At 34.1% G+C, this 57,671-nt stretch carries 70 protein-coding genes and 4 tRNA genes (2 of these 74 running past the window's edge); 45 read left to right on the top strand and 29 right to left on the bottom strand.

Annotated elements, in window-relative coordinates; translation table 11 throughout:
• Positions 1-42: transfer RNA gene (locus K5781_RS03040), tRNA-Ala, on the bottom strand; it reaches 32 nt to the left of the window's first position.
• Between the two features lie 125 nt (positions 43-167).
• Between K5781_RS03040 and K5781_RS03035 the strand changes: the two genes are divergently transcribed.
• Genes K5781_RS03035 through K5781_RS03010 form a run of 6 tightly spaced genes read left to right on the top strand, consistent with a single transcriptional unit; the run spans position 168 to position 4,295 of the window.
• Positions 168-1,013 carry an FAD-binding oxidoreductase gene (locus tag K5781_RS03035; RefSeq protein ID WP_297440595.1) on the top strand — a complete coding sequence of 282 codons (846 nt, stop codon included), beginning with the start codon at positions 168-170 and terminating at the stop codon, positions 1,011-1,013.
• 51 nt (positions 1,014-1,064) lie between these two features.
• On the top strand, positions 1,065-1,667 hold the full coding sequence (locus tag K5781_RS03030) for a hypothetical protein (RefSeq protein WP_297440593.1): 603 nt from the start codon (positions 1,065-1,067) through the stop codon (positions 1,665-1,667).
• Between the two features lie 28 nt (positions 1,668-1,695).
• The gene (locus tag K5781_RS03025; RefSeq protein ID WP_297440591.1) at positions 1,696-2,613 is read left to right on the top strand and encodes a branched-chain amino acid transaminase; all 918 of its coding nucleotides are present in this window, start codon (positions 1,696-1,698) and stop codon (positions 2,611-2,613) included.
• Positions 2,614-3,549 (top strand): Gfo/Idh/MocA family oxidoreductase, encoded by a 936-nt coding sequence (locus K5781_RS03020; RefSeq protein WP_297440589.1) that lies wholly within the window; start codon positions 2,614-2,616, stop codon positions 3,547-3,549.
• Positions 3,546-3,815 carry a Trm112 family protein gene (locus K5781_RS03015; RefSeq protein ID WP_297440587.1) on the top strand — a complete coding sequence of 90 codons (270 nt, stop codon included), beginning with the start codon at positions 3,546-3,548 and terminating at the stop codon, positions 3,813-3,815. The genes K5781_RS03020 and K5781_RS03015 overlap by 4 nt, the downstream gene beginning before the upstream one ends.
• A 3-nt stretch (positions 3,816-3,818) precedes the next feature.
• Positions 3,819-4,295 carry an acyltransferase gene (locus K5781_RS03010; RefSeq protein ID WP_297440585.1) on the top strand — a complete coding sequence of 159 codons (477 nt, stop codon included), beginning with the start codon at positions 3,819-3,821 and terminating at the stop codon, positions 4,293-4,295.
• Here K5781_RS03010 and K5781_RS03005 read toward each other — a convergent pair.
• From K5781_RS03005 to K5781_RS02985, 5 genes are read right to left on the bottom strand one after another with little or no spacing between them, the layout of a single operon-like run.
• Complete coding sequence (locus tag K5781_RS03005; RefSeq protein ID WP_297440583.1) at positions 4,292-4,522, bottom strand: hypothetical protein; 231 nt, start codon at positions 4,520-4,522, stop codon at positions 4,292-4,294. The genes K5781_RS03010 and K5781_RS03005 overlap by 4 nt on opposite strands.
• Positions 4,519-5,511 (bottom strand): glycosyltransferase 4 family protein, encoded by a 993-nt coding sequence (locus tag K5781_RS03000; RefSeq protein ID WP_297440581.1) that lies wholly within the window; start codon positions 5,509-5,511, stop codon positions 4,519-4,521. Before K5781_RS03000 ends, K5781_RS03005 begins: the two co-directional genes overlap by 4 nt.
• A gap of 1 nt (position 5,512) precedes the next feature.
• Positions 5,513-7,639: a DEAD/DEAH box helicase gene (locus K5781_RS02995; RefSeq protein ID WP_297440579.1), complete on the bottom strand. Its 2,127-nt coding sequence runs from the start codon at positions 7,637-7,639 to the stop codon at positions 5,513-5,515.
• Entirely contained in the window at positions 7,636-9,723 is a 2,088-nt protein-coding gene (locus K5781_RS02990; RefSeq protein ID WP_297440578.1) for a minichromosome maintenance protein MCM, read from the bottom strand. The genes K5781_RS02995 and K5781_RS02990 overlap by 4 nt, the downstream gene beginning before the upstream one ends.
• Positions 9,704-10,234, bottom strand: a complete 531-nt coding sequence (locus K5781_RS02985) for a DNA replication complex GINS family protein (protein ID WP_297440576.1) — start codon at positions 10,232-10,234, stop codon at positions 9,704-9,706. Before K5781_RS02985 ends, K5781_RS02990 begins: the two co-directional genes overlap by 20 nt.
• A 191-nt stretch (positions 10,235-10,425) precedes the next feature.
• On the opposite strand from K5781_RS02985, the gene K5781_RS02980 reads away from it, so the two are divergent.
• Positions 10,426-11,376: a replication factor C small subunit gene (locus K5781_RS02980; RefSeq protein ID WP_297440574.1), complete on the top strand. Its 951-nt coding sequence runs from the start codon at positions 10,426-10,428 to the stop codon at positions 11,374-11,376.
• Positions 11,377-11,379: 3 nt separating this feature from the next.
• Here the strand turns inward: K5781_RS02980 and K5781_RS02975 are convergent.
• The 3 genes from K5781_RS02975 to K5781_RS02965 form a co-directional block, all read right to left on the bottom strand.
• Positions 11,380-11,463, bottom strand: a tRNA-Ser gene (locus K5781_RS02975).
• 75 nt (positions 11,464-11,538) lie between these two features.
• Positions 11,539-12,087: a ferredoxin family protein gene (locus tag K5781_RS02970; protein ID WP_297440572.1), complete on the bottom strand. Its 549-nt coding sequence runs from the start codon at positions 12,085-12,087 to the stop codon at positions 11,539-11,541.
• 105 nt (positions 12,088-12,192) lie between these two features.
• Positions 12,193-12,702: a ferredoxin family protein gene (locus K5781_RS02965; RefSeq protein ID WP_297440570.1), complete on the bottom strand. Its 510-nt coding sequence runs from the start codon at positions 12,700-12,702 to the stop codon at positions 12,193-12,195.
• A 130-nt stretch (positions 12,703-12,832) separates the two neighbouring features.
• Here K5781_RS02965 and K5781_RS02960 point away from each other — a divergent pair, with 130 nt between their 5' ends.
• Positions 12,833-13,498, top strand: coding sequence for a translation initiation factor IF-6 (locus tag K5781_RS02960; RefSeq protein ID WP_297440568.1), 666 nt, complete (start codon positions 12,833-12,835; stop codon positions 13,496-13,498).
• Here the strand turns inward: K5781_RS02960 and hisS are convergent.
• Positions 13,479-14,762 (bottom strand): histidine--tRNA ligase, encoded by a 1,284-nt coding sequence (gene hisS, locus K5781_RS02955; RefSeq protein WP_297440566.1) that lies wholly within the window; start codon positions 14,760-14,762, stop codon positions 13,479-13,481. The two genes, K5781_RS02960 and hisS, sit on opposite strands and share 20 nt — an antisense overlap.
• A 74-nt stretch (positions 14,763-14,836) precedes the next feature.
• Positions 14,837-15,235: a hypothetical protein gene (locus K5781_RS02950; RefSeq protein ID WP_297440564.1), complete on the bottom strand. Its 399-nt coding sequence runs from the start codon at positions 15,233-15,235 to the stop codon at positions 14,837-14,839.
• A gap of 73 nt (positions 15,236-15,308) precedes the next feature.
• Here K5781_RS02950 and K5781_RS02945 point away from each other — a divergent pair, with 73 nt between their 5' ends.
• The 6 genes from K5781_RS02945 to K5781_RS02920 are packed head-to-tail and all read left to right on the top strand — an operon-like array spanning position 15,309 to position 17,969.
• The gene (locus K5781_RS02945) at positions 15,309-16,292 is read left to right on the top strand and encodes an aldo/keto reductase (protein ID WP_297440562.1); all 984 of its coding nucleotides are present in this window, start codon (positions 15,309-15,311) and stop codon (positions 16,290-16,292) included.
• Positions 16,293-16,338: 46 nt separating this feature from the next.
• The gene (locus K5781_RS02940; RefSeq protein WP_297440559.1) at positions 16,339-17,058 is read left to right on the top strand and encodes a hypothetical protein; all 720 of its coding nucleotides are present in this window, start codon (positions 16,339-16,341) and stop codon (positions 17,056-17,058) included.
• Between the two features lie 48 nt (positions 17,059-17,106).
• The gene (locus K5781_RS02935; RefSeq protein WP_297440556.1) at positions 17,107-17,325 is read left to right on the top strand and encodes a hypothetical protein; all 219 of its coding nucleotides are present in this window, start codon (positions 17,107-17,109) and stop codon (positions 17,323-17,325) included.
• Positions 17,326-17,360: 35 nt separating this feature from the next.
• Complete coding sequence (locus K5781_RS02930; RefSeq protein ID WP_297440555.1) at positions 17,361-17,546, top strand: hypothetical protein; 186 nt, start codon at positions 17,361-17,363, stop codon at positions 17,544-17,546.
• Between the two features lie 48 nt (positions 17,547-17,594).
• Positions 17,595-17,759 (top strand): hypothetical protein, encoded by a 165-nt coding sequence (locus K5781_RS02925; RefSeq protein WP_297440553.1) that lies wholly within the window; start codon positions 17,595-17,597, stop codon positions 17,757-17,759.
• Between the two features lie 24 nt (positions 17,760-17,783).
• Positions 17,784-17,969, top strand: coding sequence for a hypothetical protein (locus K5781_RS02920; protein ID WP_297440551.1), 186 nt, complete (start codon positions 17,784-17,786; stop codon positions 17,967-17,969).
• 126 nt (positions 17,970-18,095) lie between these two features.
• Here the strand turns inward: K5781_RS02920 and K5781_RS02915 are convergent, their stop codons facing one another.
• Positions 18,096-18,449: a DUF6659 family protein gene (locus K5781_RS02915; RefSeq protein WP_297440549.1), complete on the bottom strand. Its 354-nt coding sequence runs from the start codon at positions 18,447-18,449 to the stop codon at positions 18,096-18,098.
• Between the two features lie 107 nt (positions 18,450-18,556).
• Here K5781_RS02915 and K5781_RS02910 point away from each other — a divergent pair, with 107 nt between their 5' ends.
• Complete coding sequence (locus K5781_RS02910; protein ID WP_297440547.1) at positions 18,557-19,339, top strand: thermonuclease family protein; 783 nt, start codon at positions 18,557-18,559, stop codon at positions 19,337-19,339.
• Positions 19,340-19,548: 209 nt separating this feature from the next.
• The gene (locus K5781_RS02905; protein WP_297440545.1) at positions 19,549-19,788 is read left to right on the top strand and encodes a hypothetical protein; all 240 of its coding nucleotides are present in this window, start codon (positions 19,549-19,551) and stop codon (positions 19,786-19,788) included.
• Between the two features lie 2 nt (positions 19,789-19,790).
• Here K5781_RS02905 and K5781_RS02900 read toward each other — a convergent pair whose 3' ends face one another.
• Both K5781_RS02900 and K5781_RS02895 read right to left on the bottom strand, forming a co-directional pair.
• Positions 19,791-20,462, bottom strand: a complete 672-nt coding sequence (locus K5781_RS02900; protein WP_297440543.1) for a TIGR00266 family protein — start codon at positions 20,460-20,462, stop codon at positions 19,791-19,793.
• A gap of 232 nt (positions 20,463-20,694) precedes the next feature.
• Positions 20,695-22,353: an ABC transporter substrate-binding protein gene (locus tag K5781_RS02895; RefSeq protein WP_297440542.1), complete on the bottom strand. Its 1,659-nt coding sequence runs from the start codon at positions 22,351-22,353 to the stop codon at positions 20,695-20,697.
• A gap of 152 nt (positions 22,354-22,505) precedes the next feature.
• Between K5781_RS02895 and K5781_RS02890 the strand changes: the two genes are divergently transcribed.
• From K5781_RS02890 to K5781_RS02870, 5 genes are all read left to right on the top strand, one after another.
• On the top strand, positions 22,506-22,799 hold the full coding sequence (locus K5781_RS02890) for a hypothetical protein (RefSeq protein ID WP_297440540.1): 294 nt from the start codon (positions 22,506-22,508) through the stop codon (positions 22,797-22,799).
• A 433-nt stretch (positions 22,800-23,232) separates the two neighbouring features.
• Complete coding sequence (locus K5781_RS02885) at positions 23,233-23,838, top strand: nitroreductase family protein (RefSeq protein WP_297440538.1); 606 nt, start codon at positions 23,233-23,235, stop codon at positions 23,836-23,838.
• A 21-nt stretch (positions 23,839-23,859) separates the two neighbouring features.
• Positions 23,860-24,180, top strand: a complete 321-nt coding sequence (locus K5781_RS02880) for a hypothetical protein (RefSeq protein ID WP_297440536.1) — start codon at positions 23,860-23,862, stop codon at positions 24,178-24,180.
• Between the two features lie 2 nt (positions 24,181-24,182).
• A complete protein-coding gene (locus tag K5781_RS02875) occupies positions 24,183-24,839 on the top strand; it encodes a uracil-DNA glycosylase (protein WP_297440534.1) in 657 nt (218 codons plus the stop codon).
• A 616-nt stretch (positions 24,840-25,455) separates the two neighbouring features.
• Positions 25,456-26,247, top strand: coding sequence for a DUF72 domain-containing protein (locus K5781_RS02870; RefSeq protein ID WP_297440532.1), 792 nt, complete (start codon positions 25,456-25,458; stop codon positions 26,245-26,247).
• A gap of 102 nt (positions 26,248-26,349) precedes the next feature.
• On the opposite strand, the gene K5781_RS02865 is transcribed toward K5781_RS02870, so the two are convergent.
• Positions 26,350-26,898, bottom strand: a complete 549-nt coding sequence (locus tag K5781_RS02865) for a DedA family protein (RefSeq protein ID WP_297440530.1) — start codon at positions 26,896-26,898, stop codon at positions 26,350-26,352.
• Positions 26,899-26,968: 70 nt separating this feature from the next.
• Positions 26,969-27,919 carry an alcohol dehydrogenase catalytic domain-containing protein gene (locus K5781_RS02860; RefSeq protein WP_297440529.1) on the bottom strand — a complete coding sequence of 317 codons (951 nt, stop codon included), beginning with the start codon at positions 27,917-27,919 and terminating at the stop codon, positions 26,969-26,971.
• 75 nt (positions 27,920-27,994) lie between these two features.
• Between K5781_RS02860 and K5781_RS02855 the strand changes: the two genes are divergently transcribed.
• The 8 genes from K5781_RS02855 to K5781_RS02820 all read left to right on the top strand — a co-directional run bounded on the left by K5781_RS02855 (position 27,995) and on the right by K5781_RS02820 (position 34,777).
• Complete coding sequence (locus K5781_RS02855; RefSeq protein WP_297440527.1) at positions 27,995-28,360, top strand: VOC family protein; 366 nt, start codon at positions 27,995-27,997, stop codon at positions 28,358-28,360.
• A gap of 41 nt (positions 28,361-28,401) precedes the next feature.
• Entirely contained in the window at positions 28,402-28,818 is a 417-nt protein-coding gene (locus K5781_RS02850) for an archease (RefSeq protein ID WP_297440525.1), read from the top strand.
• Between the two features lie 79 nt (positions 28,819-28,897).
• The gene (locus K5781_RS02845; protein ID WP_297440522.1) at positions 28,898-30,529 is read left to right on the top strand and encodes an Ig domain-containing protein; all 1,632 of its coding nucleotides are present in this window, start codon (positions 28,898-28,900) and stop codon (positions 30,527-30,529) included.
• A 96-nt stretch (positions 30,530-30,625) separates the two neighbouring features.
• Positions 30,626-33,382, top strand: a complete 2,757-nt coding sequence (locus K5781_RS02840; protein ID WP_297440520.1) for a fibronectin type III domain-containing protein — start codon at positions 30,626-30,628, stop codon at positions 33,380-33,382.
• A gap of 46 nt (positions 33,383-33,428) precedes the next feature.
• Positions 33,429-33,575 (top strand): hypothetical protein, encoded by a 147-nt coding sequence (locus K5781_RS02835; protein ID WP_297440517.1) that lies wholly within the window; start codon positions 33,429-33,431, stop codon positions 33,573-33,575.
• Between the two features lie 40 nt (positions 33,576-33,615).
• On the top strand, positions 33,616-34,017 hold the full coding sequence (gene trxA, locus K5781_RS02830) for a thioredoxin (protein ID WP_297440515.1): 402 nt from the start codon (positions 33,616-33,618) through the stop codon (positions 34,015-34,017).
• 67 nt (positions 34,018-34,084) lie between these two features.
• Positions 34,085-34,333: a hypothetical protein gene (locus K5781_RS02825; RefSeq protein WP_297440513.1), complete on the top strand. Its 249-nt coding sequence runs from the start codon at positions 34,085-34,087 to the stop codon at positions 34,331-34,333.
• A gap of 114 nt (positions 34,334-34,447) precedes the next feature.
• Positions 34,448-34,777 (top strand): hypothetical protein, encoded by a 330-nt coding sequence (locus K5781_RS02820; RefSeq protein ID WP_297440511.1) that lies wholly within the window; start codon positions 34,448-34,450, stop codon positions 34,775-34,777.
• 33 nt (positions 34,778-34,810) lie between these two features.
• Here the strand turns inward: K5781_RS02820 and infB are convergent, their stop codons facing one another.
• The 6 genes from infB to glmM form a co-directional block, all read right to left on the bottom strand.
• Complete coding sequence (infB, locus tag K5781_RS02815) at positions 34,811-36,592, bottom strand: translation initiation factor IF-2 (protein ID WP_297440509.1); 1,782 nt, start codon at positions 36,590-36,592, stop codon at positions 34,811-34,813.
• Positions 36,593-36,598: 6 nt separating this feature from the next.
• Positions 36,599-37,000: a nucleoside-diphosphate kinase gene (gene ndk, locus K5781_RS02810; protein WP_297440507.1), complete on the bottom strand. Its 402-nt coding sequence runs from the start codon at positions 36,998-37,000 to the stop codon at positions 36,599-36,601.
• Positions 37,001-37,002: 2 nt separating this feature from the next.
• Positions 37,003-37,203, bottom strand: coding sequence for a 50S ribosomal protein L24e (locus tag K5781_RS02805; protein WP_297440505.1), 201 nt, complete (start codon positions 37,201-37,203; stop codon positions 37,003-37,005).
• Positions 37,204-37,211: 8 nt separating this feature from the next.
• The gene (locus tag K5781_RS02800; protein ID WP_179361100.1) at positions 37,212-37,424 is read right to left on the bottom strand and encodes a 30S ribosomal protein S28e; all 213 of its coding nucleotides are present in this window, start codon (positions 37,422-37,424) and stop codon (positions 37,212-37,214) included.
• Positions 37,421-37,807 (bottom strand): 50S ribosomal protein L7Ae, encoded by a 387-nt coding sequence (rpl7ae, locus tag K5781_RS02795; RefSeq protein ID WP_179361099.1) that lies wholly within the window; start codon positions 37,805-37,807, stop codon positions 37,421-37,423. The genes K5781_RS02800 and rpl7ae overlap by 4 nt, the downstream gene beginning before the upstream one ends.
• 62 nt (positions 37,808-37,869) lie before the next feature.
• Positions 37,870-39,219: a phosphoglucosamine mutase gene (glmM, locus tag K5781_RS02790; RefSeq protein WP_297440498.1), complete on the bottom strand. Its 1,350-nt coding sequence runs from the start codon at positions 39,217-39,219 to the stop codon at positions 37,870-37,872.
• Positions 39,220-39,266: 47 nt separating this feature from the next.
• On the opposite strand from glmM, the gene K5781_RS02785 reads away from it, so the two are divergent.
• From K5781_RS02785 to K5781_RS02740, 10 genes are all read left to right on the top strand, one after another.
• Positions 39,267-39,354 (top strand) — tRNA-Leu (locus tag K5781_RS02785).
• A 52-nt stretch (positions 39,355-39,406) separates the two neighbouring features.
• A complete protein-coding gene (locus K5781_RS02780) occupies positions 39,407-40,249 on the top strand; it encodes a formyltetrahydrofolate deformylase (RefSeq protein ID WP_366847869.1) in 843 nt (280 codons plus the stop codon).
• Between the two features lie 5 nt (positions 40,250-40,254).
• Positions 40,255-40,977: a creatininase family protein gene (locus K5781_RS02775; RefSeq protein ID WP_297440492.1), complete on the top strand. Its 723-nt coding sequence runs from the start codon at positions 40,255-40,257 to the stop codon at positions 40,975-40,977.
• Positions 40,978-41,034: 57 nt separating this feature from the next.
• Positions 41,035-41,271: an LSm family protein gene (locus K5781_RS02770; protein WP_297440490.1), complete on the top strand. Its 237-nt coding sequence runs from the start codon at positions 41,035-41,037 to the stop codon at positions 41,269-41,271.
• A 10-nt stretch (positions 41,272-41,281) separates the two neighbouring features.
• Positions 41,282-41,449: a 50S ribosomal protein L37e gene (locus K5781_RS02765; RefSeq protein WP_008297772.1), complete on the top strand. Its 168-nt coding sequence runs from the start codon at positions 41,282-41,284 to the stop codon at positions 41,447-41,449.
• Entirely contained in the window at positions 41,450-42,406 is a 957-nt protein-coding gene (locus K5781_RS02760) for a hypothetical protein (RefSeq protein ID WP_297440481.1), read from the top strand.
• Entirely contained in the window at positions 42,407-43,081 is a 675-nt protein-coding gene (gene rpiA, locus K5781_RS02755) for a ribose-5-phosphate isomerase RpiA (RefSeq protein WP_297440479.1), read from the top strand.
• Positions 43,082-43,850: 769 nt separating this feature from the next.
• The gene (locus K5781_RS02750) at positions 43,851-44,429 is read left to right on the top strand and encodes a protease inhibitor Kazal-type (RefSeq protein WP_297440868.1); all 579 of its coding nucleotides are present in this window, start codon (positions 43,851-43,853) and stop codon (positions 44,427-44,429) included.
• 22 nt (positions 44,430-44,451) lie between these two features.
• Entirely contained in the window at positions 44,452-44,973 is a 522-nt protein-coding gene (locus K5781_RS02745) for an Hsp20/alpha crystallin family protein (protein WP_297440477.1), read from the top strand.
• A 175-nt stretch (positions 44,974-45,148) separates the two neighbouring features.
• Positions 45,149-46,396, top strand: coding sequence for a HAMP domain-containing sensor histidine kinase (locus tag K5781_RS02740; protein ID WP_297440475.1), 1,248 nt, complete (start codon positions 45,149-45,151; stop codon positions 46,394-46,396).
• Between the two features lie 61 nt (positions 46,397-46,457).
• On the opposite strand, the gene amrS is transcribed toward K5781_RS02740, so the two are convergent.
• The gene (amrS, locus tag K5781_RS02735) at positions 46,458-47,528 is read right to left on the bottom strand and encodes an AmmeMemoRadiSam system radical SAM enzyme (RefSeq protein WP_297440473.1); all 1,071 of its coding nucleotides are present in this window, start codon (positions 47,526-47,528) and stop codon (positions 46,458-46,460) included.
• 34 nt (positions 47,529-47,562) lie between these two features.
• Here amrS and K5781_RS02730 point away from each other — a divergent pair, with 34 nt between their 5' ends.
• A complete protein-coding gene (locus tag K5781_RS02730) occupies positions 47,563-48,183 on the top strand; it encodes a TIGR00296 family protein (RefSeq protein WP_297440471.1) in 621 nt (206 codons plus the stop codon).
• 21 nt (positions 48,184-48,204) lie between these two features.
• On the top strand, positions 48,205-49,035 hold the full coding sequence (locus K5781_RS02725; protein WP_297440469.1) for an MEMO1 family protein: 831 nt from the start codon (positions 48,205-48,207) through the stop codon (positions 49,033-49,035).
• A gap of 35 nt (positions 49,036-49,070) precedes the next feature.
• Here K5781_RS02725 and K5781_RS02720 read toward each other — a convergent pair whose 3' ends face one another.
• Both K5781_RS02720 and K5781_RS02715 read right to left on the bottom strand, forming a co-directional pair.
• Complete coding sequence (locus K5781_RS02720; protein ID WP_297440467.1) at positions 49,071-50,063, bottom strand: hypothetical protein; 993 nt, start codon at positions 50,061-50,063, stop codon at positions 49,071-49,073.
• A gap of 60 nt (positions 50,064-50,123) precedes the next feature.
• Positions 50,124-51,527 carry a dihydroorotase family protein gene (locus K5781_RS02715; RefSeq protein WP_297440465.1) on the bottom strand — a complete coding sequence of 468 codons (1,404 nt, stop codon included), beginning with the start codon at positions 51,525-51,527 and terminating at the stop codon, positions 50,124-50,126.
• Between the two features lie 75 nt (positions 51,528-51,602).
• Here K5781_RS02715 and K5781_RS02710 point away from each other — a divergent pair.
• A tRNA-Ala gene (locus K5781_RS02710) sits at positions 51,603-51,674 on the top strand.
• A 259-nt stretch (positions 51,675-51,933) separates the two neighbouring features.
• A complete protein-coding gene (locus K5781_RS02705; RefSeq protein ID WP_297440463.1) occupies positions 51,934-52,416 on the top strand; it encodes a hypothetical protein in 483 nt (160 codons plus the stop codon).
• A gap of 64 nt (positions 52,417-52,480) precedes the next feature.
• Here the strand turns inward: K5781_RS02705 and K5781_RS02700 are convergent, their stop codons facing one another.
• From K5781_RS02700 to K5781_RS02685, 4 genes are all read right to left on the bottom strand, one after another.
• Positions 52,481-53,344, bottom strand: coding sequence for a hypothetical protein (locus K5781_RS02700; RefSeq protein WP_297440461.1), 864 nt, complete (start codon positions 53,342-53,344; stop codon positions 52,481-52,483).
• A 380-nt stretch (positions 53,345-53,724) separates the two neighbouring features.
• Positions 53,725-54,393 carry a hypothetical protein gene (locus tag K5781_RS02695; RefSeq protein WP_297440459.1) on the bottom strand — a complete coding sequence of 223 codons (669 nt, stop codon included), beginning with the start codon at positions 54,391-54,393 and terminating at the stop codon, positions 53,725-53,727.
• A gap of 1 nt (position 54,394) precedes the next feature.
• Complete coding sequence (locus K5781_RS02690; RefSeq protein ID WP_297440456.1) at positions 54,395-55,786, bottom strand: hypothetical protein; 1,392 nt, start codon at positions 55,784-55,786, stop codon at positions 54,395-54,397.
• A gap of 22 nt (positions 55,787-55,808) precedes the next feature.
• A complete protein-coding gene (locus K5781_RS02685; protein ID WP_297440454.1) occupies positions 55,809-56,681 on the bottom strand; it encodes a hypothetical protein in 873 nt (290 codons plus the stop codon).
• Positions 56,682-57,154: 473 nt separating this feature from the next.
• On the opposite strand from K5781_RS02685, the gene K5781_RS02680 reads away from it, so the two are divergent.
• Positions 57,155-57,286, top strand: a complete 132-nt coding sequence (locus tag K5781_RS02680; RefSeq protein WP_297440452.1) for a hypothetical protein — start codon at positions 57,155-57,157, stop codon at positions 57,284-57,286.
• 375 nt (positions 57,287-57,661) lie between these two features.
• Positions 57,662-57,671, top strand: the 5' portion of a protein-coding gene (locus tag K5781_RS02675) for a hypothetical protein (protein ID WP_297440450.1). It continues 212 nt past the right edge of the window; 10 of the gene's 222 nt are visible here — the first part of the coding sequence; it begins with the start codon at positions 57,662-57,664; its stop codon lies off the right edge, out of view.

The following is a 57,671-nucleotide window of genomic DNA, read 5'->3' as shown; positions in this document are numbered from 1 at the left end:
TGCATGCCATGCACCTATCCTACCGGACTAGACGACCGGCCCATTAATCAGAAATCTGATTGAAATACGGTTTTCAAATTGGTTATTAACGTTTAGCGGTCAATAAGATAATCCCGTTATGAAATTAACACAATATATTTAACCTTGCAAATGCTGATTCAATCGTTATGGTCGTAGATAACAAAGCAACTGTCACATATGTACAATTGTTGAAAGAAGATCTTGTAATTATCAGACTTGTTCCAAAAGACGGTCCTGTACCAGAATACAAAGCAGGACAATTCATTACATTAGGATTACCAAATCCTGTAGAAAATGGAAAAATTGTTAGACGAGCATATTCAATTGCATCACATCCAGAAAATAGAGATTACATTGAATTAGTTATCAGATGGGTAAGAAAACCACTTCCGGGAAGATTAACTACACAAATCTTCAACGTAAAAGAAGGAGATGAAATTTTATGGTTGAAACCAACTGGTAGAGCATTATTGATTAATGAAGAATTGACAAACGGTGAAAAAGACAACAGGAGAATTGTTTGTATTGGTGGCGGAACAGGATTAGCACCATTCGTAAGTTTTGCACAGCATCTACATGATTCAGGAGACAAACGAGAGATTGTTGTCTTACATGGTGCAAGTTATGTTGATGAATTAAGCTATAAAGATTTGTTAACTGGTCTTGAAAATGAGAGTATTGCTAAAGGCAAAGATGTCTGGAATTTCAGATACAGAGCTGCTATTAGTAGACCACAAGAATGGTTTAACAGATCTTGGGCAGGACAAGTTGGAAGAGTTGAAACATTCCTAAGACCAAGAGAAAGCGGACTTTCTCCATTAGAAGAATTAATTGAAGATAAAATTACTAAAGAGAACACAATCTTCTATGTTTGTGGATGGCAAGGTACCATCGACGGGGTAATGGACTTTTTGAATCCAAAAGGATTTGTTACTGAACATAACAAACGCGAAGACGGAAGCTTTGAAGTCAAATACGAATCGTACGGATAGAATTTTAAAAAAATCAATCATTGAAATATGAGAATTATTTACGTGATGTAATTGATTACAGCACTATATCTTGCACATCTAAATCCAGTCACAAATGCACATGTTGAGATAATTTCAGAATTAAAAAAACAAGCAGACATTGTCAAAGTGATGCCTGTTGTGTTTAAAGACGAAGATCGAGAAATTAACAGTAAAAGTTTTCCATTTAATTTTAAAACAAGAAAGAAAATGCTGGAAGCAATTTTTGGAAATTCAATCAAAATTACGGATGATTATGCTTTCAAAGCACCATTCAAAAAATATCTTCCACCACTAGTAAGAAGGAAATCCTGGAAGCTAAGAAAACAAATTCTCGATGGAGTTGAAGGTGAATATTTTTCGTATACAGGGGATAAAGCAGAAGGATATATGCTGAAAATGTATAGACTAAAACCAAAGATTGGTGAGAGAAAAACACTTTCAGCAACGTCTGTAAAAGAAAAGTTGTATGATGCAGTACTAGGTAAAAAATCAGATTGGAAAAAAGATGTTCCAGAAAACATAGTAAAAATTATTGAAGACGAATGGAAAACGGTCGAAAAATATGCAAATGAAGAAGATCAAACCACAAGAATTGTAGGAATGAAATTTCCTAAAGAAGGCTATTCAAAATAGATTAATACACATCTGATAAAGCTGTCCTATGAAACTTCCTTTATCAAAGTATGTTTGGTTTGATGGAAAGTATGTACCTACAGAAAAAGCACAGGTTCCAATAACAACACATGCAATTCATTATGGAACATCAATCTTTGAAGGGATTAGAGCATATTGGAATGGAAAAAATCTTAATGTGTTTAGATTAGATGAACATGTAAAACGATTTAGAAGATCTGGTCAATTTTATGATATATCACTTAATTTTTCTGATAAAGAAATTACAAATGCCATAATTGGAATTTGTAAAAAAAATAAAATAAAAAAATCCTGTTACATTAGACCATTTTATTTTGTAGGCGATTATGGAATCAATCTTCATGTAACAAACAATGCTCCAACAAATGTTGCCATCTTTACATTCCCATTTGGTGATTTGTTTAACAAAAACGGAATAACAGCAGGAATTGTATCATGGAGAAAATTCTCAGACATGTCAACTCCACCTCAAGCAAAAATGGGAGGAAATTATCTGAATTCCATTATAGCTACACAAGAAGCAAAACGAAACGGTGTGGATGAAGCAATCTTACTTGATCATAATGGAAATGTTAGTGAAGCACCGGGTGAAAATATATTCATTGTAAGAAATGGTCAATTAATTACACCATCACTTGCATCATCAGCATTAGAAGGTATTACACGTGATGCCATTCTCAAGATTGGAAAAGATTTAGATCTTGATGTAATTGAAAGGGACATTACAAGAAGTGAATTAATCATATCTGAGGAAATATTCCTTACAGGTACAGCAGCTGAGATTACACCAATCATCAAAATGGATTCAAAACGAATTGGAAATGGGAAACCAGGAGACATTACAAAAAAGATGATGGCAGAGTATACAGAGATAGTAATGGACAAAAATGAAGATTATTCTCATTGGTTAACTGAGGTTTACTAGATGAAAATTGTTCAGATCGGAACCGGAGGATGGGGAAAGAACCATACTAGAATTCTATCACAATTAGGGGTTTTAGTCGCTGTCTGTGATGCAGACTCTCAAAAAAGTAAGGAATATGGAGAAAAATATTCAGTAAATCATTATGAATCACTAGATGAATTATTAAAGACCGAAGAATTTGACGGAGCATTTGTTGTGACTCCTACATCAACTCATACTGAAATTGCAAAAAAGTTGCTACATGCAAAAAAGCACGTATTTGTTGAAAAGCCAATGACCTATAAATCAGAAGATGGACAAACTCTTGTAAAACTAGCAGAAAAAAACAAAGTAATTCTTACCTGTGGATATATTGAGAGATTTAATCCGGCAGTAGATGTGGTAAAAAAAATGGTCAAAGAAAAAAAATATGGAGATCTAGTAATGCTTGAATTTCACAGAGAAAACAGAATGCCACTTCACATCAAAGATGTGGGAATTATTTATGATACATCAGTGCATGATATTGATACTGCAAATTGGTTGTTTGATGATATGCCACAAGTTGTTTTTGCAAGAGCAGGAAAAATAAAACACGAACATGAGGATTTTACAAGCATAATGCTTGGATACAAAAATGATAAAGTTGCAATAATTTCATCAAATTGGATTACACCAAAAAAATTGAGAAAATTCAGTGCAGTATGTACCGATGCAATAATTTCATCTGATTTTATTACTCAAGAAATTATTGTAGAAAAAGATGAAGATTCAGAAACAATTCAAAATGAGAAACAAGAGCCACTATTACGTGAAATTCAAAGTTTTCTTGGTGCAATTGAAGGCAAGAATGAACACATTGTTAAATCACAAGAGGCAGTAAATGTAACAAAAATTGCCGAGGCAGCACTTTTATCTAGTCAAAAGGGAATTCCCATCTATCTGGATCTAAAATGAATAAAACAATGATGGATATATTGGCATGTCCAATTGACAAAAATCATCCTTTGGAATTATTTGGGATAAAGGAGAAAGATAACGTGGTTTCAGAAGGTGCAATTTTTTGTCCAAAATGCTCTCGATTTTACCCAATTATAGAAGAAATTCCAATAATGCTTCCTGATGAATTACGTGATAAAAAGCAAGAAATGGAATTTCTAAAAAACTACAAGGATAAATTGCCTGAAAAAATTATTACAAAGGCAAACCCATGGCACTTGTAAGAAATGGTAACTAATTTTATTTCAGAGAAAGCAAAGATTGGCAATAATGTCCAAATTTGGCATTTTTCATATGTTGGAGATAATGTAGAGATTGGAGATAATGTTAAGATTGGTTCTCTTGTACATATTGATTATGATGTAAAAATTGGAGAAAATACAAAGATTGAAGGTCAAGCATACATTCCACCATTATCCAGAATTGGAAAGAATGCATTCATTGGACCTGCTGCAGTATTAACAAATGATCCTTATCCAATGTGTGATAAAATGATTGGAGTTAACATTGGTGATAATGCAATAATTGGTGCACGTGCAGTAATCAAAGCAGGTGTGACGGTAGGAAAAAATAGTGTTGTTGCAATGGGTGCAATTGTAACAAGAGATGTTCCAGAAAATTCTGTTGTGATGGGATCTCCAGCTTCAATCAGATATACAAGAGAAGAATATGACAAAAAGCAAAGACAGTGGTTAGAAAGTTAGAGTTTAATTTCTTTTTTGAAAATCCAATTCTTTAGTTTTGACAAAATTAAAATCCATATTACAACAAGAACTAGAGCAATTATTGCTTTAATCACAGATGCAATAAACCAATTTAACTCACCAAATCCAGAAATAGATATTGGTCCCAGAAGTGTAACCACAATCCCACCTCCAATAATAATTAGTATCCACATTCCAAACAAAAATCCAAATAGACCAGATTTCATAATGATACTCCCATCATAAATGCAGTAATTACTGCCAAAACTCCTGAAAATATTGCCAATTTGAAAATTGCAAATCCTACTTGTTTTTCAGACATTGGTCCTCCTGCAAGAATCAATCTCACCAATGTTACAGGTGCTTGTTTATCATCAGTTGCCTTTAATCTAAAATCTTCAGTATGTTCTACTGGTTTTCCCTTGATTTGTCTATGTTCTACAATTCGTTTTACGCTTGAGAGGAACAAAAATGAGTTGATTACTGCAGGCAAAAGAGCAACTGCAGCAATTATTTCAACTCCTCCAACAATTGCAATAGCACCATACATCGCACCCAAAGTTAGTGCTCCAGAATCTCCAGGAAAAATTTTGCTTGGAACCTTGTGATATTTGTAAAAAGCCAACGAAACAAATCCAAGAGGTAAGCTGATTATTGCAATCTCATAATTTTGTACAATAAACAAACAAATTGATAATGAAAAGCTGGCAATCACCATAAATCCACTAGCAACTCCATTAAGAACATCAATAGAGTTGATTGTATTTCCAGTAATTGGAATCATAAAAATTATCAGTACAAGATAGAGTGCCGGAATTTGTACCGTTCCAAACAAAGGAAAAGCAAGAGTGCTATCATATGCACCTAGTGCTATAATTGGGATTGCAGCTACTGCTAATGCAACTGGTTTAAACCATCCACCCATCACTTTTCTATCATCAACATATCCAATTAGAAATGCTGCAGAGGTTGTGATTACAATTGCAATTATTTCATTCATTTGTAAAAATGCATAAAGAACAATTTCAGATGCAATAATTCCTACAATTAATGCAGGACCTCCAGGTCTTACTACCATCACATCTTCTTTTTTGTTCATATCCTTTACCGCAAAATTTCTTTTTTCTAAAATTTTGATTAAAGGCGGTGTCATAGCATACACTATAACAAATGCTACAATGCATGAAATAATTGCAGGAATTAGTAAATCAAGCAAACTATCTTACCCTTCGTAACTCTTCCTTTATGTTATCCGCAATGGTTGAACCAATTTTATCAATTTCTGCCAATTTATTCACTGGAATTTTCCTCAGATCATCTAGATTCTTTATTCCATGTTTGAAGAGAATTCTGGCTCTAACCCTACCAATTCCTTTAACCCTCACCAAGTCTAACAATTCCTCTCTTATTCCATAAACCACTCTATTTCTCAAATCACCTAGTTCTTCAAGCAAATCTGCTCTTTCAACATGCTTTGAAATTTCTCTTAGACAATAAGATAACCAATTGGCGTTTTCGGTCATCCTATGCATATCTCCGGACTCTATTCCGAGGCTATCGGAGAGAGATAATTCTGTAGATTCTGTAATCCATGATTGTAAGGCCAAGAGACTTCTTGAGCAATCATATTCAGATATTGGCTCTAGTAGTTGGGATGAATGATTCTCTATCATCAGACTTGCAGTCTCATAATCTTTTTGTCGTAAGGAGAATTTTGGAAAAAATTCTTCACAATTTGTTATAAGATGTAAAAATCCAAAAGTGTGTTTTCCTTCTTCAGATACGTTTTCAATTGAATCTCTAAAGTAGGTTGCAGTTAATGGATCAATGTAAAGCATTGATGTCTTTTTTCCAAATTCAGTTGCTGCATATCTCTCACCTTTTTTGATTATGAGAAACTTACTTGAAAGAAAACGTAAAGATATGTCTATTGCAAATTTTATTGTAGGTTTTCTTGATTGTAATCCACCCAAGGTTTGCAAAAAGAATTCTAAAATCTCTTCTTTTTTAATTCCAGGATGTGTAACTATAACACTAAGAATATGTGTTCGTAAAGATTTGTCATCAGTAATTTTTGATTCAATGGGCTCAGGTTCTCCATTAATGTAATACTCTATTAGATCCTCAGTATTTCCATTACCAACAATAATTGATTCACCAAAATCATCATACTGTGGTCTGCCAGCTCTTCCAGAAAGTTGTTTGTATTCCAAAATACTAATTGGTCTGTTTGCACCAACTTTAGCATTATATCTATTTACATTTGAAATAACAACTCGTCTTGCAGGAAGATTAACACCTGCAGCTAGTGTAGGGGTTGATGATAACAGTTTGATTGTGCCTTTACGAAATTCTGTCTCTATTGTTTCTCTACATTTTTGATTTAGTCCTGCATGGTGAAATGCAACTCCTTTCTTTACAAGAGTTGCTAAAGTTTTGACCAATTCAGTATGTTCATTTTCAGATAGTAATTTTTTCGAAGTCTTTTCTAGATCAGAAATTTCTTTTTTTTCTAGAATTTGAGAAATTGTCTCTGCTGCTTTTGTTGCAAGAGACTTTGAGCGGGTTCTAGTCTCGGCAAATACTAGAGATTGGCCTCCATCTTTTACTGATTGTACGCCTAAATCTATCGGAGTTCCCATCAAACTACGTTTGACTTCAAAAGTATCTCCATCACTCATGGTTACTAGACCTTCATCACATACTCCTTCAGAAAGTGGAACTGGTCTCCAGTTATTTTCTACTAATGTGCATTCAAGCCAATCTGCAAGTTCATCAGAATTTGTGATAGTTGCACTAAGACCTACAATCTGAGGTTTTGTCTCCAATAGTTTTAGTTGTGTAAGAATCATTTCAAGTGTTGGGCCCCTGCTCTCATCTCCAATCAAATGTACTTCATCAGAGATTACAAGGCCTATGTCATCAACCCATTCTGCACCATGTCGAATAATAGAATCCATCTTTTCATTTGTTAGAATTAACACATTACTTTTCTCTAAATTTTTTTCAATATTTTCAAAATCACCAGTAGATATTGTAACCTTTACTTTGTTTCCCAAAGTAACTTTTTCTAATTTTTTAAACTCTGTAAATTTTTCAGCTGCCAGTGCACGTAATGGGCTGAGATAAATTATCTTGCCCTTGTTTTTTGAGATATAACTCAACATTGCAAGCATTGCAATCAAAGTTTTTCCACTTGCAGTGGGAGCAGAAACCAAAATGCTTTTGCCGTCTAACAAGCCAGATTTTACACTGTCTGCTTGAGGAGGATATAATTTTGTAAAACCTTGAGATTTTAAAAATTCAATTGCAGTTTCTGGAAGTTTTAGTTTATCTATATTCATACTCGGTTATAGTGACCGGGTTTTGATTCATAAATAGATGCTTCCCTGAGCATTCTTCTGATATAGTTTCTTGCCTCTTCTTCTGTGAATTTTTCACTCTTTTCTAATTCTTTTACAAATGTTTTCTCATCAACTGGAACTTTATTGTCACCTTCAAGACCTTTGAGAATATCCATAAACAATTGCATCTTTGAAACTTCACTTCTTGGTTTTCCTTGTAATACACCAAGATCTACCTTACCAGTATTGACATCTACACCTGCATCTTGCAACATACTTTGAATAAGGAAGATTGCACGTTCAGCATCCTCTTCTTCTACCTTGTCTTTCATGAGAAGTCTTGCTCTAGCAGTAGATAATCTGACAATTCCTTCTAGTTGTCTAGGAGTTACTGTGATCATTTCTTCAGATTCTACATTTCTCATCTGTAAATAATAGTCTAGGATTTTTTCTTCAGCTTCCTTTGTTAGTTCAGGGGTGCCACGTTTTGCATATGCAAGATATTTTGTTAGCAGATCAACTTCAATAACAGATTTTTTGTCTGTACCCTGTGAGGTATTTCTTCTAATGATATGCTTTGCAATTTGCATATCTCTTTCTTTAGTTGGAATATCTCTTACAACAAATATCAAGTCGAATCTGGTAAGCAATGGTATTGGCAAGTTTACATTTTCTGTAATGTTTTTGAAAGGATCATACTTACCATACATGGGGTTTGCAGCAGCTAAAATTGATGTTCTTGCATTCAATGTAGCTACAATACCACCCTTTGCAATACTTGCAGACTGTTGTTCCATAACTTCGTGCAATGCACTTCTATCCTCAGGTTTCATCTTGTCAAATTCATCTATACTTACAAGACCTTGATCACCTAAAACAACAGCACCAGCTTCTAACATCATAATTCCTGTTTTGTCTCTAACTACTGCGGCAGTAAGACCAGCAGCTGTTGAGCCTCTACCAGAAGTATACAGACCTCTTGGTGCAATTCTTGCACAGAACTTTAGCATTTCAGATTTTGCAGTACCGGGATCTCCTACAAGAAATACATTAATGTCTCCCCTAATTTTACTTCCATCTCCAAGTAATCTTTGGTTTGAACCGACAATCAATAACAGAATTGCTTCTTTGATTAATTCTTGTCCTTGTATATGTGGGGCAAATGAATCAATCAACCTTTGATAAACATCAGAGCTTTGACCAAGGGATTTGATCAATTTCTCTTCTTCAGGTGAAATTTCTTCTCTACCAATCTTCCTGTCAGTTTTTGAACCACGTCCAGTCAAAAATTCAATATTGTTTCCTTCAATTCTTAATCGGTATAATCCACTGTGTCCTCTCTGAATTCCTGTAACTGATTCTTGTTCTACTCTAACTACTCCTGTAAGGATAATTCTATCTCCAGGCCTTGAATTATCTACCAAATCCTGTCTGGTAGTCACATCGATATAGTGAGGTAGTTGTCCAGGAGGTAAATCCTCAGGAAGTTCCTGTAGTCTGAGTATTTGAAAATCAATAAACTTGCTAGCCTCTGGCTTTAACTCAAAATCTCTATGTTTGCATGATGGATTATCACAAACTATTGGGATTTTTACATCCATTCCTTTAAGCTGAATCACTTTAGTTGGATGGTCATCAGGACACACAAAGACTAGTTCTTTTGCAAGAGGTTTTACTTCAGATGCGCGGACCACCATTCCAGAAACACTTGTAATTTTTCCAATGGTTTCTGCATTGATCTGTCTTAGACTTCGCTCTAATGGAAAATTGATGAGTCTTACACGAACTTCATCTTTGATTTTTTCTGCATATTCAGGAAATCTTGTTTGTAGAGCTTCTTTAATTGCTCTTGCAAAGGCATCAAATATTCTATCAGGATTTACAGAAAAAATTTTCTCTATTTGTGGCTCTATTACCAAATCATTGTAATCTACGATAATGTATTTTGCATTCTTTGGCATCATCTCATCAATTGCATCTACATACTTGTAGTTGCCATTTCTGTCTTTGAATCTAGTTAGGAATTCTTTTACTTTGTCTGATAATGCAGAGTCTGTAAATGTACTAGCTTGTGCTGTGCTCATTTCTCTCTCCTCTTATCTGTTTTTCAAACTCTACACTGTTATCATGAATTGTTTTGTAGAAAATACTTTCTTCAACAGTTAGTTTGTTGTATAATTCAGAATTTAGTTTGATGGAATCTGCAATCTTTACTAGTTTGCCTCTTCGCATTCGGAATAGTTCTAGCATCATGCTTTCAACTTTATCAAAATCATCTCTGTTTAGTTCAGTCATTGATTCTTTTAGTCTAATGTAGAAATGTGGATCGAGTGTAGAGATTTGATATTCACCAACCATCTTTTCTTTTGACAAGGCTTGTTTTAGTTGTGTAATCATATCTGGAGAATCCAGAGTTCCAATTTTATTTTCAGATAGAATCTTTCCAACCCACTGCGGCATGTTGTTTGTATCACCTTGATTTCCCTCAATCTTCATGCCTGCTACATTATACTTGAAATCTTGATTTATTGTAACCTTAGCATCCTTTAGGCGATATCCAATCGAATGTACTTTTTCTACTTTATCAATTTCCATTTGAGATCACTTTTTCTGATTTTGACCCTCAAGTAAGGGATCGATCAATTCTGTTAACAATTTAGTGAGATCAATTGATCCTAATTAATTGCAGGCTGATCGCGCTTGATTATGTAAGATTTTGATTTTAATGTACAGGATATTACAATAACCAATTCGGATTTATTAATGGGATTTAGTCTTTGAAATTCATGACTGCAACAGGAATGTGGGTTGAAAAGTACAGACCCATGAAACTTTCTGAAGTTGTAAACCAAACCGAGATTATCGGAAGTTTGGAAGCTCTAATCAAAGACCCTACAGACATGCCACACTTGATGTTTTCAGGTTCTGCAGGAGTAGGAAAGACTACAGCTGCACTGTGTATTGCAAGACAAATTTTGGGAGACTATGCCAAAGACTACACACTTGAGCTAAACGCATCAGATGAGAGAGGAATTGGAATGGTCAGAGAAAAAGTGAAAAAATTCTCCAGATTTGCAGGAATGGCAGATGTCCCTTTCAAAATTATCATTTTAGATGAAGCTGATGAGATGACTGCAGACGCCCAGACAGCATTAAGGCGAATTATAGAAGATACTGCTAAAATATGCAGATTTATTTTCATTGCTAACAATATTTCAAAAATTATCGATCCAATTCAGAGTAGATGTGCCACCTTCAAATTTACATCAATTCCTGCAGAAGACGTAATTGAAAGACTTGAAGAGATTGCCAAAAAAGAGAAAGTAAAGACGGACAAAAAAGGCCTCAAGGCCATTTATGATTATTCAGAGGGAGATTTGAGACATGCAATCAATCTACTTCAAGCAACGGCAAGTCTTGGTGCAATAACAGAGGAGAATGTAAAATCATCGGCAGGACTGACCAAAACAAGCGACGTCGATGAAGTTCTAAAAATTGCACTATCTGGAAAAGTTGCAGATGCCAGAGAAAAAATGATAGAGTTAATCAAAGTCTATGGAATGTCTGAATCTGATTTTCTAAAATATCTAAATTCTGCAGTATTCAAATCAAAACATGACAAGCTTGCTGATATTTTAGAGATTATTGCAAAGTATGATTATAGAGTTCTAGTTGGAGCAAATTCTGAAATTCAGTTATCTGCAATGCTAGCAGAACTAGCCAAGATAGAAAATTAAAAACGCAGAGAGAGGGATTTGAACCCCCGTATGCTTGCGCACACAGGCTCTCAAGGCCCGCGCCCTACCGAGCTAGGCGACCTCTGCAAAAAATCTTGGATAAAAGCGGTTAAAATCTGTTGAGGTAATTTAGAAAAATAAGAAAAAAGAAAAAAATTCTTTTTAATCGTGTGCGTGTGGGTTTTCAGAACCAGATGACATAAGGACATAGGTTCCGGCTGCTTTCTCGTGCCATTCTTGGTTAGCTGATTCGATTCGAATAGCTCCTTCAGGACAAATTTCTTGACAAGCCATACAAACTGTACAATCGTGTTCTCTGATTGGTTGTGATTTGTCTGTATAATCTAATCTCTCGTCTTGTTCTGTCAAGCCAGTTCCTTCAAAAGTTTCTCCTAAGCATTTTTCTGCTGGAATATCTTTTTCGGTTCTGTACCATTGGAATGTTTGGACTGGACATACACTCATGCATGAACCAGCGGCTACACAGGAATCCCAATCGACTGCAACAGTAGTACCGTGAATTCCAAGAGGAACTTGTTTTTCTCCTCTTGCTTCATAGGCTGCTTTTACATCTTCGTTTGAGAATGCTGCACCATCAGTTCTTCCTTCACCCCAAATCCAGTGGAAATTTTCACCATCTGCATGGCTTGTTTTTCCTGTTGGTTTTACATCGTTGTGACAAAAGTCTTCTGGTATTTGTAATTCTGCCATAGTGATAATATTCAGAAATATTATTTAAATCTAGACAAAATTAGTTGGGACTAAACTTAAAAAGAAATAGAAAAATTGAAAATTTTTAGATAAGATCTGTAAAACTTAGAGAGTTTTTGCAGCACTTTCGTGTTTTTCAACATTTGATTGATCAACTTTGATTGCTGCTGGCGGACAAACTGAAACACATGCCATACACCAGATACAATCATGTTCTCTGATTGGGTCTGCTTTATCTGTAAGATCTTTACGTTCATCTTTTACGTCACTACCAGTTCCATTGAAAGTTTGACCAACAACATCTTTTGCTGGAATATCTTTTTCTGTTCGGTACCATTGGAAAACTTGTACAGGACAAGCTTCAATGCAAGCACCATCTGCAACACAAGAATCCCAATCGACTGCAACCATTGTTCCACTAACACCAAGAGGAACTTGTTCTTCTCCTCTTGCTGCATATGCTGCAACAACATCTGCATCTGCTAACACTTCAGCTTGAGAACCATCAGTGTTTTTGGTTTTACCTGGACCCCACATGATATGGAAATTTCCATCATCGAGGCTAATTTTTCCTAGGGGCTTTAGGCCTTCTGGGAAATTTTCTGCTATTGGCATGATTGCATTTTCTTGGAGTTATTATTTAAAGCTAGATAGCTGTATCTTGTACATACAAGTGAATAGCCGATCAAATTAGGAACAAAAAATTTCCTTACGTTCATAACGATCAAGTGTTAATTCTCTGGATATGGATATTATCAAGTATGATGTGTATCGTGGACCGAACCTTGGAGTATACATTTCAGTAAACGACAGTATTGGTTTAGTCCCAATGGGATTTGCTAAAACCAAATCGGATAAACTTGCAAAATATCTAGATATTGAAATTTACAATACTGCAGTTGCAAATACTAGACTGATTGGAGCTTTGTCTGTCATGAACAATAAAGGAATCTTACTTCCAAATACTGCATATCAAAATGAATATGATTTTCTCAAAGCTGAAACTAATTTAGAAGTTGGAGTTTTAGATACTAAATTTAATGCACTTGGAAACTTAATCTGTGCAAATGACAAAGGGGCAGTAGTATCACCATGGTTATCAAAACAGGACTGTCAAAATATTTCAGATGTTTTGGGAGTTGAGGTATTACAGAAAAAAATTGCAGGATTCAATCAGACAGGAGTTGTCTTGGTGGCAAACAATTCTGGTTCGGCCATTCATCCAGAAGCTGATGAAGAAGACATGAAGACCATAGCCAATATGTTAGGCACAAAAATTGAACAGAGTTCAATTAACAATGGTATTCCCTATGTCTCATCAGGCATATTGGTCAACAATCACTGTGTGGTTGTAGGTTCATTGACCAGCGGTCCTGAAATTATGATGCTCACTAGAGCATTTCTAAATTAAGAATAGATTTTGGATCCTCAGTTAATTTTTCTAGAGAAATAGTTCCTTCAGTTCCATTTACCATATCTTTGAGAACTACATTTCCGTTTTCTAACTCTTGTGGTCCTACAATGATTGCAATCTTTGCATTATTTGCAATGTCCATTTGTTTTTTCATATTACGTCCTGCCAAATCAATATCAGTTGGAATGTTGTTTAATCTGAGTAATGATGCAATAGAATGAGCAACTTTTTGCATCTCATCATTGATGTATAAAACTGCAACTCTACTTTGGGAAGATTCTGGAATTATTTTTTGTTCTTGCATGGTTAAAATAATTCTTTCAACACCTCCTGCAACTCCTGTTGCACCAATATCTTCTCTGTTGAAAGCTTTGGTTAGTGTATCATATCTTCCTCCACCAGCTAATGCACCTAATTTTGAATTCTTGTCAAAGACTTCAAAGACAATTCCGGAATAGTAATCTAATCCTCTAACTATACCAAAATTAATTCTGACATTAGAAACTCCTCTGTTTTCTAGTGAATCAATTAATCCTTTTAGTTCACTCCATGATTCTAGTTGTGTTGTATCAAAAGCTTTTTCCACTTCTGAAATAGTTCCTTTGATTTGTGAAAACTCTAGAATCTTTTCTAGTTTTGCAGTTTCATATCCTTTCTCTTGGAATTCAGTCAGAATCTGTTCTTTGGATTTTTTTGCAATTTTGTCAACTGCACGCAAAATATCTGCAACAAGTTCCGGTTCTTTTGAATCAAATGTTTTGTTAATGTAAGACTCTACTAGATTTCTGTGATTGACATCAATTGTGATATCTTTGAGTAATAGGGAATCAAACAATCTTGATGTAATTTCAATTACTTCAGCTTCTGATTCAAGGCTGGCTTTGCCATAAATCTCGATATCCCACTGGTGAAAATATCTATATCTTCCCTTTTGTGGTTCATCATATCTGAATACTCCACCAAATGCTGAAATTTTTGCTGGAAGCTTCATTGATTTTTGGGATGCTGCATATCTTGTCAGACCCATTGTAAAATCAAATCGTAATGCTACCTCTCTATCTCCTTTGTCTCTGAAATAGTAAATCTCATCACGAATTCCTGGGCCTGATTTTGTCTCTAGCGTTGATAATAATTCAATGGGGGATGGGTCCATGAATGAAAATCCATACAAATTTGAAATTTTCTTAAAATGAGATCTAATGTGTTCAATGTTTGCGTTTTCTTCGTCCTCAAAGTCTTTCATTCCACGTGGCAATTCCAAGATAATTAGTTCTCAATTGATTCTGATTTAGATATTTCTGTAATGAATGGAAATAATTGGTGGAATGGTGAGGATTATTTTCTTTTTTGAGAAAACGCGGAGAGCCAGTAATGCATAATTTTTCTATTCAAATCTACAAATGCATCTGCATTATCATTCCATGTTTTGGCAGCATTCTTTGTAGTTTCAATGTTAGATATTGCAATCTTGTTGCAGATATTTCGATATTTTGTAGCCTCATCTCCCATCGTAGTTAGAATATCTTGTGCAGCCTTTGGAATTTCATAACCCGAATCTGCTAAAAATTCCTTGTACAGTGATGTGTTTGCATCAACTGCATGTCTCCAAGACTTGTAACATTCATTTTGTAAATCAAACAGTGTTTGTTGAATATGTGGAACAGAATGTTCCAGTTCTGTGAAATATTTTTTGTTTATTTCTTCAAATATGTCATTATCATTGTTTTGAGCCATAATTTTTCTATAAGAATTGAGAATTTAAGATTATTGTAAAAACATGTTTTAGGAGTCATGACAATACTAGAGCATGGATAAGGTTCTTCTTGCAGACGACTTGGAGATTTGTAGAATCCTAAATGGAATGTGGCAGGTAGCAGGAGGCCATGGTCAGATAGAAACGGATGCGGCAATTTTAGATATGGAAAAGTATCAAGATGCAGGATTTACCACATGGGATTTGGCAGATATTTACGGGCCTGCAGAATCATTAATCGGAGAATTTAGGAAAAAAATTAATCCAGAGAAAAAATTTCAGGCGCTAACAAAGTTTGTTCCAAATCCAGGTCCAATGAGCAACAGTATTGTAACTTACCATATTGATCAATCACTACAAAAGATGAATATAGATTGTATTGACTTGCTCCAGTTTCATTGGTGGGATTACAATGATTCTAGTTATCTTGATGCACTAGAAGTATTATCAAAACTACAAAAAGAAAACAAAATCAAACATCTTGGATTAACAAACTTTGATACAGAGCGAGTCAAAATAATGAAAGAGCATGGATACAACATAGTATCAAATCAAGTTCAGTATTCCATACTAGATCAAAGACCAGACAAGTTAATGGCACCATTTTTTGCAAAACACGAAATCAAAATTCTATCCTATGGAACTTTACTTGGAGGATTCTTTTCAGAGAAATATCTGGGAGCAGACGAGCCTCACAGGGGAGGTTTGAGCACATCTAGTCTTCAAAAATACAAGAACATGATAGATGTATGGGGAGGATGGCAATTATTCCAAGAATTGTTATATGTTTTAAACGAGATTTCACAAAAACACAACTGTAGCATAGCAAATGTTGCAACAAGATTTGTTCTGGATAAACCACAAGTTGCAGGAGCAATAATTGGTGCACGACTAGGAATTGTAGAACACAGAGAAGATAACTCTAAAGTCTTTGATGTGAAACTAGATGAGCAAGATACAACAATGATTGATGATGTAACTTCAAAATCAAATGACTTGTTTGATGTCATTGGAGATTGTGGGGGGGAATACAGATAAAATTCAGACATGAGAATTTATACGATAAAACTACAATGGTTATAACTTGACTGACAAAGTTCTGCCAAAGGAGGACTCTGATTTTAGCCTTCCAGGAAGAATGGATGAGAGTAATTCTGCATATTTTGAGCCTGAAATAGAGACAAAATCAAAAAGTAAGGCACTTGCAATTTTTGGAATTGTATTTGTAATAGTAGCTGCTGGAATATTTGCATATTATTTTATGAATCAAAGTGAGATAGATTCTGAAATTTTAGATAACAATGCATTCAAGACATTAGAAGAGAGAATGGTCGAACATTATGGAGTAGGACATTTTGGTAGTGATCATGTACATGCAGCAATTGTTGTTTTTATAAATGGAGATCAAATAGATTTTTCACATCCACGATTTCAACTGCAAAGTAAGTATATTCATTTTGAAAATGATAATGAATACCTGATTCACAAACATGCAACTGATGTTCCATTAGACATGTTATTCTCATCAATTGGATTGGAGATAACATCTGAATGTATTGTGTTAAGAGGACAAACTGATCCTTCTCAAAACTGTATTGATTCAGAAAAATCAATTACAGTTTTGGTAAATGGAAAGTCCATCTCAAACATCAATCTGTATGAAATAAGACACAATGACAGAATCTTGATACTGTTGGGTGATCCTAGTTTGGTATCTGAGAAGATGAAATATTTGAACAGTTTAGAAATTCATGACATTCCAAAAGCTAGTAAGATAATTCCAGGAAAAGATATCTCTGTCTAGTTCCAATGTATAGTGATACTTTTAGGTAATAATTCTATGAAAAAGTAAATGGCCGATTGTGCTCATACTTGGAGAAAGAAACTCCGGTTGCAAGAACTAGTGGAGATTGCAAAAAGAGAAATTGATGCAGGTGAAGAAATTGATCTTGTATATGAGATATTAGAAGATGAGATGCAAACTAGATGGAGATTCGTAGGTAGTACAAAACGACAATACATTGAAGATGTCAAGAAAATTTTGGCAAACCAGTATGTTTTAACGGTGTAAATGGGATTTTTATTCTATGAAGTTGTATAGTTAGTATGGTACTAGCATACATTGGAATTGCAATAGGAGTTTTGATAGTAGTCATTCTGATTGTAAAAATTGCTAAAACTAGTCCACGAGAAGTTGCAGGAATTGATGTTTACTGTAAAAAGTGCGGAATGGAGACAAAGGGACTGAATTGTCCAATGTGTGAGAAAAAATCTCAGTCATTTGGAGTATAGTACATATTGCATAGTGATGCTTTAAAGCGATAATTGCAAAATTTACGCATGTCAGAGTTAATTATAGAATATTTTACATGTAAAATTTGTCATCAGAATACTCCAATCTCACATGAGGAGATAGATGATATGCCAACCACATGTAATGATTGTTGGTTGAAAATGGAGATTTGGGAAAAATATGAAGACCCTGATTTGAAAAAGAATTTTTAAGATTGAATTTGATTGAGAAAATCATTGGGTTCAAAAATTGATTGTCAGTGTTCTAAATGTGATTGTAAGACAAATTTTGAAATAATTGATGGAGAGGAATTGCTAAATTTAATTCAGCACGGAAGACTAGATGGTGAAAAAATTGATTTTCTAAGAACTAGAGTAGGAAGCAAAATATGCAAACATTGCTTTGTAGGAAAGCATAGTTGATAATTTACAACAAGCTTTAATTTATGATTTTTGAATTTTAGTTATGAAAGATTCAACAAAAGGAGTCATTGCAATAATAATTTCAGTTATAGCATTTTATGGTGCAATGAGTATTTTGTGGAGAATTTAGGATAGCAAACTCATTACTTTTCTTGCAGTTTTATCAATATCCACATTAGGTTCTGCTGAAATAAAGAGAACCCTATCGCCATACAGAAAGGTAAAGGTCACTACATTTTTTCTTCTTGCAGCAGCATATTCTACAGGTCCAAGATTTTCATCAAAGTCTTGTCTAGTTCTTATTCTCAATACAGCTTCAATGAACATTTTTTTGCGTTCATTGTCATCTTTTAGAGGTTTAACTCCATCTGAGAAAGAACCGGCAACTAGATTTCCCATCATATCTAAAAATCCGGCAAAACGAATTTCTGGTTCTTTCAAAATCAAATCACATTTTTGATCTAATTCTTCAGCAGACATGTTTGATAATACCCAATGTATGAATAAAAACCATTATTTAATTTTCAAGAGGGGTTTTTACAAATGAACAACATTAATCTTAAGTGTAAATTGTTCCTCAATTCACTGTGAAACCCCTATCAATTGCAGCTTTAGTTGTAGTGCCATTTGTCTTGTTTATTGCTGCAGGACTGGTGTATCAGTCACAGACGGGTTCAGATATAGTAACTGGAGAAAAAACAGGATTAGCTGCCAAAGAGTGGGGAGAAAAGGAATTTGAGAGGTTAGTAGAAAACAAACCAGTTGTAAACAAAGAAACTTTTGATTCACATAGATGTAAGGGAGAAGCAAAGTGTGTTTCAGAATATATCAAAGAAATAGTTGATGGAGATACCATACACACAACAAATTACAAAATCAGATTGTCACTAGTTGATACCCCAGAGAAAGGAGAATCGGGATTTGCAGATGCTGCTGTATTTACAGCTAGAATGTGTCCTGAGGGAACTTTTGCAACAATTGATCAGGATGATATCCAGTTAGAGGATCAATATGGCAGAATGCTTGCAAATGTTTTTTGTGGAGGAAAGTCGCTAAACTCTGCGTTGCTGTATAAAGGTCATGCAGAAATATCTACAAGATATTGTGATATAAGTGAATTTTCAGATTATCCTTGGGCGCAAAATTTTGGATGTCGTGAGAAACTTGCAGAATCAACAGTTCCTGTAGAATCATCACAATCTATTATCAAACAAATAAGTGATTGTGATTCATCATATCCAGATTTTTGTATTCCGTCTAGTCCCCCAGATTTAGACTGTGGAGATATTACACAAAAGAGATTCACAGTGTTACAGCCAGATCCTCATAGATTTGATTCAGACAAGGACGGAATTGGTTGTGAGTCTTGAGTTTTACTAAATTCCAAAATGGAAATCGATCTTTGTGAGAATTTCCAAGTTCCTTAAGTCAAATAGTTACCTAACATACATAGACAAGTTCACCCTTACCCCTGAACATAATGTTCATACCCGACTCGGGGCATGGCTTGAGCTTGCATATTTTTTCCCATATTGAAATTTTGCAATAGGCTTAAGTTTACAATTTTCAAAATAGAGTAATGAAACCTGAATCAATCAAGATTTTGGTATCTGAAATTGATTACAAGCTTGGTCGTATTGATTTTTTCAAAGACAGATTAGAAAAATGGGAAAACAAGCAAGACAAAGAATACGAACAATCACTTAGACGACTAGGTAAATTAGTTGATGAGGCTAAAAATCTCTTGCAAATTATGAAGATAGAAAAGGCAGATAATTTCAAAGAATATGAAGAGATTTTAAAAAAACTAGATTCCTAAGTCTAGTTTCTTTTGGGCAAGAACGGAATTATAGAGCGTACAAACTCCATAACATTTTTTGTTTGAATGTACACAGTTCCTGGTCCTTCAAGCTCCATAACTAGTGCTTCTCCTCCAAACAGAGTTGTCTTAAAGCTTCCATGCTTTGTCACTCTGTAGCTTGCAGTAGAGCTCATAGCTACGAGCTGATAGTTGTCAATTATCATTTTTTCTCCAGGTGCTAGCTTTGTCTCTAAAATACCACCCCATGCATTGACAAAAATATCTCCCGTTCCTATTGTTTTTAGCATAAACATATTTGTTCCAAATATTCCTTTTGTGAATCCCTGCCATTTGGTATCTAGTGTTAGATCACCAGTAGAGCCAACAAATGCACCTGACTGAACAATAAACTCCTCTTGAATGTTGATAACTTGGATATCTCCAAGCATATTTCCTGTCAATCCTAGTTTGCAGTTGTCTTCTTGTGCAATGAATTCATTTACAAAAAATGATTCACCACCCAAGGCTGCTGCCTTGAGTGACTTTAGAAAACCACCTTTTCTCATTTTGGTCTCAGTTGTTATGTTACCTCTGATGTATACCATTGCAGCAGCTTCTGCTATTACTTTTTCATCTTTGTTTAGTGTGAACTCGATTAGTCCCATAGGATTTTTTAGAATTTCATATTGCAATGTATTAGTAAGAAAGCATTATGATTTAGGTATTTCTTCATATATCAAAACTAGTTTTTGAAAAACATTTGTTTAATTTTCCTTGTAAACAGGTTTAGGAGGAATCCATATGGTTATGGTTTCTTTTTTCTTTTTTAGGTTAAACATATTTTTCGTTATTCATGTTTTGAATATAAACATCAAGTAGGATTTATCCATGAAAATATTTTAAAAATAATAAAAAAGAAAAAGATTAGTTAGCAGGAACTACAATTCCTCTATCTATCATCTTAAGTGCTGTATCTGCTTTAAGGCACATTGGAACACCGTTTGATGCTTTCATTACAAGGCTATATCCTTCACGGCACTCGACTTCTGCAGCATCAACGCCTGCAGCAATTTGTGTACGTGGAGTAATCCATGCAAGTTGCAAGTCCTTTGCCTTTTCAATGAATTCTTCTCTAAGTTCTTGTTTTTCCTCGTCAGACAAATCAGATGACTTTTCGCGGAGTTCTGCCTTGTAGGCCTTCATCTCAGCTAATCTGTCATGAATTGCAGATTTGCGCTCATCAGAGATCTTGTACTTCATGTGTTTGATATGTTCTTTGAACTTCATTTTGAGTTCAGACTTTTTCTTGTCAGTCAAGTCACCGTGTTTCTCAATGAATTTTTTCTTGATTTCGTCACTTCTCTCATCAGAAATGTCACGTTTGTCCATGATCATTGCCTTGATTCGGTCAGATTTATCAGATAATTTCATTTTTAGTTTATCTTTGGCTACATCAGACATTCTGTCTTTTGCAACATCAGACATTCTGTCTTTTGCAACATCAGACATTCTGTCTTTTGCAACATCAGACATTCTATCAAACTCATGAGGCACTCCCATCTTTTCATGATGTTCCATCTTGAAGGCTTCTTTTTCTTCAGGTGTCATTTCACACCATTCAGATGCCTTTTTGACAAACTCTGCATCAAAGGTGCTTGCTGCAAGTTCTTCATCTGTTAGATGACAGTATCTCTCATATTCCATGTGAACCATTTTTTTATCATGCATTTTGTCTTCCATATGGGCCTTGTATTCGTCTTTGTGTTCTTCAATGAATTTCATTCTTGAATCCTCATCAGTTAGAGCACAATAACGATTCATTTTATCAACATGGTCTTCAGCTTTGTCATGTTCTGCAACATGTGCTTTTTTCTCAGCATCTGTCATGTCACAATATTTGTCAAGCATCATTCTCATGTCTTTTTTGTAGTCCATACCATAGTCTTTAGCATAATCTCTTAGTTCTGCTCTGATCTTGTCTCCATGTTCCTCGATTAGTTCATCGATTGCATCTTGCTCCTCTTCAGACAAATCACAGTAGTTTGCAAGTCTGTCAGTAAATGGTGCAAGTCTTGGATGATCTTCAAGTAATTGACGTTTCTTGTCAGTACTTAGATCACAGTATCTATCAAGCAAGTCATCAAGATCAAAATCATCTTCATGTCTGTCATCGTCATCGTCTGTATTTGTAAAGACTGTACCGTCATCGATCATGCATTGTTCAGGATATGATTCCATTATAGGGTATCCAGCTTCAACACAGTCTTCAAAATCTTCGATAACATCATCATGATCATCGTTTGTTTCATCTCGTGTTTCTAGTTCTATTGCATCAATGACATCATCAAGTGAATTCTCACGTTCATCTTCATCTTCAATATCACAGATGATTGCAAGTTTTTCTGCATACTCATCTAGTTCGTATTTTGATATGATGTCGCTACGCTCATCAAGGGTCATTTCACAAAAGTCTTCTAGAAGATCATCGAGTTCATCTGAATCAGCAAATGCTGCGTTCCCAGCAGTAACGCCAGTAAACATAATCAGTGAAAAAACAACGCTTAGAAGTTGTGTGCTTTTCATTGCACTACTTTTTGGATTTTGGATATAAAGGATATCGTAGTATAGTAGAGGATCTTTTATTACAAATGAGACAATTTTTGACGTATTTCATGCCTACAGGCATGAATCTTTTCTGCTTTCCTCTTAAATAGAACAATCAGAAAATTTTGCTTGTGACTAGAATAGTCAACAAGAAGCCTGTAGGTTTGACAATTGTAATGGCATTGTTTTTGGCAATGACATTAGGATTGTCTGATTTGGTACCAGAAGACCAAGCAGGTTCACTAGTTCACGAGTTTGGAGATATGTTAGAAGGAGTAGAATCTGAGATTTTATCAATTCCAAATGATACAACACCAATCTTTAACACCGCAGACACAATGCAAACTGAAAAAATCAATTCAGATTTTGCATATCTGCAAGCCTTTGATGAAGTAATTCGCAAGCAAATTCTCCAAAATCTCTAGTCTTCCCCATGGGAACTAAATTCAGAGTACAATACATTTAATTCTTCTAGTTCTCTGTTCCCAAATTTTTTTCTGAACAAAAGATAAGTGTATAGTAATTTCTTTTATAGAATTTCTTGTCATAGTATCATGTTTACACAAGAAGACAATGAATTTGTAGAACAACTATCAGAGTGGGCCGAATCCATCGGAATCAATCTTGACAGGGATCCAGAACAGATGTAGTTTTTGAACACACATTTTGTTAAGTAGAAAAATTATGAGGTAAATTATGAAATATATCGGATCAACAAAACTAGAGCATGGAATTGTAATGCATTATGAGAATAGCTGTGGCAATATAGAATCATGTTTTATTGAAAATGAATCACTGAATTAATTCAGAAATGATTTAAGTACAAACAATAAATACAAAGATTAAATTAAAAAAGAAATGGAGACGTTTGATGCCATCAAGAAAAGACGTTCTGTAAAACACTACGATCCTAATCATAAACTTACAAATGATGAAATAGAAAAAATAATGTCACTGGCTGTTTTATCACCAACATCATTTAATATGCAAAACTGGAGATTTGTTTTAGTAAAAGATCCAGAAATTAGAAAACAAATTCGTGCAGCTTCATGGGATCAAGTTCAGGTAACTGATGCATCATTGCTCATAGTAATTTGTGCTGACTTGAAAGCATGGAAAGAAAATCCCATACAATATTGGAAGAATGTGCCCAAAGAGGCTCAAGACTTTTTGGTATCTGCAATGGGTCCATTTTACGAGGGAAATGATCAGTTGCAAAGAGATGAGGCAATGAGGTCTTGTGGAATTGCAGCTCAAACAATCATGCTCACAGGAAAAGCAATGGGATATGATTCTAATCCAATGATAGGTTTTGAGCCTGAAAAAGTGGCTAAAATCATCAATCTGCCAGATAATCACATCATTTCGATGATGATGGTAATAGGCAAGCAAATTCAACCTCCAATGCCCCGAGGAGGACAGCTTTCATTGGACAAGGTGGTCTTTACCGACAGGTTTTCATAATTATTTGAAATCGTGAGAAATATGGTAACTCTATACACAGACAAACATCTTTCAATTTATCCAGATAGATTGGTTTTCAAATCATGGATGCTTCCATGGGGTAAAAAAGAGGTAATGTTATATCATATCAAAAAAGTTTCTGAAAAGAAGATGGGACTATTCTCAGGCAAATTAAGAATATCAGGATCAAATAACTTTAGAGACTGGTTCCATTTTGATGCAACAAGGCCTGCAAAATCAAAAGCTATAGTTTTAGAAACAGATTACAAAATTTACAGGAGACTGTGGATTACTCCAGAAAAACACAGTGTTGCATTGAATGTTTTGAAAAAACTAATTTGAATATGAAATCAATTACAACACTAAACAAAAAGATTGCAAGATGCAAAAAATGTCCAAGACTATCAGTGTACATTAGAGATGTTGCAAAAAACAAAGTAAGACGATTCAAGGAAGAAAAATACTATGGTAAACCATTATCAGGTTTTGGAGATATTAAAGCCAAATTACTAATTGTTGGACTAGCACCAGCAGCTCATGGAGGAAACAGAACAGGAAGAATGTTTACAGGGGATTCATCAGGAGATTGGTTAGCAAAAGCAATGTACAAACATGGTTTTGCATCAATTCCAACCAGTCAAACTGCAGATGATGGTTTGATATTATACAATGCATACATCACTGCAGCAGTAAGATGTGCACCTCCTCAAAACAAACCGACTAAAGAAGAGATGAATGCTTGTTTTGGATATCTAGAACAAGAAAAAGAAATCCTAAAAAACATTACAGTGATTTTGTGTCTTGGAAAAATTGCATATGATGCAACATGTAAGTTGTACAATGTGAAATCAGAAAAGTTTGGACATAACAAATTGTTTACTTATGACGGATTTCAAATATTAACATCATACCATCCATCAAAACAAAATACTCAAACAGGAAGATTAACCTGGGATCAGTGGTCTGCTGTGTTTGCAAAAGCAAAGAAATTAACAAAATAACAAATTAGAAGACAGAAATTTTCTGCGGGATCCTTTACAAACCAAGCACGGTATGCATTGACATGTAACACGACAATACGTTATTGCGTACGGATACTTTCTGTCTTCATTATGAATCTGTGAAATTAAATAATAAAGTAGATCCTCAATATTGTGTAAATTTGTATAGTTTTAGTTTTAAATCTTAATGAATTTAAAGAAATATTTACAGATCCTTTAAATTTCATTTTGCATTACTGTAAATGACGAGGTCTATCATACCCGCTGAAATTCAGAGGAGAAACTTTGAGGAAGCAGGCAGATAGTAAAAAGGAAGACTGGAAAAAGGGTCAAAGGATCCTAGAGTGGTAAAAGCCTAGTTTTCCAAAAACACCTCGTTCCTATTTTGTTTTTTAATTTTCCAATTATTTTTGTTTTTGATGATTTAGCACGATGTGGAATAAAGGATCGTGTTTTTATTTCATAAATGCATATTGAATATTGAAAGCTGACACAATTTCCTATTGTCTGAATCATGGTGATTGTTTACCGGTCTGAGCATACGGCAGGGCTGTGTAAAGGTTATTCCGCATTAGTCAGCTTTCAAATTTAAAACAGAGTCAACTCAAACCAAACAGTGAATATCAAAATTGGATGTACTGGATGGAGTTATCAAGGATGGTCTGGAACATTTTATCCCAAGAATTTGAAAAGTTCCCAATGGCTAAAATATTATTCCCAGTTATTTGAGATCACAGAAATCAATTCTACATTTTATAAAATTCCAGCTCAAGAAATTGTTAGACGTTGGAATGCAGATACTCCAAGGCATTTTAGATTTACAGCAAAATTTCCATTAATCATAACACATGAAAAGAGGTTGGAGAATGTAAATTCAGAAGTATTTTCATTTTTAACATCACTTACTCCAATTCATGATAAAGTATCAGCACTTGTTTTACAATTGCCACCATCTCTTTCATTTGAAGAAGCAAAACCAAGATTAGGGGAATTGTTTGATATGTTACCTAATGACTTTGTTTATCCTATTGAAGGAAGACATGAATCATGGTTTTCTGAAGATGCAGTTTCATATCTGAAACAAAACAAACATTGCCTTGTATGGAATGAGGTTGTAGGTGTAAAGAATCCAATGCCAATCACATCAGACTATCTATACATTAGATTGATTGGAAACCGTTCCATTCCAGATTCAGATTTTGGTAGAATTTTAAATGACAGATCAGAATTGATTTCTAGTTGGGCAAAAAGATTGAAAGAAATTCAGAATGTGCCATTAGCAATGATAATGGCAAACAATCATTTTGAAGGATTTGGTCCTGCAACTGCAAATTCTTTGAGAATGCAGTTTGGGATGAAAGAATTGATTTGGGAAGAAAAAAAGCAAAAAACATTAGGCAGTTTTTAGAAAAAACAGAAATTCTTCATCTACTAGGGGAGTATTGAAGAATTCCTGTCATCATCCACCAAACAAAATAGGATGTTATGGTTAATTGTGCATTTTTCATATTTAAGGCAACTGTGTAATTTCGTTAGTGGTAAATCCTATTGCCTCGCCAAAATAATATCCAGACAAAATTGTTGCAGTAGACCAAATACAAGATCCTGCAAATGTGTATAATACAAATTTTGGAATTCTCATTTTGAGCAATCCGGCTGGAATAGAAATCATTTCTCTCATTACCGGAACCATTCGTCCCAAAAATACTGCCTTGTCTCCATATTTTTCAAACCAAATTTCAACTCGCTCCAGTTTTTTTTCATTGACTTTAACAAATCTCAGATATCGTAACAAGACAACACGTCCAAGCTTTAGTGCAATCAGGTAGATTGCAGAGGTTCCAATGGTTGCACCAGTTGCACCAAGAATTATCATGGGAATTAATCCAAGGATTGTAATTCCTTGCTGCGATGCCAAAAAACCAGCAGTTGGAAATACTGCTAATGTAGGAATTGGCGGAATTATAGTTTCAAGCAAAGCTGCCAAGAAAATTCCCTCATAGAGATGATCTCCTAAAAACTCGGCAATCCAAACTAGAAAAGAGTCAAAAGGTTCCATTTGCTTCTGGGATCAGAATCCTACTAAATTACCTTACGTGTAATTTACAGGCATATTTTGTGTATAATCATTATGGTCTGAGAAATACCTTGAGTGTATCGGGCTTCTTTGCATGCTCTATTGCTTCTGAAAACTTTTCCAAAGAAAAAGTAGAGTCAATCATAGAGTCAACTGATATCATCCCTGTAGCAAGTGCATCGATTGCGGGTTTGAACAGTCCACAACGAGATCCAACCAAAGTTATCTCATTAACTACAGTAGGTGTCAAATCAAGATTCTCTCTTGATGCAATAGTAGACTTTAACACAACGGTTCCTCGAGGCTTTATCAGTTTCATTGTATCTGCAAATCCAGAATTGCTTCCAGTGGCTTCTACTACCAAATCAAATGATTGCTCATCAGATGGTTCTATGTCAATTTTTATTTTGACTCCAAGATTTATCAAACTCTCAAGCTTGCTCTTGTGTCTACCAAAGCATGTAATATTTGGACATGTAAATTTTAGAACTCTAATAATTAACTGAGCTAGTCTTCCATCACCAACTACAGCGACACTCCATTGCGGTTGTAATGAGACTTGTTCTTTGATTTCAAATGCAGCAGCTAGCGGTTCAACAAATACTGCTTGTTCATCAGTTATAGAATCAGGAATTACATGTAGATTCTTTTCAGGCAATGAAAGAAATTCTGCAAATGCACCATCTCGTTTTAAGATTCCAAGAACTGTTCTGTTAGGACAATGTCTATCCATTCCTTTTTTACAATAATCACACTTGTTACATCCAGCATTAATCTCACCAACAACTCTCTTTCCAATCAATTCAGAATTTGCAGATTTCTCCACAGTTCCTACAAATTCATGACCTAACACTCCATTATACGCCATGTATCCAGATAGAATTTCCAAATCAGTACCACAAATTCCTGCCAAGTTAACTCTGACTAATGCTTCACCAGGTTTTGGATCAGGATAGTTTTCATCATAATTCATTTTTTTACCATCAAAAAATGTGGCTTTCATGAAAATGGTTTTACGTATTCTAATTTTAAAATTCTGAATACTCATTTTTAAATAATTGAATTTAATCAAAACAATATGCCAAGAATATCTCATTTTGATATTCCAGTAGACAACCCAAAAAGAGCACAAAAATTCTACAGTAATGTCTTTGATTGGAAGTTTGAGAAATGGGATGGTCCAATAGATTATTGGATGGCAAAGACAGGAAAAGAGCAACCAGGAATTGATGGCGGAATGTCAAAAAGAATGCCAGGACAAATGGGCATGACAAATACGATTAATGTTCCATCACTAGACAAATACGTAAAGAAAATCACAGAAAATGGAGGACATTTGATAATCCCCAAAATGCCAATTCTTAAAGTTGGATGGTTTGCCCAGTGTACAGATACTGAAGGTAACATGTTTGGAATAATAGAACTAGATGAGAAAGCAGAGTAATACCACCTAAATTAATAATCAGAAAGATTACAAATTTTCAATTGAGTTACAAGTTTTTAGATCATGCAACTGATGCGATTATTGAAGTGACCGCAAAGGATCTCAAAGAAGCGTTTGCAGTAGCTGCAGATGCAGAAATCAATCTAACATTAGATCAAGACAAAGTAGAAGAAAAAGAACGCAAAGAGTTTACAGCTAGTGGAAAAGATCTTCGTTATCTCTTGTTTAGTTGGCTTGAAGAGATTCCGTTTCTGTTAATCACAGAAGGTTTTGCAATCAAGAGAGTAGAATTTGACATTATACAAAACGGTGAATACAAAATTAATGCAATAGCATTTGGGGAGTCACTAGATGTCAAAAGGCATAATTTCAAAGTCGAAATCAAGGCACCCACATTTTACGATATGGAAATAAAGCAAAATGGAGGAGTTTACATGAAATTTTTACTTGATTTGTAAGAAGGGTGAAATATTATTCTCAAATCTATAGAACAAATTAGTCGTATTTTTTAAAAGCCAAAGTAGCAAAATCACAATTGTGAGAACGCAAATAGGAATCTTGGCAGTATTTTCATTATTTTTCCTAATGTTAACTCCAGCTTATGCTATTGTGACTTCAATGACTCTTGAAAAGAGCTTTTACACAGATGAGGAAAACATGAAATTTATCGGAACACAAAACGGCACAGAGGTTATTTTTGTCATAATTCGCGATGGTAATGGAAACTTTGAAGGGATGTTATCTGATCCAACCCCAGCAGAAGGGGAATTTTCAGTAATACCAAGACCAGTATCTAACTTTTTCAAGAGTGCAGGAATTTACAATGCAACAGGGTTTGTAGACTCACAACAAGAATCAGATGGCTTTACAATCAAGTTAGAATATGACGGAGACAGAGTATTTCTAGTTCCAGATGCAATTTTGCAATTAAATACAATTCCGAACAAAACTGTTGATGTAGAAAAAACAATTACATTTACAGCAACTATTACAGATAGTTCAATTGAAAATCCAGTTTTCAGTTTAAAGAATGCACCGACAGGAGCTACAATTGATTCAAGTACCGGAAAATTTGTTTGGACTCCATCAAAATCACAAGGGAACATTCAAGATGTAATTTACAATTTTGATATTATAGTAACACATGGAAGTCAAGAAGATAAAGAATCAATTTCAATCACCGTGAAAAAAGCATATGAAGAACCAGTAAAAGAACCAACAAAACCTGAAGAAACTCCTAAAGAACCTGAACCAACTACAGAACCTGAAGAATTAGGAATTGCATCATTTGTTGATGAGACAAAAGATCCGCAAAGCTATGTTGACAGATACAACAATGAAGCTACATACAAGAAATGGTTTGATGATAACTTTTCAGAGTATGAATCAATTTACCAAGCAGTAGGACTAGAAGAGCCATTACAAATACCAGCATCATTTGTTGATGAGACAAAAGATCCGCAAAGCTATGTTGACAGATACAACAATGAAGCTACATACAAGAAATGGTTTGATGATAACTTTTCAGAGTATGAATCAATTTACCAAGCAGTAGGACTAGAAGAGCCAAAAGAATTAGCACCATTTGTTGATCCAAATCTAGATCCTCAATACTATGTTGATAGATACAATAAAGAAACCACATACAAAGAGTGGTTTGATAAAACATATCCAGACATTACAATTTATGAAGCAGTAGGACTAGACGAGGAAGAAATTGTAGAAGAAGAGTTTGGTGAATGTGGACCTGGCACTGATCTCGTTGATGGAATCTGTGTAATTATAGATGAACCTCAAGGCGGAGGTTGTCTGATAGCTACTGCAGCATACGGCTCAGAGATGGCACCACAAGTACAGCTGTTACGTGAAATCAGAGACAACCAGTTGATGAACACCCAATCAGGGGCCTCATTTATGAGCGGATTTAACTCACTATACTATTCATTCTCTCCACATATTGCAGATTTGGAAAGACAAAGCCCAGTCTTCAAAGAGATGGTAAAGATTGGAATAACGCCAATGCTATCAACTTTATCTGTAATGTCATATGCTGAATCAGAATCAGAAGTGGTAGGATACGGAATTGGTGTGATTTTGATGAATTTGGGAATGTATGTAGCTGCACCAGCAATAATTATTTTCAAAACAAGAAAATACATCAAAATCTAAAAAAATCTTTCAGAAATAGTAAATCTCAATTGATCAAATGGGTAGTGAAATTTATTATCTGATTTATTAAATTTGAACCTAGGGAGATAATTAGAATTGAAAAATAAAATTTTACTTGGTTTCTTACTCACACTTTGCTTTGTGTCACTGCAAATGGCACATGCAGAACCAGAATTTTCCTTCAAGTTTGGAACAACTGGTACAGATGATGATGAATTCAATGATCCAACAGATGTAATTTTAGATGTTAATGCAAACAAAATCTATGTAGTCGATAGCAATAATGACAGAATTAGTGTTTTTGATGACGATGGTGATTTTGATTTTGAATATGGAACATTTTGTGATATTGCATCAATTAATGATTGTAATGATAATGCAGATGGAGCAAACGATGATGGGGATGGACAGTTTAACAATCCACTTGCAATAGCTCGTGATGCTTTGGGACAATTTTTTGTTGTAGATTCAAACAATGAAAGAGTTCAAGTCTTTGATGATGATGGTGAATTTCAATTAAAGTTTGGTTCTTCAGATAGCGGAGTGGATGAATACCTAGGTTCTGCCAAAGGTATAGTAATACAAGAGTCAACAAATGAAATTCTAGTATCTAGCATTGACACAGATTCAATATCTGTTTTTGATGATGATGGTGATTTTATGTTTGAGTTTGATTCATTTGATGGAAATGATGATTTTCAAAATCCAACATATATGATAATTGATAATTCAGAACAGATGCTGTATGTGTCAGATTCAGGCAATGACAGAATTGTAGTCTTTGAATTAGTTACAGGTACTACATGTCCTAATGGAACAGATGAAGTAGTTGATGGTGTTTGTTTTGTAAAAGAATTTGGAACCTCTGGAACAGATGAGGGAGAATTCAATGATCCTGCAGGACTTGCATATGATTCTTCTAATGATTTGCTTTATGTTGCAGATTCGGATAACAACAGAATTCAAATTTTCGAGATAGTTGATGGCACTACCTGTCCATCAAGTACAGAAGAAGTGGTAGATGGTGTTTGTTTTGTTGAGGAGTTTGGCTCTGCAGGAACGACAAATGGTAGTTTTGATACCCCATTGGGAATAGCACTAGATACAATCAATGACTTGTTGTTTGTTGCAGATTCAGATAATGACAGAATTCAAGTATTTAGTCTAGATTCAGGATCTGGTGTTTCACTTCCAGACAGGCCTGAAAGTCCTAAAGCAAAACCAGTCTCACCAACTTCGATTATAATTACATGGAAAGAACCGGTGATGGATAGTGACATTCCAGATATTACAGGTTACAAAATAGAATATAGAATCGGTTCAGGAGATTACATTACAGCAATAGAAAACTCTGAAAGTACATCAACATCTTTTATCCACAATGGGTTAGATTCTGATGACACTTACTATTATCGTGTTTATTCAATAAACTCAGTAGGTACTAGTGATTCAACATCTCTTGTTTCAGCAAAACCCCAACACACAACAACACCCACAGCATTGACAGCATCTGCAATTTCTCCAAGTCAAATCAAACTTTCTTGGCTGCCACCATCTGAAACGTTTGGTCAACCAATAAGTGGATATGAAATTAAACGTGAAGTAATTCCAGGAGTGTATGACTCTGTAGGAAATACAAATGCTGGAACAACATCATTTATTGTAACAGGTTTAGCAACGGACAAAGAATACACATTTGCAGTAAGTGCAGAGATTGGATTTGGTCAGACTAGTGAATCACCAACAGCTTCGGCAACACCACGAGATGATTCAACTGATACTACAGAAGATCCAATCACATCAACTGCAGTTGATGTATCAGTCCCATCACCACCAATCAAACTAACAGCAACTATTGTTTCGTCATCTCAGGTTAATCTCGCATGGAGTGCACCAGTTGAGGATGGAAATTCTCCAATTATAGGCTACAAAATTGAAGTAAAGAAAGATGGCGGTTCATATACAACGCTTGTAGCAGATTCAGAGAGCACAACTAGAACATATTCTCACAAGAATCTTTCAATAAATTCAATGTACACTTACAGAGTTTCAGCAATTAATGATGTAGGAACAAGTGATCCATCAAATGAATTCACTGCAACTCCAAAATCAACCAATATTCAAATCAGCCCACTAGGAAAATTAACCATAGACGAAGGCAAATTATTGTTATTTACAGTCAAACTAACAGATAATTCAGTCAAAGACGCGGTATTTAGCTTAGCAAACAGTCCTCCTGGTGGTGCCAAAATCATATCAAACACAGGTGTCTTTTCATGGACGCCATCTAGTTCTGATGGAGGAAAAACATACACCTTTGATGTTGTTGCTAAAAAAGATGGTCTTTCAGATAGTGAAGCACTAAGTATTACTGTAAATGATGTATTTGACAGTAAACCAACTACAGAACCTGAAGAACCTGAACCAACTACAGAACCTGAAGAATTAGGAATTGCATCATTTGTTGATGAGACAAAAGATCCGCAAAGCTATGTTGACAGATACAACAATGAAGCTACATACAAGAAATGGTTTGATGATAACTTTTCAGAGTATGAATCAATTTACCAAGCAGTAGGACTAGAAGAGCCATTACAAATACCAGCATCATTTGTTGATGAGACAAAAGATCCGCAAAGCTATGTTGACAGATACAACAATGAAGCTACATACAAGAAATGGTTTGATGATAACTTTTCAGAGTATGAATCAATTTACCAAGCAGTAGGACTAGAAGAGCCAAAACCAGTAGAGAAAAAGTTTGGAATTTGCGGTCCTGGAACAAAACTAATTGAAGGTGTGTGTACTATTGTGCAAAAACCAGTTGTAAAACCATGGTGGCAATTCTGGTAGAAAATAAAAGCTAAGTTTTAATCACAATACTTTTTGATACTAAATAATGGGCAAACTAGCTAGGAATCTAAGAATTTGCGGTGATTGTGGAATTGCATATACCTCAGTAAGTTTCACAAAATACATTGATCAATGTCCAATTTGCAAATCAAGAAGATTTGAAGCAATTCCAATAAAAACAGAAAGTGAATAATCAACATAGATTTTTTAGTAGAACTGATTTTTGATACATATTGTCTGAAGATCCAGAGATTGCAAAAATTATGCAAAAAAAGATGGAAGATATGCTCAAACCAAAACCAGAGCCCAAAATCGAGCCTGGAATTATAGATTTGAATGAATCAAATTTTGATCAAATAGTATCTGCTGAAAATCCAACACTGGTAGACTTTTGGGCAGAATGGTGTGGGCCATGCAAATCAATGCATCCAGTATTTGAAAGCCTCTCAAAGAAATATCCAAAGGTGAAATTTGCAAGAGTCAATGTCGATAACAATCAAAATATCTCTATGAGGTTTGGAGTACAGTCAATTCCTACATTTATCATGTTCAAGTCAGGTCAGATTGTAGATAAAATGATGGGAGCAGTAGGCGCACCAGGAATACACATGATTTGCAAGAAACACTCCAATTAAGACAATTTTTTGTAGTTCAATTTGAACAGCTATTGGTATTTTTCTGAATTCATCAGTAAGATATTAGATGAAAAAGTCGGGGAAAAATAGCTTGGAGAAACAAGCACTAAGCGAACTCGCATGTGAAGATGCTATAATATCAGATAAACAGAGATTTGGACGAGTTCGTACCAGCATGATGAAACATTTACGTTCAGAACATGGAGAAGAAATTGCAAACAGAGTACTTTCTAGAATTAACAAAAGAGCATCAAATGGTTCTTCAGAAATGAAAGAATCATTGACCAAATCAAAACTCGAATATGAATTCAATTAGAATCATTTTTTTCATTTAGAATCTTTTTGGTTCGTTTTTTCTCACTCTATTTTGTAAAATTTGTTCAGATAACACACCATCAAGAATATGATTAGTAATCAGTATGATTATTTAATGAAAACAACATTTACAATCGCTGCAATTGCAATGTTTGCAGTTATTTTGGGAATGGGAGCTCTTGCACCAGCAATGGCAGCACCCAATGATAATGCAAATGAAAAAGCAAAAGCAGGAAAGATTAGTATTTGTCATGTAGAGTTGGATGATCCAGATACTCCAGAGGATGAATCTTCTGTCAGTTTAATCTCTGTATCAGCAAATTCCGCACATGCAAAAAAACATCTTGATGACTATGAACCATTTACAGACGAAAGTGGTGCATTAACTTGTGATGTTCCAGAAGAACCAACAGAACCAGAGGTTCCAGTTCCTGAAGAAGCATAAAGGATAACATCAAGATCTTTTTATTTTTTTAATCTAGTAACCGTAAACTGGTTCTATTTCTCTTTGAATTCTTACTATATCGTTGAAAACTTCTAGTTCCTCAGGGCTTAGCTTGTGCATGAATTTTTTGAGAATTTGTTTTGCTTCATGAGATGGTGGAAATGTGTAGAACACCTCTTCTTCAAAGATTTGTCTACCAATGGTTACATCTTTGACTGAACATGCAACCTCATCTCCAGCTTTTGCAGAAGACACTGTCTTTTTGTCTAGTTGAAGCTGGTGAATGTATCCAACCTTGTGTCCTTTCATGTTCATAAACGGAATTTTGTGTTTTAGATTTCCAACATCTACACGAACCCCAAATACTGCAGGATTATTGTTACGAAACACCATTCCTTTCATAAATGAGAATTTGGAGATTGGTGTGAGTTCTGCAAACATTGCATCCTCTTCATTTGCAGAGTCTTCTTCAACCCAAGCATTATAGTTGTCAATCAAGCTGTAGATTACTTTGTCTTCAAATATTTTGATATGACTTGTTTCTGATTCTTCTTTTGCATCAGGCAAGACCTTGACATTAAATGCCAAGACAATTCCTAGGTGTCTATCTTTTTCTTTGATTGCTTTTGCCTCTATTACATCACGTCGAGTTACAGGACCAATGTCTGCTTTTGCAACTGGTACTTGTGAACGTTTTAACATCTCAACTATAGCCTCAAGTGAGCCTATAGTATCACATTTTAGAATTACTCCATTAGTTTCAGTATCAATAAACATTGATTTCATTTCAGACTCAATGAGTTTGGTGTATTTGGCAATCTCATCGTTGTTTGTTGCAACATATAACGTACTTCCTGGAAGAACACCTTCTAATTCAGGGGATGCAATTTTGAGTCCTGCTGCTGCTTCTACTTGTGGAACTGGCTTGAATTTGTCACGCGGATCACGCATCTCATCAAGTGCTTTAGGTAACAGCAAAGCTTTTGGTTTTGTTACGATTACTGCATCACGTTTTGCAACAACAATGCTGTTTTCTTTTTTGATTGTACCATCAATGAGAATAATGTTTGCGGTCTGTCCTAGTCCGACTTCATCTTTTACTTCAAGTACAATACCACGAGGCTCTTTCTCTTCTTGGTTCAGTCTCTTTTGCAAATATTGTTGTGTCAATCCTACCAAAACACTGAGTAGTTCAGGAATTCCGACACCAGAACGTGCAGATATTGGAACAATAGCAATTTCAGATTTGAAATCTTCTACACGATAAAATGCTTCAGACTTGTATCCCAAAATAGACAAAGTTCCAACCACATCGTAAACTTTTTGATCCAAATCTGTCTGAACTGATGCATCTTGTTCCTTGATTGCTTGTGAGATAAATTTTGTATCAGATTTTCTCCATCCAGATATCTGATCACATTTGTTTAGTGCAACAACAAACGGAACTTTTCTGCTCTGTAAAATTTTCAAACTTTCATTTGTCTGGGGTTGAAATCCTCGATTAACATCTACTACCAATATTGCAATATCAGCTGCTGAACCACCTCTAGAACGAAGATTTGTAAAAACTTCGTGTCCTGGTGTGTCAATTACCAAGATACCCGGAACTTTGTTTTCTGATTGTTCTAGTTTTTTGTATAGTGGACCACACATTTCCTTGATGGTATCAGTTGGAAGAAAGCTTGCACCAATGTGTTGAGTAATGCCACCTGCTTCTCTGCCTTGAACACCCGTTCCACGAATTCTATCTAAAAGAGATGTTTTTCCAGAGTCTACGTGACCAAGAACTGCCACTATGGGCTGACGAATTTGCAAATCAGATCACTCAAATGCTACCCTCGATTCGTGATCAAAACTTTCTTGTGAATCTGATGCATGAATAATATTTTCACTAAATCCTAATCCAAAGTCTCCTCTGATAGAACCAGGTTCGGCTTCAAATGATTTTGTTGCACCAATCATTATCCTAGTTGTTGCAATTGCATTGTTTCCTTCAATGATTGCAGCTACAACAGGTCCTGATGTGATGAAGGATGTTAGTTCGCCAAAGAATGGTTTGTCTTTGTGAACACCGTAAAAATTTTCTGCTTGTGCTTGAGTGAATGTAAACATCTTTAGTTTCAAAATTTTGAAACCCTTTCTTTCAAATCTTGAAATGACTTCGCCAACTAGATTTCTAGCTACTGCGTCTGGCTTTACAATGAATAATGATTGTTCAGTCAACTCTAACTCTTTCTAATTCCGCCTTTAACGTATTTTTTTGTCCATTTCAGTTTTCTTGGATCACGTTTTAAGACTAGTGCATTCTTTTTACATTTTGCAGAACAGAACCATAATACGGTTCCATCATTTTTTGCAAGCATTGTACCAGAACCTTTTGCAACAGGTCTGTCACAGAAATTACATGGTTTAACTAAAAGACTCATCTAAACACCTATTTGATTTTCTTTGCTTCTCTTTCAGTTTCTCTTAGCATGAGAATTTCTCCCATTCTAACAGAACCTTTGACGTTTCTTGTAAGAATTCTACCTTTATCCTTACCAGTAAGAACTTTAACTCTAACTTGAATTACTTCACCAGCAATACCGGTTCTACCAACAATTTGAATAATTTCAGATTGAACTACTTCTTCAGCGTTTTGACTCATTCTTCGGTCTTACCGCCTTTAATTTTAGCGATGGATGATACAACTTGATCTACAATATGTTGTGCATCACCTGCATCCAAAATTGCTGCAGCGGCAGAAGTAATATCAATACCTAATGATTTGCCTAATTCCTCTTTGCTTGGAACAAATGCATATGCTGCACCTTGTTCCTCACATAAAATTGGAAGATGGGCTACTACCTCTGGTGGTTCAACATCTTCAGCAATTACAATTAGTTTACTAGTACCACGTTCAATTGCCTTGGTTGCTTCGTTGGTTCCTTTCTTGACTTTACCGCTTGTAGATGATACTCTAACGGCCTCTAAGATTGGATTTACGAGGTCCTCTGGCGTCTCAAATTTAACATAATATGCTTTTCCCATACTTCGTCACCCTAGGGGTTCATTCTCCATTCTATCCATCGATGCGTTTGGTTTTAAAAGTGTTATCGGGAAATAATGGAACTGACTTTTTTTAGATATTCTGACATCAAAGTATCTAATTTCTCCTTACTTTCAGCTTCTGCATATACTCTTACAATAGGTTCTGTTCCACTTGGTCTTATCATTACCCAATTTTTAGGATCGATTGTTATCTTTATTCCGTCAGAAGTATCAGAGTTTGGAAATTCCTCTTTTAGAGAAGAGATCAATGTCGACACCATTTCTGCAGAACATGGAACCTTATCTTTGGTGGTAAAAGAAGGAGGCAAATCAGAAATATAATCAGATAGGGGCTTTCCAGAGTAGGCCAATAAATCAAGCATCAATGCCAAAGTCATACAACCATCTCTTACTTGATTATGTTTACCATACATGTAACCGCCATTTTCTTCAAATCCAATTAGTGCATCAGTTGGAACCATTTTTCTAGAAACCTCAACGCTTCCTACTTTAGTTCTAATTACTTGGGAATCATACTGTTTTGCTAAAACCTCAATGTTAGAACCAGAATTAAGACAAGTAACTACAAGTGAGTTCGGATTTTTCTTTAGAATGTGTTGTGTGAGTGCAAGTGCAGATTTATCTCCAGTTAAAATATCTCCATTGTTATCACAAAAAATACTTCTGTCACCATCACCATCAAATGCAATTCCAAGATCTGCATTGTTTTCCCTTACTGTTTTTGAAAGTTCAGAAAGATTTTGTGGTGTTGGTTCAGAACCACGTCCTGGAAATGTTCCATCTATTTTTGGATTTACAAGAAATGTTTGACATCCAAGTAATTCACAAAAATTTGGTGCAGTTACTGCTTGTGCACCATTGCCCAAATCTAAAACAACTTTGAAATGTTTTGATTCTATTAGTTTAGAATCAATATGTGAAATAATTCCTTCCAGATAATTTTCAATTGCGGTGTTTTCAGTACCAGTAATTCCCCACGAAGCAGGTTTTTTAAGCCATTTTTTTTGTAAATAGATATCTTCTACGACTAGTTCATCCTCACGTGAGATTTCTACTCCGTCTTTTGCACAAGGTTTGATTCCATTATATTTTGGAGGATTGTGAGATGCTGTTATCATCAGACCTCCAGAATATCCTAAACTCTTGACAGCGTATTCTAGACAAGGAGTAGGTACAAGTCCTGCAACATTGCAATCAATGCCTATAGAATTTAGTGCAGAACTTACAACTTTGCAAATTACAGGACTTGATTCTCGTCCATCATATCCAATCAGTACAGGTCCTTTTCCAAAATATGTTCCAATAGCAAGTGTCATGTCATGAACAAATTCTAATGTAAAATCTTCACCAAAGACTCCACGAATTCCATTTGTTCCAAAAAATTTCGCCACATTACTGTGCAATAATAGATAAATTTGTGTTTAATGGCAAGTCCGTTGCGGGAGTCGCCCAGCCTGGTCAAAGGCGTAGGGCTTAGGACCCTATATCTCAGGATTTCGTGGGTTCAAATCCCACCTCCCGCACCATTTTGATTTCTGTGAATGATTAATAATGAGAAAATCTTCAGCAAACAAAGTTATGAAAAAGACAGTAGTGGGAATTACAGTAGTAGGCAAAGACAGAGAAGGGATTGTTGCTACATTTACAAATTTTGCATTCTCCAAGGGCGGAAACATTGAAAAAGTAAATCAAAATGTAATCAAAGGTCTTTTTGGAATGTATCTTGAAGTATCATTTTCAAAAGCAGTAGATGTCAAAAGATTTGATTCAGACATTCAAAGTCTAGCTAAAAAAGAAAAGATGGATGTCAGTACACACCATGAAACAAATTCACAGAAAAACATTGCAATCTTTGTAACAAAAGAGCCACTTTGTCTGCAAACGATTCTTGCAAACGCAAAGTCATTGAAAGGAAAGATTTCAGTGATCATCGGTACCGAAAAAACACTAGAACCTCTTGCAAAAAAAGCAAAAATTCCATTTGTTGCAATAGAAGATAAAGTTCAGGACAAAGCAGAAGAGAAAATAATTCAAGTATGCAAACAGTATAACATTGATTTGATTTCACTTGCAAGATACATGAGGATACTTAGTCCAAACTTTGTTTGGAGGTATCCTAATAGGATTATCAATATTCATCCATCATTACTCCCAGCATTTCCAGGAGCTTCTGCATATGCACAAGCATTTGAAAGAGGTACAAAGATTGTCGGGGTTACATCTCATTATGTAACAGAAAACTTGGATCAAGGACCAATAATTTTCCAAGATTCTTTCAAGGTTGATCCAAATGATACACTAGAAAAAATGAAATCTAAAGGACAAAAGTTAGAAGCAGATACATTACTCAAAGCAATGAAGATGCATCTTGAAAACAAGCTTGATGTTCGTTGGAGAAAAGTTCACATAAAATCAAAGTGAATTAAATGACAGATATCAAAACTCAGTTTGATCCAATACTCAGAAAATCAATTTCAAATAAGAAACAAGTTGCAGTAATTCCTGTAGGCTCAATTGAGCAACACGGACCACATTTGCCAATATCAACGGATTCAGATATTGTAACTGAAGTAGCAAAACAGATCTCAGAAAAATTCAGATATCTATTGTTTCCAACACTAAACTACGGAGTATCTTTTGAGCATGCTCCTTTTTTCAATCTAAGTATTAGAGAGTCAACCTTACGTGCAGTTTTAACTGATTTATGTCAGTCTTTACTTTCAAATAAAATTAAAACAGTTTTCATAATTAATGGTCATCATGGAAACCTAAAGCCTATAAAGAATCTAGATATCAAACTCAAAAAATTATCAAATAACAAACTTAAGGTATTTCCATTGTCTTACTGGCATTTTATGCAAAGAGACTTTGATCATGCAGGATTTGTAGAAACATCGTTGATGTTGGCCATATCAAAAAATGTCAAAATGAATTTGGCTAAAAAAGGATTGATCACTGATGGCATGACAAAACAAGAAATTACAAAAATTGGAAAACTTGCAAATCAATCATTTCCTAAAGCTACCAAAAATGGAATTTGGGGGGATCCAACAAAAGCTACAAAGAAAGACGGAAGAGTAATTTTAGCTGAAATCGTCGAAAATCTTGGAAAAAAGTGTCAAACTTGCCTTACTGGGCATAGCTCATAGTTTCACCAATGGAAATTTAATATAATCCCTTGATATGCAAGTCAATAAGTGAAATAGATGTCCGTTGATATGGCAGTAAAAGTATTGGATGAGAGTATCAATCAAGTAGTATTGATAAAACTCAAAGGAAACAAGACCATTAGAGGTAATCTCTTAGGTTTTGACCAACACATGAACCTGCTACTCGATTCTTCAGAGGAAATTCCCACTGAAGGCGATTCTAAGAGCCTCGGCAGCATTGTAGTCAGAGGAGACAATGTAGTTATGATATCTCCTCCACCAGCACAAAATTAGGTGATTTGCAATGACGAAAGGCACAACTTCTATGGGTGGTTTTACAAAGAAGAAAGTTCACATCAGATGTAGAAGATGTGGTAAAAACTCACTTCACAAACGTCATCACCAATGTGCAAGTTGTGGATTCCCAGAGGCTAAACGCAGAAAGTATTCCTGGATTAAATGGTATACATAGATGCAAGAAATTGTTTTAATTCTTAGCTCATTAGCCGGTGTTGCAACAGCAGCTGCTGTACGTAAGATGCCAAGAGACAAAAACCAATTACTAAGTCTTGGTGCAAGTTCACATATCAAAAGTCAAATCAATTCACTGAAAATTGAAAAAGATATTCTAACTAAAACTATTTCAAGATTATATCAAGCAGATACTGAATTTTCTAAAATCCAAAAAGACAAGCTGTTACTAAAGTATCAACATCAGTTAGGAATTGTCCTAGCTAAGCTAGAAAAGCTTGAGCAAGCAAGCCACCATCCAGACTTGGGTCCAGTTGGTGACGGATTGATAACTCTGATGGATCAAAAACTATCAAAACTCGATGACAGACTATACGAGTTGTCCTCAAAGATGACAACTGCTAAAGTCGAAGCACCAGAAGTTAAGATTCCAAAAGTCAAAGAAGAAACAAAAGAGAAAATTTCTAATGTATTTAATTTTGATAAACCAAAACAAACAAAATCAGAACCAATTGAGATTCCTCCTACAAGATCAAGACAGTCATTTGAATTAACAACTCTTACAAACGTTTCAAGAAAAGAACCAAAATTCCCATTATTTGAAGAAGAAACAAAACAGGTTGTAAAACCAATGCCACATCCAAGGATAATTCCTGCAGAAACTGTAAAACCAAAAGAGGAGATCATCCAAGAAATTGTTCAGCCAAAACCAAAAGTTGAGGATAAAATTGAAATTATTCAGTCAGTATCTCCAAAACCAGAAGTAAAGATTGAGACTAAACCAGACTTGAACAAGGAAGTACAAAAGATTACAGAACATAAAGCACTTCCAGAACCAATAAAAGAAAAACCAGTTACAGCAGATGATGACTTTGATGATGATGCAGATGATTTAGATAAGATCAAAGGTGACATCATGAGAGTTTTGTCAAAACTGGATCAAGCTGAGGTAGAGTAATTGTCTTATGATGATGCCATCAAGGCATTATCAAGTGACGCTTTAAAATTTGTAAAAGATGATTTTGTTGTTGGGTTAGGTAGCGGCAGAGCAGCTACTGCACTGGTAAAATCACTTTCAAAACTAATCAAGCTAAAAAATTACAACATTAAAGGAGTTCCAACATCATTGCAAATCAAATTAATTGCAGAAAAAGGAGGCATTCCACTAGTTGAAGCTGATCAAGTAGAGCACATTGACATTGTATTTGATGGAGCTGATCAAATTGATTCACAAAAATATGTCATCAAAGGTGGCGGAGGAGCTTTACTGCGAGAAAATATCTTGTTTAGTCTTGCAAAAAAAATTGTAGTGATGGCAGATAAAACAAAGTTTGTAAAAAATTTTAACAGAACAGTTCCTGTGGAGATTCATCCGCTTGCAAGAAATTCTGTAATTAATTCAATCAAAAAACTTGGAGGTACTGCAGAGATTCGATCACTTGACAGAGGTTACCCATTCTTTACAGAGAACGGAAACATAATTTTAGATTGTGATTTTGGAACAATAAAAAATCCCAAGGCACTTACACAGAAAATTAAACAAACTACAGGAGTCTTAGAATCAGGAATATTTCTCAGAAGACCAGATATAATTTACAAGGCCAAAGATAACGGCAAATTTGATATTATTTAGATTCAGTACCTAAAATTATGAGTAAGTGTATTCATTAGATCTTGGTTTTTTACACCAACAATTTGGACTGCATTGAAATTTTCTAGAATTAGGCATAATACTCTCCTTTGGAATTCTCCCTATCATTGCAATTTTGAGGAATAATTGTGTTAGACTCTTGAACAACCTGTTTTATTATATCTGCTACTTCTTTTGACAATAGAATCTTTGTAAATGAGAAATTGTCATGCTCAAGGAAGTTTGTAGCCATGAATATTGTAACATATAATTTCATAAAACAAAGTTGCAATGATTTTATGTAACAAACTAGATTTTTGTAAATCACAAATAACTATAGAATTCTATATTGTCAGCGTAAATTATTGACTTGCATCTATTATGGTATTTTTGATATTATACATTAGATGCATATAATCTTCTCTTGTGGATGTAAAATTCAGGATCATGATGGAGTACTTGTTAAATCATGTACATCCCACAAGGAAGGGAATTTTCATAAATAAATTCAAAAATATTTCTCATAAAACCAGATGATGGTTTAATCATCTATTCGTGTCAAAAGGACCTTGGTGATCATTTAGACAACATGTACACTGTTTAGTATAACATTCAGATATTTTTTCATGGCCACATGAACCGCAATGACAGAAACTATCAGCCATAATTTTGTATAGCAATCTTTGTAGTTAAACTAGTCCGACATTATCATTTTTGACAATCAGATGCTTTGTTTTTTTATCAATATTACAAAATAATTGCATTGACTTCTATGGATAGAGCAGGAATCATAGTTTCTCTTGTTGTAGTTGCCATGGCTTTAGGATTTTTAGCAACTGGTGGAACTGGTGTTCCTGCAGATATTCCGGTCACCTTAGAAAGAACAACAGAGCCAATAAAAGAAGTAAGCAAAGAGACTAGTGAAAAAATTCAGGAACTCTCAAAGTCAGGCACAGAAGCAATAGAAAAAGTCACAGATAAAACAAAACAAGCAGCTAAAGAAGTAAAAGAGATAGGAGAAGAAGTAAAAGAATACACAACATCCAAACTTCCATCAAGATTAGTCAGCATTCCAGCAGGTACTTCAGTTCCAGGATGTGAGGATGTAGACAAGTGTTATGATCCTTCAACAGTAATAATTTTCAAAGGTGGAGAAATAATTTGGAGAAATGATGATTCTTCTGCACATACTGTTTCAAGCGGAAACATAGTCAATGGACCAGATAATCTATTTGATAGCGGATTGATATTATCAGATGAAACATTCTCACATAAATTTGAGAAAGTTGGCAAATATGATTATTTTTGTATGATACATCCTTGGGCCAAGGCATCAGTCATAGTAAAATGATTTTAGTACCTGAGAATCATTTTTGAAAATTAACGAAAGACTTGAAATATATTTTGATGTCTACTTGTACATGGCAAAAAAACCTGTAAAAAAACTAGCTTCATCACCAGCGAAATCTAGTATTTCAGAATTTGACAGGGTTTTTGACAATTTTAGAAACGAATTAGAAAAATCATTTTCTTCTTTTCCAAGAATAGATTTTTCATCTTTTCCAAAATTGCAGGATGCTGGATGTGATGTGATTGATGAAGGAAAACAGTTTCGAATGAAGATGAACATGCCTGGATTAAAGAAAAATGAGATCAATCTCAATGTTACAGACAATTCAATTGAAGTAACAGGAGAACATAAAGAAGAAGAAAAGAAGAAGAACTACCTCAGAAAAGAAAGACACAGCATGTCATATTATCAGACCGTACCGTTGTCTGAAAAGGTCATTCCTGGAAAAGTTAAAGCAAAATTAACTGATGGAGTTTTAGATGTGACACTTCCAAAGAGCAAGCCAACATCTCCTCAGAAGAAAAAATCAGTTAAAGTTCAATGACTTTTTCTTTTTTGTTTTAACATACAAACTGAATGTCAAAATTTCAAAATACTCGCAAACTACATACCCATTTCACATCTAATTTGATACTTACATTCATGTCTAAATTATCAAAAAAACAGTAAATTTGCATAAGTTATGAACACTTTAATTTGAAATTAGTTTTTTCCAATTATTGAAACCAAAAACTTTGATTGTAGGATTAGTACTAATCCAAATAATTTCAGTAATCGTAAGCTTTTCAATATTATACAGTATTGACTCTGAAAAAGAAAATTATGGAGCATACCTCAATGTTGCTGGGAAGAATAGATTCTATACTGCTTTTGCTTTACATGAAATGGATGAATTTTCTTCAGGATTATTAGAGTCAAAGGGAATTGATAATATTTTCAATGAATATAGAGAAAATATTTCACTTTTGAAAAATGGAGGTATATTTCTTGGAAATGAATTAAAACCTCTTCCAAATAAATTCTCAAGTGATTTGAAATTAGTTGAAACTAGTTTCAATGAATTTCATAATCTTGCAAATACATTAAAAGAGAAAACCATTGTAGGTGAACCTTTAGATGAATTTTATTATATTGAACATGAACGAATTGAGGTTGAACTACTTGATGCTGCTGAAAAATTAACCAATACCATTAATCTTGAATTAGCTGAGACAAACCGACAAAAAGCAATTTTAGAAATAGTTTTTCCCATAATCAATGCTGCAATATATCTCATGACTATTTACGCAATTTTGCAAATATTGAGAAGTGAATCAAAATATGTTCAAAAACTTGAAAAGATCTATGCTATTGGTCAAATGGCATCTAGACTTGCACATGATTTACGTAATCCAATAACGGTAATTAAAGGAAATTTGGACTTTTTACAAATGAAATTCAAAGATGATAAAATCATTCAAGAAAGACTAAGTAGAACAAATTGTTCCATTTTGGATATGAATCATATTATTGAAGACGTATTGGAATTTGCAAAAACAAAAGAATTGAATTTGGCAAGACACTCACTCTTAAAAATTCTAAACGACTCTGTCTCAAGTGTAAATGTACCTGAGGATGTAGAAATTGAGTTATTCAAAGAGGATGTAGAAATTAATTGTGATGCTAGGAAACTTCAAGCTATTTTTGTCAATATTATTGTAAATAGCTTTGATGCAATGGAAAATAAAGGTAAAATTTCAATCGATTTGGAGAACAATCTGGATTCTGTACTAATTCACATAAGTGATACAGGGCCAGGCATACCAGATAATATAATGTCTAAGATTTTTGAACCACTATTTTCATCAAAAGCTAAGGGAACAGGTTTGGGATTAGGCATTAGTAAAAATATAGTTGAACAGCATGGTGGTAAATTATCTGTCAAAAACAATCCTACAACATTTACTATTGAATTGCCTAAAAAATAACCTTCAAAAATTTTTTGGATCTTAATTTAGTTTAAAAATATTTCAAATCTAATAGTATTTGCTAAGAAACAAACTGAAAACGATCTTCTTTGTAACCTTCTTGTAATTTTCCTTCTATAGGAATACGATTGCCACAAAATTCACAACAATTGTTCTTGTCAAGATGCCATTCTCTAATACTAAACCCATATCGATTTACAACAATTTTGTTGCATTCAGAACAGTAGGTGTGCTCCCATTTATGGCCAGGGACATTTCCCAAATACACATACTTTAGACCAACATCTTTAGCAACTTGATAATGTTTTTCCAAAGTTTCAACAGGAGTACTTGGATACTCCATCATTTTATAATCAGGATGAAATCTCAAAAAATGAATTGGCATTTCAGGTCCAAACTCATCATAAATAAATTTGGAAAGTTTTTTTGCATGCTCTATATCATCTCCAACTTTGGGTATGATTAAATCAGTTATTTCTACATGGATTTTTGTTTTATCTCTAATTTCTAAGAGAGTATCAAAGATTGGTTGAGGATCAGGAACACCAATAAATTTTCTAGTAAATTCTTTTTCGGCACTTCCCTTGAAATCAACAGTGATTCCATCAAGAAATTCATTCATCATCGAAACTGATTCGGGAGTATCATAACCATTTGAGACAAAAACATTGAACAGCCCTTTTTTTCGTGCAGCAATTCCACAATCACGCGCAAATTCTATGAAGATTGATGGTTCATTGTAGGTATATGCAATACCATGTGCGCCATACTTTACTGCAGTATTTGCAACTTGCTCAGGAGTCATATCAATACCTTCCACAGTTTTTCTCTGACTGATATCAGAATTCTGGCAATACCTACATAGCCAATTGCATCCTGTTGTGGCAATTGAATAGACCTTACTGCCAGGATTATAGTGAATCAAAGGTTTTTTCTCAATCGGATCAACATGACCAGAAATCACCTTTCCGTATGCATAAAGTTGTAATTTGCCATTTTCATTTCCTCGAATTCCACATAAACCAATTTGGCCTTTACCAATCTCACAATAGCGTGCACAAGCTGTACATTTTACCTTATCATCAGGTAATGTTTCATAAAGCTCAGCTTCTTTCCCAAGTAAAGTTGTCAATGTTTTTTATTGTGTTTTTACATATTTAACAAGTATGAGAGAATCAATGAAAATTTCTGATTCTGATGGAGAAGAATTAGTAAAGATGGCAAGAAAAGCTGTTTCTGAATTTTTAAGAAATAATTCAAAAATCAATGATAGTGAATTTAATTCAAAGTTTGGTTTTAGTTCAGGGGTTTTTGTTACATTAAACAAACAAGATTCATTGAGAGGATGTATAGGATATCCTCTTCCTGTAAAGAAATTATCTAATGGATTAATTGATGCAGCAGTATCAGCTGCAACACAAGATACGCGCTTTAATCCAGTAACCATAGATGAATTAGACAAGATTGTTTTTGAAGTGACTGTACTTACTACTCCAATGGAGATTAAAGTAAATCAGTCTTCAGAGTATCTCAAAGAGATCAAAGTTGGCAGAGATGGTTTAATTGTAGAAAATTCGTATGCGTCTGGTTTGCTATTGCCACAAGTTCCAATTGAATATGATTGGAATGTAGAAGAATTTCTTGAATATACATGTCAAAAAGCAGGATTAGAAAAAAATGCATGGAAGGATATGACAACAAGAATATCAAAATTCGAGGGAATAATTTTCAAAGAAGAAACTCCAAATGGGAAAATTATTAGAGAATCATCTAATGATTTTTTATAAAATAGAGGTACAGAAAAATAAATGATTAGAGAACCAGTTGTTGCAGGTCAATTTTATCCAGATAATAAAGAAGATCTAGAAAAAATGATCAAATCTTGTTTTAAACACCAGTTTGGCCCAGGTACAGATTCGGCAGAATCAGAGGAGCGGATTTTTGGAGTTATTTGCCCACATGCAGGATACAGGTATTCAGGTCCCACGGCATGTCATTCTTACAAGGCAATCGCATCTCAGAGCCCAGAACTTGCAATAATTATCGGACCAAATCATTTTGGAATAGGAAAAAATGCCGCTACGATGATTGATGCCCAATGGCAGACTCCATTAGGCAAAGTTCAGATAGACTCAGAATCAGCAAAACAAGTAGCAGAAATATCTGAATTTATTGAAATAGATGAATATTCTCACTCCCAAGATCATAGTTTAGAAGTACAGATTCCAATGTTACAAGAAATACTTTCAAATGAATTTCAAATTCTTCCAATAATTTTGCGTTCACAAGAGATGAAAACTGCAATTGATGTTGGAAATGCAATATATGAAATTGCAAAAAAGAAGAATGCAATAATCATCGCCTCATCTGATTTTACACATTATGAAGAAAATTCTTTTGCACATAAACAAGACAAAGCATTGATAGAGCCAATTTTAGATATGAATATAGAAAAATTCTATGAAGTGTTGTATGAAAAAAGAGTTACTGCATGCGGTTATGGAGCAATAGCATCAGCTATGATTGCATGTAAAGAAATGGGTGCAACAAAAGGTAAACTGTTAAGCTATGCAACAAGCGGAGACGTATCAGGGGATACAGAGTCAGTAGTAGGTTATGGTTCAATAAAATTTGTCTAAGCAGATATTTGGTAAATTTGTTTTTGATTTTAGTTCTAATGTGATATGTCAGGATTGTCATGTCTGATAGAATTCATGAAATCTTTGTGTTCTAACATTAATTCTATCATTTGATTTCTTAAATCTACATCATCCATTATTGTGTTAAGCATGGGTTCAATCATTTGTTTTGACATCATTGCCATATGAGATGGATCCTCAAGCATCATAGTATGCATGTCTTTAGTCATATCAGAATTTATCCAAACATGATGAATCATATCCATCATTTTATCAGAATGTGATATTGTATGCAAACTAGTTGAATGTGAATTCATTGAATGCGAATACTTTGGACACCAAGAACAATTATCTAATCTTTTTTTTTCCATCATTTTTTCACACATAGGACAACCCATCTCAGAATCACCATGTCCCATGCCAGATTTATCATCACCCATGCAACTCATTCCAGAATCACCGTGTCCCATACTATCAGTTACAGGCTGATGAACAGAGTCCATCCAAACAGAATTTGATTTTAGGTGGATTTCCATTTGAGGATGATTCTTCATGATCTGAATCATCTTATCTCTCAATTCTGGTTCACTAGTCATAGGAGCCAACATATTTTTGAGTAATTCAGGATTTTCTTTAATTTGAGACACCCAATCATCCATAGTATTTTTCATGATTGCAGGATTGTTTTGCATCATCTCGTGCCAATGATACATTATTTTTTCATTTGATGCCATTCCATTCATTAAATGAGTCATCATTTCGGGATGTTTATCCATTATTGATTGATTGTGAATTCCATATCCTCTGTCAACTAATTTCAAATATGTTGATGGTTTTACACATGCAGGATTTCCATTATTTTTTTGTAAAAACAATTGTCCTGATTTACAAGTTAACATGTCAACATCTGCAAATTTTTTCCATTGTTGGTGTATAGATATTTCTTGAGCAAAAGAATTTTCTAGTAAAATTGGACTAACAGCAACACCTAGAATCATAAAAAAAAGAAATACAAATTGGAAAGTCATGAAGAATATTTGCATTTTTCTCTTAAAAAGCAATCGTAAAAAATCAAATTTACAAATAAGTTATTTGGAAAACAAGTTAATTTGTCTTTCAACTAGTTTTCCATGACCAAGTTTGCCTATTACTTCAAAGTCTTCTGCAACTAACTCGCCTCTAACAATTGTTTTGACAGGCCATCCAGTTAGAGTTCTTCCTTCATATACAATATAGTCAGAGAATCCACCAAACAGATCCGAAGTAACAGTTTTCTCTTTCTTCAAATCAAGCATAGTAACATCTGCATCAGAATTTTTCTCCAGTGTTCCTTTCTGGGGATACATTCCAAAAATTTGAGCTGCATTTTGACTCGTAAATCGAACAAACTGTTCTAGAGAAATCTTCTTTTGGTTAACTCCATCATTAAGTAAAATAGGAAGTACAGTTCCTATTCCAGGAAATCCAGCAAGAGCACTCCAAACATCATCTCCACCAAGCTTTAGTTTTAGTTGATTTGCAACATGATCTGTACCTATTGTGTCAATTTGGTTATTAGATAATGCATTCCAAACTGCTTTTCTGTCATTTTCAGTTCTAATTGGAGGCATGACTTTTGCCAAATAGCCTGATTGTTTCTCGTAAGATAATGTCAAATAGTGAGGACATGTCTCTACAAAAATTTTTGTTCCAAGTTTCTTTTCTTCTTCAATTTGCTTTAGTGCACGTTCTGAACCAATATGAACAAAGTAAATCACACAATCGTAATCTCTACCAAATTTTGATACAGTTTTGATTGCCTTAGCTTCAAATTCAGGAGAACGGCTTGAAGACCAAGCTGACAATCCATCCTGATGTTTTTCCCTTGCAGTTTTGATTCCACAACCACATGATTCATAGTCTTCTGCATGAACTAGTACAGGACATCCAAGTTCAGCTGCAGTCTTTACTGTTTGTTCAACTATTTCATCAGTAACATTTACTTCAGCTGCAACAAGTTTCGGAGAATTTGGTGGCATGTCCATGTATACATGTCCAACTTCACCACCAAGATTCATGTAAATTTTAAATGACGTAATTCCGTTTTCAACACACAAATTCATTTCATCAATTTGTTCTGGTGTAAAAATTGAAGCATGTAAAGCATAATCTACATAATGATTTTCTGAAGCAGAATCAAGCTGAGCTTGCAAAGAATTTGAAAAAGGATCACCTAGTCTAAGCATTCTCATCATTGTAGTAATTCCACCTATTGCTGCTGCATGAGATTCAGTTTTTGCAGCTTCGTTAATTGGAGAATAAACTCCATAGTGAACATGAGTGTCTATAGGTCCAGGTACAGAAACTAGTCCTGCTCCATTGATTTTATGATCACATACAGGTGTATCAGTTGTAAATCCAACAATTTTTCCCTCATCAATTAGGATATTTTTCTCAACCATCCCTTGAGGAAGAATGACATGTGAATCAGTAATTATGGTATCATAAGTCATCTGAAAATTTCATCCATTTGAGGCTATTATGCGTTGAGAAAATGAATAAAAGAACTACTCAAAGAGGTATTCTGAGGGCCGGTGGTTTAGGAGTATAATGCCTCGTTCGCAACGAGGATGTCGAGGGTGCGATTCCCTCCCGGTCCACCTTTTCCAGAAATCTGTGAAACGTGATTATTAATTTTAAAGCATATATGAGAATCGATAGATCTAACACAAAAATCTAAAAAATATAGTGTGGTCATAATAATTTTGTAATTATTTGTTCATAAACATAATGTTAGAATTTTTTAGAGATACAAAAGAGATTATCGACAAAGAGTAAAAAGGCAAAGTCCCCCTTTTACGAATGAAAATATGACGGCGGTCGTAAAGATTTAAGATCAAACATTACATCAATACAATTGTGTTAACTCCAAAGAAAATCCTGATTTTATCTCTAATGATTTTAGGGATTATGGGTTATGTTTATGCTTCAAATATTTTCATTGAAGAATGGAGAAAATTAGATTCTGAAATAAAGGATTTTGTTCCAGCTGCAGGATTAACTGGAATTGCATTATTTCTAATGGCAATACGGAATGTAAAAGGTGTCAATAAATTTTTGATTTTATCTATGGAGGTGTTAATTCCAGTTGCACTTACATCGATTGTAGGTTTAAAATTATTAATGAAAGACCCACTAGGACAATCTCTTTTTGGAGGTGGAATTATGTTGTTTTCTGTAGGCTGGTTCATTTATTTTTATTTTAAAACTGGAAAGACTGATGAAGAAAAAGAAGATATCAAAAAAGCAAAACCCACCATTTTGATGATGTTTCTTGTATTGATGTCTTATGGAATAATTTCTTTTGTAACTATAGAAAACCTACAAGATCTTTTACCATGACCATTGTTAAGATTCTAGTTCAAAGTTTATGTGAATTTTGTACTGGGAAAAACTATTTTTCTGTCTAAACTTTTTTCTTAGCATTTTCTAAATCATCATTATCCTTTCGAATTTTATTTAATTCATCTGAAAATAAAATATCATGTAATTTGTAAGCAGGTGTTACTGCTGCAATTCCAATATTTTGCCATGAAAATTGTTCATTTATTGTTTCAATATTCTCTATTTTTCTAGATTGATTAAAGCTTCCAGTCATAACTCCTGCAAGATAATATTTTTCATGCATCTTTATTTTGTTTTCACTAGATTCTCTAAATCTATCTAATTTAAAAAAAACAGGAGACCCACTATTTCCTCCATAAGATTGACATTCCATCAAATACAAATCAACTAGTTTAGGCGGATCATCATCAACCTTCCAAGTGATTTTTTCATCAGAAATTAAAGATATTTTTCCAAAACGTACTATTGGTTGATTTCGTTGTTTTCCAATATGGCTAGAAAATAATCCTGAAAATAATACATCTCCACCTTCTTCAATTTTTTCATCCTCGATAATTTTTTCTGTACTAAGTATGTCGGAACCTATTGTTAAAATATCATATATTTTTTCATTTGGAATCATTGGAAAAAGAGCTATGTCTACATCTTCATCATCATGAGTAAAGATATGTAATTGGTTCATGGGCAAAGGAAGAAGATTGGAAGAATTATCAAAAGTATTCAATCTAACTGCAATATCATAAAATGTTCCATCTTTTTTTTGAATTACATGTTTTGCAGTTACAAAATAAAAATAACTTTTGGAAGAATCATAACCTGTAGCTACACTAACAAAAAAACCAGTTCCAGCTGGATGAAACACATTTCCATTTTTGACATAAATAAATCCAACTGATTTTTTTATTTGTTTAATTATACTAACCATGACAATTATCATTTGTTTTGAATATTTTATAAACACATATCTTTACAAATCGCTTTCGGGTTCATACTTTTCATCATTCTGAACTTCATACCAATCCAAATCCTCTTTTCCAATCAATTCCACACCAAATCAGATTGGATTGGAACAGAATCGCACAATTTTCCATTTTCTTTTCATTATCATATCCAATACCACGATTTTTCTACATTTCATTAAATTTGTAAAATCCATTTGCACAAAAATTACAACGGGCTTGAGTTGATACATACAATAAATTTTTTGCAGGGACAAGCACATGAAATAATCCTAAAGTTTAACCAATAGTATGAAAATATGACATTTGTTGTAATGGTTAAAAAACATTCAATCATTTTAACAAATTAAACTGAAATCTTTTTTATTTTATGTTTGGCAAGAGTATTTTCAAATTTATCAGATAAGTCTCTCCATAACTTTACTTCGTTAGAAAAAGCATTTAGATTCATTAAAAAACTTTCTTTATTTTTAGATTCAAATCCTTGTCTTATGTATTGAGAACATTTTCCAGCTTGAATATTCAGTTTTGAAAATTCTTCGGCTACCAATTCACTATCAAAGTATAATCGCATTTTTGAAACTAATGTTTCACCGTTTAACTTTATTGCTTTGAGTTCGTTTTTAAATTCATTATATTCATCTTTTAATGCCATCATTGGTTGTTCATTTGGTTCCGTAGGAAAAACTACATTATGTGTAACTCCTCCTGTGGTTGGATCTATTGGTTGTTCTGACACAGAATAATGTTGCACTAATTGTATATGTGCAGTATCATGAACCACAAAACTTTTTTTAACAGATTTTACAAATGTGTCTATAATTTCTTTTTTTAAAGCCACCTTGAATCTATATTGTTGCCATTCGTTAGGTACACGTTTCACTGCAAACAATCCAATTATTGCAGGAATTGCAACAAGTATGATATCTTTAAAGAATTCATTCTCAAAGACACGAGTATAGACCAATCCACTAGTTATTGCCAAAGCAAGGGAAATTATTTTACCGTCGATCATTTCAAAAACTATCCTCTTGTAAAATAATTTGACGAGCTTTTTCTAAATTACCTTTTTTGAGATACTCAAGTATGTTTTGAATATTGTTTTTCCCTACTAATATAACATTATTTGCAGTTGCAGATGCTAGTGATTCGGTAGCATCTTTTCCTGTAAAGTAGATTGAATGAATTTCTATTTTTTTGTTAGTGATTTTGCCTTCTATATTTTCCCGATATTCTCGTTCTCTGTCAAAATCAGATTGCTTAGGCAAGCCAATTGTTACATTTATCAAAAATATCTTATCTGTGTCAAAACTTGCCAAAATATCAGTAGATGTTTGATCATGACCCTTTCCCAATCGTTCATACTCCCCGAGTATTAGGTTTGGGATTCCAAGTAAACTCAAAAGCCAAGATACTCCACGTTCAAAGACTTCAGAATCTCTGTTGATCTTTTTAGATTTGAATTGTAATAACATTCGTTCTAATTCTTCAAACTCTACAAATTGTTCAAATGCATAATATGTGGGATTAGTATATTCGGTTCTTGTTTTCCAATACTCATCTAGGCATCCTTCTTTTGATTCAATCAAAGTTTTTTTATTTTTTATTACCAATAACTCAAAAAATTCTCCAACATTTTTTGTATCAAGTTTCATTGTTATCGTATCCTGAATTACTTCTGAACCCCCTGTCAACGGTATTTTTTCAATTTTCTGTTGGATAAATTCATCATCACTTCTATATTCACGAGATTTGTAAAAATTTAATCCGACTTGGATATTTTTTTGCTCATGTGCAGAATATTCTATATCGACTTTATCATGATCAAATTCAATTTTTTCAATTTTGAAGAAAATAGGCACAAATGTCTTGATCCAAGGATTACTTTGAAAATCATATTTTCCATATTCAAATATTGCAGACAAATAATTGTCTGAATACCTGAAATGATTTTCAAGCATATTACTTCGTAATTCATCTGAATAGTTTGGTTTTTGTGTATTTGATTCGTTGTTAAATGAAAAGCATTTCCAATCTTTGTAAACATAATTTTCAGGCTTGAAATGTGGATCTGAATAATTATGATTGTAGGTAATTGCATTATCAAAATTTATTCCAAATGAATCATTCAGACAAAGAAATTTTTTGGATAAATCATCTGCAATTTTTGACCATCTGTCAACAGGATAATTAAATAGTCCTACTCTGAATTTGTCTGTTTCAATTAAACTACCACATTTCTCAATCAATTCCTGATGAATTATTTTTAATTCTTCTACCGTTTCATGTCTAAATCTAATAATTGTAAAAATATTTTTCCACACACCATCAGATTTATGTGCAAATACTCGAATGTCAATGGAATGAAAAATATCTTTTAATTCAATTAAGATATCATTTAGGGTCATATTTCATAATTTTACATCTCATTCAAAAATGTGCCTTTTCAAAATTTTTCTTTTTAACTACTTTTCTTAATGTAATTACAAATGATACAATGTAAACAGGGATACTAGAAAGAGTGATGATCTCTAATAGAGTTAGTGAAACAATGGTTGAACCTACTGCAATTAATCCGGTCAAAATCAACACCGAAACTCCTGTAAAATAGGTAATTTGTAAAATTGGTCTTTCATGACGTAGATATTTGAAATGTGCAAAGATTAACAACATTGGGAAGAATGGAATAATGCCATACAGAAAATATTTTGAAATGTATTCATCACTATGTGAAATTTGAGTATCAAATTTCACGATGGTATTGTTTTCAAATCTTGGTCTTCCCCCTTCTAATATTTTTGACATTTCTTCAAATGAGCTTTCAGAGGCAATTAATGTGACTTTCCAGTTTGGATTTTCTGCAAAAAATCCAAATTTATGGCCTTCAAAATCCCATCCACATAGTTTCACATCATCATTAATTTCCAAAAATGCAGGGATGCTATAGGATTCAAAAGGCCAAAGATGTTCAGGAACAACATGTAATGGATTGATATGATGCTCTGTATCTCTAACAGTTATTGAATAATCTGCACCTTCATGAGCAGCAGTAACATTGTATATGGATGCCCCACTACCAGGATGTACTCGTGAAACAACATCAAATGGTTTTGATATTCCAAAACCATCTTTTAGTCTCCAATCCAAAGTCAGTACGGATTCTTTTGTTAATTCATTAAATTCCTGAACTCCTGTATCAAATCTCAAATCTAATTCACGTTTTCCATCTGGATTAATACATTCAGGTTCTAGGATTTGTGCATCAATTGTAGGAAAGATTCCAATCATATTAAAAACAGACAAAAAAATCAGAATGACTAAATTCATTTTATTCATAAAATGTTTGTCATAAAACTAGTATAAGTTATTTATTTCATTTTTTGTTACATTATATTCAAATTAAAATGATTGACTGTAATCGGTATGAATCAATCAAGCTTTTTGTTATTTATATTTCTAATTTTATCAAGCCACATTCTATTTCTGTCTGCATTAAGATCAATCTGTTTTATTTTAGGTTTGATTTTACCAATATCTGAAATCTTGTTTTGAATAATTGTGATTTTTAGTGTAGTGTTTCTTTTCTCCAAATATTTTATGAATAAACTGTTATCTCACTCAAAGGTATCCAAATGCTCAATTTCCTTGGATCCTAGTTATCTCAAAGATTAGTTAACAGAATCAGGGTTCATAATGCTACATCTAACAGATCTCTATTTGATCGGGTTATTGTATCATGCCCCAGATTAAAATCTAAAGATAAGAATTGACAAAATATGGGAGATTACGACATATGCGACAATACAAGTTGTGAACATTTCAGAAAAGATCATCCTGCTGAAGGTAAATGTTCAAAGACATTGCCTAATGGATTAGTGTGCGAATGCCAAACATTTGTACCACAATAATTTTTTTTAAAAAAGAAACACAAGCCGTCACACTTGACAAGATTCTATGACGTGACGGTCATGATCTTGCGTCTCAATATAACATGGTAATTCTGACTTAAAAGGACGATTAAATTATGAATTTTTCAAATCCGCCAAAACCACAAAATGGATCTAGTACAATACCAAGAATTTCTAGAGTACAAAACAGGGAGAAGCTATCCAAACAAAGATTCTATGGATTCAAAGGAATACTGGAAGCCTATGAATTAAGTATTTTCAGAGTATGTCAGGCACAATGATACCAAATCAGACGGTGAAATCTGGCTTTTAAGTAGAAAATGGCTTGAAATTGATGAATCTTCAATTCATTATATTGGTAAGGAATCAAACGAGATGGAGCAAT

It is taken from the genome of Nitrosopumilus sp. (assembly GCF_025699255.1).
Lineage (GTDB): Archaea > Thermoproteota > Nitrososphaeria > Nitrososphaerales > Nitrosopumilaceae > Nitrosopumilus.
The sequence above is the reverse complement of the archived record's forward strand: the minus strand, read 5'-3'. Positions and strand labels throughout refer to the sequence as shown.

Bases quoted from the DNA above. Each gene is read 5' to 3' on its own strand.
- K5781_RS02860 (WP_297440529.1), bottom strand. From the start codon at position 27,919: ATGAAAGCCACATTTTTTGATGGTAAAAAAATGAATTATGATGAAAAC.
- K5781_RS02960 (WP_297440568.1), top strand. From the start codon at position 12,833: ATGGATATTATCAAGTATGATGTGTATCGTGGACCGAACCTTGGAGTA.
- K5781_RS02825 (WP_297440513.1), top strand. From the start codon at position 34,085: ATGAAAAAGTCGGGGAAAAATAGCTTGGAGAAACAAGCACTAAGCGAA.
- K5781_RS02680 (WP_297440452.1), top strand. From the start codon at position 57,155: ATGGGAGATTACGACATATGCGACAATACAAGTTGTGAACATTTCAGA.
- K5781_RS03020 (WP_297440589.1), top strand. From the start codon at position 2,614: ATGAAAATTGTTCAGATCGGAACCGGAGGATGGGGAAAGAACCATACT.
- K5781_RS02950 (WP_297440564.1), bottom strand. From the start codon at position 15,235: ATGGCTCAAAACAATGATAATGACATATTTGAAGAAATAAACAAAAAA.
- K5781_RS02765 (WP_008297772.1), top strand. From the start codon at position 41,282: ATGACGAAAGGCACAACTTCTATGGGTGGTTTTACAAAGAAGAAAGTT.
- K5781_RS02915 (WP_297440549.1), bottom strand. From the start codon at position 18,449: ATGTCTGCTGAAGAATTAGATCAAAAATGTGATTTGATTTTGAAAGAA.
- K5781_RS02725 (WP_297440469.1), top strand. From the start codon at position 48,205: ATGATTAGAGAACCAGTTGTTGCAGGTCAATTTTATCCAGATAATAAA.
- K5781_RS02865 (WP_297440530.1), bottom strand. From the start codon at position 26,898: ATGGAACCTTTTGACTCTTTTCTAGTTTGGATTGCCGAGTTTTTAGGA.
- K5781_RS02700 (WP_297440461.1), bottom strand. From the start codon at position 53,344: ATGGTTAGTATAATTAAACAAATAAAAAAATCAGTTGGATTTATTTAT.
- K5781_RS02990 (WP_297440578.1), bottom strand. From the start codon at position 9,723: ATGAGCACAGCACAAGCTAGTACATTTACAGACTCTGCATTATCAGAC.
- K5781_RS02835 (WP_297440517.1), top strand. From the start codon at position 33,429: ATGGGCAAACTAGCTAGGAATCTAAGAATTTGCGGTGATTGTGGAATT.
- K5781_RS02930 (WP_297440555.1), top strand. From the start codon at position 17,361: ATGGTACTAGCATACATTGGAATTGCAATAGGAGTTTTGATAGTAGTC.
- K5781_RS02875 (WP_297440534.1), top strand. From the start codon at position 24,183: ATGAAATCAATTACAACACTAAACAAAAAGATTGCAAGATGCAAAAAA.
- K5781_RS02730 (WP_297440471.1), top strand. From the start codon at position 47,563: ATGAGAGAATCAATGAAAATTTCTGATTCTGATGGAGAAGAATTAGTA.
- K5781_RS02750 (WP_297440868.1), top strand. From the start codon at position 43,851: ATGGATAGAGCAGGAATCATAGTTTCTCTTGTTGTAGTTGCCATGGCT.
- K5781_RS03015 (WP_297440587.1), top strand. From the start codon at position 3,546: ATGAATAAAACAATGATGGATATATTGGCATGTCCAATTGACAAAAAT.
- K5781_RS02935 (WP_297440556.1), top strand. From the start codon at position 17,107: ATGGCCGATTGTGCTCATACTTGGAGAAAGAAACTCCGGTTGCAAGAA.
- K5781_RS02925 (WP_297440553.1), top strand. From the start codon at position 17,595: ATGTCAGAGTTAATTATAGAATATTTTACATGTAAAATTTGTCATCAG.
- K5781_RS02895 (WP_297440542.1), bottom strand. From the start codon at position 22,353: ATGAAAAGCACACAACTTCTAAGCGTTGTTTTTTCACTGATTATGTTT.
- K5781_RS03035 (WP_297440595.1), top strand. From the start codon at position 168: ATGGTCGTAGATAACAAAGCAACTGTCACATATGTACAATTGTTGAAA.
- K5781_RS03010 (WP_297440585.1), top strand. From the start codon at position 3,819: ATGGTAACTAATTTTATTTCAGAGAAAGCAAAGATTGGCAATAATGTC.
- K5781_RS02800 (WP_179361100.1), bottom strand. From the start codon at position 37,424: ATGAGTCAAAACGCTGAAGAAGTAGTTCAATCTGAAATTATTCAAATT.
- K5781_RS02905 (WP_297440545.1), top strand. From the start codon at position 19,549: ATGAAACCTGAATCAATCAAGATTTTGGTATCTGAAATTGATTACAAG.
- K5781_RS02770 (WP_297440490.1), top strand. From the start codon at position 41,035: ATGTCCGTTGATATGGCAGTAAAAGTATTGGATGAGAGTATCAATCAA.
- K5781_RS02980 (WP_297440574.1), top strand. From the start codon at position 10,426: ATGACTGCAACAGGAATGTGGGTTGAAAAGTACAGACCCATGAAACTT.
- rpl7ae (WP_179361099.1), bottom strand. From the start codon at position 37,807: ATGGGAAAAGCATATTATGTTAAATTTGAGACGCCAGAGGACCTCGTA.
- K5781_RS02780 (WP_366847869.1), top strand. From the start codon at position 39,407: ATGAAAAAGACAGTAGTGGGAATTACAGTAGTAGGCAAAGACAGAGAA.
- K5781_RS02695 (WP_297440459.1), bottom strand. From the start codon at position 54,393: ATGATCGACGGTAAAATAATTTCCCTTGCTTTGGCAATAACTAGTGGA.
- K5781_RS02970 (WP_297440572.1), bottom strand. From the start codon at position 12,087: ATGGCAGAATTACAAATACCAGAAGACTTTTGTCACAACGATGTAAAA.
- K5781_RS02775 (WP_297440492.1), top strand. From the start codon at position 40,255: ATGACAGATATCAAAACTCAGTTTGATCCAATACTCAGAAAATCAATT.
- K5781_RS02690 (WP_297440456.1), bottom strand. From the start codon at position 55,786: ATGACCCTAAATGATATCTTAATTGAATTAAAAGATATTTTTCATTCC.
- K5781_RS03005 (WP_297440583.1), bottom strand. From the start codon at position 4,522: ATGAAATCTGGTCTATTTGGATTTTTGTTTGGAATGTGGATACTAATT.
- K5781_RS02715 (WP_297440465.1), bottom strand. From the start codon at position 51,527: ATGACTTATGATACCATAATTACTGATTCACATGTCATTCTTCCTCAA.
- K5781_RS02805 (WP_297440505.1), bottom strand. From the start codon at position 37,203: ATGAGTCTTTTAGTTAAACCATGTAATTTCTGTGACAGACCTGTTGCA.
- K5781_RS02880 (WP_297440536.1), top strand. From the start codon at position 23,860: ATGGTAACTCTATACACAGACAAACATCTTTCAATTTATCCAGATAGA.
- K5781_RS02855 (WP_297440527.1), top strand. From the start codon at position 27,995: ATGCCAAGAATATCTCATTTTGATATTCCAGTAGACAACCCAAAAAGA.
- K5781_RS02720 (WP_297440467.1), bottom strand. From the start codon at position 50,063: ATGACTTTCCAATTTGTATTTCTTTTTTTTATGATTCTAGGTGTTGCT.
- K5781_RS02760 (WP_297440481.1), top strand. From the start codon at position 41,450: ATGCAAGAAATTGTTTTAATTCTTAGCTCATTAGCCGGTGTTGCAACA.
- K5781_RS02885 (WP_297440538.1), top strand. From the start codon at position 23,233: ATGGAGACGTTTGATGCCATCAAGAAAAGACGTTCTGTAAAACACTAC.
- K5781_RS02995 (WP_297440579.1), bottom strand. From the start codon at position 7,639: ATGAATATAGATAAACTAAAACTTCCAGAAACTGCAATTGAATTTTTA.
- K5781_RS02985 (WP_297440576.1), bottom strand. From the start codon at position 10,234: ATGGAAATTGATAAAGTAGAAAAAGTACATTCGATTGGATATCGCCTA.
- K5781_RS03025 (WP_297440591.1), top strand. From the start codon at position 1,696: ATGAAACTTCCTTTATCAAAGTATGTTTGGTTTGATGGAAAGTATGTA.
- K5781_RS02965 (WP_297440570.1), bottom strand. From the start codon at position 12,702: ATGCCAATAGCAGAAAATTTCCCAGAAGGCCTAAAGCCCCTAGGAAAA.
- K5781_RS02820 (WP_297440511.1), top strand. From the start codon at position 34,448: ATGAAAACAACATTTACAATCGCTGCAATTGCAATGTTTGCAGTTATT.
- K5781_RS02945 (WP_297440562.1), top strand. From the start codon at position 15,309: ATGGATAAGGTTCTTCTTGCAGACGACTTGGAGATTTGTAGAATCCTA.